Source organism: Nocardiopsis deserti (genome assembly GCF_008638355.1).
In the GTDB taxonomy this organism is placed as follows: Bacteria; Actinomycetota; Actinomycetes; order Streptosporangiales; family Streptosporangiaceae; genus Nocardiopsis; species Nocardiopsis alborubida.
In genome coordinates this window covers 1-57,052 of sequence record NZ_VWVS01000024.1, presented here as the reverse complement: position 1 = coordinate 57,052, position 57,052 = coordinate 1, and the positions used below count along the sequence as shown (strand labels likewise).

Genomic DNA, 57,052 nt, shown 5'->3' with positions numbered 1-57,052 from the left:
ACATGTGAGGCTGTGGCTAAGCAGTGCATCGGTGTTGAGAGGAGTGATCGCCCAGGAAGTCCATATACGTTCTCATGATCTAATAGAGAGCTTGGATCCGACTGCGCTGACGTACGTTTCCAACCCGAGCCTATCTCGGTCTATGAAAATTATAGAAGAGAACCACAGCTGTATAATTTCTGGTTCCCCAGGTATCGGTAAGACGACTTTGGCTCAAATTATTGCACTGCATTATCGCAATAAGGGATACGAGTTGTTCGAAATATCAAGAGATGTCGATGAAGTAAACAAAGTTTGGGAAGAAAATTCTTCTCAATTTTTCTACTATGACGATTTTCTTGGGCAAACCACCCTGCAGGAGAAGCTGGGGAAAAATGAAGATAACCGCATTCTATCGGTCATATCGAGGGTACAGAGAGCTAAGAACAAGAAACTCGTATTCACAACTAGGGAATATATTCTGCGCGATGCCGTAGAGAAGTATGAGAGGCTGAGTCGACACGACATTGATATATTCAAATGCGTAGTCAACCTTGGAGACTATAGCAAATTGATTCGTGCGGAGATGCTCTACAATCATGTGTATTTTTCTCCTATCACTGCAGATCAGAAAAGAGTTTTTGCGGAGAAGTCGGTATACGGGGAAATAATAAATCGAGAAGACTTTAACCCTCGCATGGTTGCCTTTACCCTCGGATCGTCTGAGATCAGTCCCGAGATGCAGCCTAAGCAAGTGGCTTCGTTCGTAGTTGAAAACTTGAAAAATCCGAGAAATTTGTGGAGCCATATAGTCGATAATCAACTTGACTCGGAGGACGTACTTCTTTTGGAATCATTATTCCTAGCTGGTGCCTTCGATGATATTGATAAAGTTAAAAGCAATCATGCAGCCTACCTGAATGAGATGGGATATAAATTTAGGGATCGAAACTTCAGGAGGTCGCTCAAGATCATGGAGGGCACTATGGTTTCCTTGTCTGGGCGAAGGGGTGTTGGCACCATTGGTTATACGAACCCATCGATCCGTGACTTTATTTCAGACAAGGTCAAAGAAGAGGATGATGTTTTTGGAGGTCTCTGTCGTTCCGCGAAGGATTTTTCCGCGTTTAGAAACATCATACAGGTGGCCCACGCTCTCCTCGAAAAAGGTGATATCCTTGGGACTTTTCGGAGAAATCTGCTGATCGATAACTCTCAGCGAATCCTTTCTGAAATTATAAATGACGGGGATCCAGACACGATAGTATTTTCTTTGTACTATTACCTGTCAGTCGCAGAGATGGTTGACTCTGAGGATATGGCAGAGTTTGCTCGTCCAATTGTTGAGTCCAGTGACTTTGTTGGTAATGCTACCGATGGAGAAGGGCTTGTGGATCTTGTGAAAAAGGTCTACTCGATCGAGTGGGATTCCATTAATTCTTGCGCATCTAGTCTGGCTGAAAAGGTTTCCGAATGGATTATGGATGATATCTCTGACTGGTCTCTAGCCAGACATGCGGATTTGTGGCTTGAAGAGCTTGGAGATTTGGCTTCTATGGCTGATGTTAGCCATGTCCAGGAAAGACTAATGGAAATGGCTGAGGAAGGTGTTGATGCGGCGCTGCAGGGTGAGTATGTTTCAGAGCTAGATGAGATGATTGATCTCATAGAAAACGATTCTAGCCGCAACTTTTCTGCAGAAGATTTGTCTATGGCTAAGTCAATGCTCTACGCGGGTCCCGATGAAGAAGATGACCGAGCATCTCCGCGGTTGGATTTTTCGGTGAGTAGCGAAGACTCTGGTAGGATAGAAGCAATCTTCGATTCTTTGAGAAACTACGAAGATGACTAATTCGCTGATTTTCCGCGTGGACGATGCTGTTCATGTAAAATATTCACTGCATAGGAAAAATATTTTTCCCGTCGTGGGTGCGAACGTACGGGCTGTTCGATTCTAGGGCGTCCAGCAGGCGGACTGCGTATACCTCACCCATGTGCGCATGGATCTCATCGGGCGTGAGCCATTCGACGGCGGTCGCTTCGGACGTGGCGCGTGCTTCGCCTCCTGACGGTTTGCAGCGGAAGACCAAGGCGACGATTCCGCGGGCCATGTTCTTGTAGACGCCCGTGAGCTGCTCCACCTCGACGTGGATACCGGTCTCCTCCAGGACCTCGCGGACAACACCCTCCTGCGGGGTCTCGTCCAACTCCAGCACGCCGCCTGGCGGCTCCCAGTTGCCGTTGTCCCTGCGCTTGATCACCAGCATCCGCCCGTCCTCGCGGATGACGGCTCCCGCTACGGACACGGAGTGCAGCGGCGTTGACGGCTTGTCTCCGGTGCTGTTACTCATGTGCAGGAGCATAGGAGGAACAGAAGGACTATGGCGAGCACTGTAGGGGCGCGGTCCGCGAAGCCCCGGTACCTCCAGATCGCGGACGACATCGAAGAGCAGATTAGAGCCGGGCGGCTGGCTCCCGCTGAGGAGATCCCGAGTGAGACCGCGCTGATGGAGCGCTACGGCGTCTCCTCGGGCACGGTCCGCAAGGCCGTGGCCCAGCTCCGCACGACCGGCCTGGTGGAGACCTACCAGGGCAAGGGCTCCTTCGTGAAGTCCCGGCCCCCGGTCACCTGCAAGTCCTCCGACCGCTTCCGGCGCTCACACCGCCGTGCGGGCAAGGCGGCCTACATCGCCGAGACCGAACAGGCCGGAGTCAAGCCCACCGTTCAGGTCCTCTCCATCGGACCCGTTCCCGCTCCCGCCGAGATCGCTGAGCGCCTGGGCGTGGACGAGGGCGACAAGGTGCTTGCCCGCCGTCGTCTCTACTTCAGCGACGGCACCCCCACCGAGGAAGCGACGTCCTATCTGCCGTGGGACGTGGCGCGGGACATCCCCGAACTCTTCGAGGAGAACCCCGGCGGTGGTGGCATCTACGCCCGCCTGGAGGAACACGGGCACGAGTTCGCCGAGTACACCGAGACCGTGCGGGCGCGCCTGGCCACCAAACAGGAGGCGAGCGCACTGAGCTTGAGCCCCGGCTCCGCGATCATCCACCTGACGCGCAACGCCGTGACGACGGTCGGCCGTGTGGTGGAGGTGTGCGACACGATCATGGCCGCTGACCAGTTCGTGCTCGACTACCGCATCCCCGCCACGGACTGAGGCATCCAGTCCCTGCCTCCTTGGGCAAGCTTCTGTGCTTACAGGGTTGACTCATGTACATGAGTGAGGCAACCTAATCTCACAACCCATATACATGAGTGCATGTGAAGGGCTCATGTATAGGGGATGTTCTGTAGTCCGTTGGTGTGAACGGTGCGCTGGCCACCTGGCGAAGCGGCGCGCCACATGTCCCCCTGGAGCGTGCTTGGTGGATGCCGCCGTCTCTGAACCGAAGCGGTGCAGGTCCTGTCGTGGACGCGGACGCAAAACCGTCCGCTTTCGGCGCTTGGTAGTGCTGCGCTCCTCGACCACACGGGAACCGGCGACACGCGTCGTGGCGTGCACCGCGTGCCGGGGGACCGGTACGGACTCCTGACACACCAGGGCGGAGAACGCTCCTGCCGGATGGCTACCGGTCACCGGAGCAACCGCCTGCAGACAACTGACCCCCGCGACGCGGGCTAGGCATCCGGGGGCGCGGCCAACCTGAGGAAAGCAGGCTGACGTGAGCGACCTTATCGCCCTGATTCGGGCTTGGGTGACTCTGATTCGACCGAAACGGCACGGCAGGCACCACCGCACCGGCCCCCGGGCCTACTACCTGCCCGCACCCGCGCGGGCGGAGCTGTGGCCCGCACCGGACCCCATCGTGATGGACACGGGCGACCCCCGCGCCTACTCCCTCCAACGCGGCCCCTACACCCACCTGGAGCACCGGCGTCGCGCACAGCGGGCCGAACGGGACCGGCGGGGGATCGACCTGCTGGTGCAGATCGCGCGTTCGACTCCCGCCCTCGACGACATGGCCGAGTTGCGTGACCTGGTGCGCACGGCCATAGCGGTCGGGGCGGTGCGGCGATGACCACCGAACCCTCCACTCCGATCGCCGACCGGGAGACCCTGACCGCCTGGGCGCGGGAACAGGGCGTGCGGGTGCGGATCTCCTCCGAGGACTGGGACTCCATCACCTACGAAGCCCTCTCCACCGGCCCGGACGGAACCCCGCTGGTGCAGCGGTACCGGTGCGTGCTGCCCGCGTCCCTCGCGCTGCGGCGCCTGCGGCTGACCTACGTCGTCGGGCTCTGCCACGACGCGGGCGGGGCGGCGTGCAACCATGTCCGCCGGGTCGTGCCCCCGGTGCTCTCGGCCTCCGAGTCGGCCGCACGCCATGACGTGGCGCTGGTTGCGGCGGCACTGGTGGAGTCCGAACGCCGGGCGGTGTGCGGGGCGACGGTGGACAACCTGACCGTGTACACCGTGCGGCGCGCCCAGGACTGGCAACCCTTCTGAGGGTCCTTCCTCCGGCGCTTCTGTGACCCCCGCGTGCCCTGATGTCTCTTCGAGACCACGGGGCCCAGGGCACGCGGGTCCCTGCTTCACGGCGACGTGCACGCCTCGGGGTGTGCTTCCCGCCGCGTCCTCTGACCAGTGGTGGGGGTTCATATGTGCCCCCACCTGCTGACAGAGACGACCGAGAACAGTAAGCTACTCGACCATACGAGTACTAGAGTCACCAGGTGGACATCATGTCGAGTCTGGAGTTCGCTCCGCCCAAGTACGTACAGATCGTGCGGGCGATCCAAGAGCGCATCGAGGACGGTACCTATCCGGTGGGGGAGATGCTTCCCTCCGAGTCGCGGATGGTGCGCGAGTTCGGGGCTGGGCGCTCCACGGTGGTGCGGGCCTTGCAGATCCTGAGCATGCAGGGGTGGATCGACCGCGAACACGGACGCGGGTCCTTCGTGCGCGGCGTCCCGCAACAGGGCTCCGAACGCTCCCACGCGGGGGCCAGCGCCTTCGACGCCTCCGAGGAGGCCAAGCGCAACCGCATCCTGACCGCCGGACGCGCCCCGGCCTCCGCCGCCGTGGCCGAGGCGATCGGTGTACCCGAGGGCTCCCCGGCGATCATGCGTCAACGCCTGGTCCTGGACGAGGGCGAACCCAGTGAGCTGGTCACCCTGTGGTTCCCCCTGGACGTGGCCGAGGGCACCGACCTGGGCGAGACGCAGCCGATCAGCATCGGCGCACGCGAACACGTGCAGATGGTCAAGCAGCTCCGGCCCTCCAAGGTCGTCGAGCGGCTCTGCGCACGCCTGGCCACCAGCGTTGAACGCGAACCCCTGGGGCTGGACGAGGGCACTCCGGTCCTGGGCATCACCGCGCGGATACTCGACGCCTCCGGGGACGTGATCGCCGTCGCTGAGGTGGTGCTCCCCGGTGACCTGCACGAACTGGAGGACTCCTACCCGGCCGTGTAGACACGGCTCCAAGACCGGCCACATATCCACTTGTCCGGACGAGTGTGGCCGGTTATTCTTAGGCTCCACTCGACCGGTCAAGTAGTTGAGTGAACATCACAAGGAAGGTCGATCAGATGGCTATTCAGGGTGCGTTGCCCGTCGCGTTCGGGACGGTGTTCCCCCACGGTGCGTTCGCGTTGGGGGTGGAGGCGATCACCGACTTCGAGACCAAGCGGCCCCAGCTCGACAAGGACAGCGGGCTTCCGCTGTGGGCGGTGGACGTGATCGACGCCGATCCCGAGGCACGGGGCAAGGCCAAGTCGGTCAAGGTCAAGGTCGCCGCCGAGGTCTGCCCCACCCTGCCCGATGAGGTCCCGGGGCTGCCGTTCCGGCCGATCGAGTTCGAGGCGATGGCGGTCATGCCCTACGTGGACGACTCCGGCCGTCGTCCCCGGGTGGCGTACTCGCTGCGCGCCCGTGGCGTGAAGGCTCCCGGCGGTGCTGGTGGTCGCCGTGCCCCGGCTGCGAAGGATGCCGCCTGACCCTGCCCCAGACGTGAAAGCGGGGCGGCCTGGTGCGCCAACACCTAGCCGCCCCTACAACCCTCCCGGAAGCTTCCCAACTTTCAGAAGAGGTGTCTTCAGTATGTCCGATTACTCCCGTGACCTGTCCGGGCACAGCGGCCCGGAACTGGTCCGTCTGCTGCTGGACGCGACCAACCCCCCGCCTGCTACCGACACCGAGCGTGCGGAGTTCTTCGACTTCAAGGCCCGGGTGTTCGCCACCCTGGCCGATCGGGAGGAGAACCCCGCCGCCGCGACCTTAGCCGCCCGCGCCCGCTCCGACCGTGACCGGCTCCTGGCCCAGATCGAGAACGAGAACGGCGGTGGCCAGCGATGATGCGCCAACCCAAGATCGGTTCCGCCCAGTCCTCCCCGACCCTTCCCACCCCCGCCCAGGGGGTGCGCTGGACGACACCGATCGTGGAAACCCCCGGAATCGTCGTCCTGGCCTCCTGGATCTGGCGACTGGTCCGCTTCCTGATCACCCTGCCGTTCCGGTTCCCCGTCATGGTCGCCTGCCTGGCCTCGTCGGCGGGGGCCTGGTGGTGGCTGGACTGGCCCGGCCTCGCCTGCCTGTGGGGCGTGGCTGCGGTGGTGTCGCTGGTGTGGTGGCGGACCTGGCCGGACTCCTACCGCACCTGCGTCATCCTGCGTCTGCTGGCGTGGTGGCGGCATTTGTTCGTGTACAAGCGGCACTGGCAGCCGGTGTTGGTGATCTCGGGGCTGGCCGAGTCCTATCAGGAACGCCGCTACCTGCCCCGCATCCGCCGTGTGCGGTGCAACTCCTGGGCCGACTATGTCCGCGTCTCCCTGGTCGCTGGAACCTCCCCGGCCGACTTCGAACACCGCGTTACCGAGCTGGCGCACGGCTTCGCCGCCCCCTCATGCCGCGTCGTGGTCAACGGGCCTCGGGACATCACGTTGGAGTTCCCCCGCCACGACACGTTGGCCGAACCCCTCGACGCCTTCCCGATGACCCACCACGTAGACCTCGACGCCCTTCCCGTGGGACGACGTGAGGACGGTTCCCCGTGGCTGCTGCGCCTGCACGGAACCCACGTGCTCGTGGTCGGGGTGACCGGGGCCGGCAAGGGATCGGTGATCTGGTCCACCATCCGCGCCATGCTCCCCGCCCTGGCGGACGGAACGGCGCAGGTGTGGGCGATCGACCCCAAGCGCATGGAGTTGGCCTACGGGCGTGATCTGTTCACTCGCTACGCGGACACGGGCGAATCCGCGGTGGCCCTGCTCGAAAAGGCGGTGGCCTCGATGCAGGAGCGGGCCGAACGCTACGCGGGCAAACAACGCTCCCACATCCCGACCACCGATGACCCCTTCGTCGTCGTGCTGCTCGACGAGGTCGCCTTCCTGACCGCCTACCACCCTGACCGGGACGTGCGTCGTCGCGCGGAGAACGCCATAGCCACGTTGACCTCGCAGGGGCGTTCGGTCGGCTTCGCGGTCCTGGCGGCGTTGCAGGACCCGCGCAAGGAGGTCATGAACCTGCGCAACCTTTTCCCCGACAAGGTCGCCCTGCGCCTGGATGAGGCATCGCAGGTGGACATGGTCCTTGGCGAGGGAGCGCGTGAACGGGGCGCTGAGGCACACCTGATCGACCCCGCTTTGCCGGGGGTGGCCTATGTCCGTTTGGAAGGCTCACCGGCCCCGGTGCGGGTGCGGGCCGCCTACGTCTCCGACGGGGACATCACCGCCATGGCGGACGCCTACCGGTCTGGATCTTCCCCGGACGGAGGGTGCTCTTGATGCGCGCGGTGGTGGGCCCACAGCTTCCGGTACAACATGACCGCGAACGCCAAGATGAGGGCCGACGCGATAGTCATTCCGTATGGTTTGCCGCCAAAGACTGGTGGCGTCACCACGAAGACCACATTCATCAAAAATGCGATGGTCAGCGCTGTCAGGGGCCACAGTGGTGGTCGCTCGGGCTGCATGCGGTGGGGGCTCTCGCTCTGTGGTTGTGGGGGTGGCTCTGATGCCGACGCCTACCGGTAAGACAACCCGGGCTGAACGCCTCGCGCAACCGCTCGCGCGTGAGGTGGCCGAACAGGTCGCCACCGACCACGGCGTGTGCATTCGCCCGGTGTCCCTTCGACGCACGAACCTCGCCACTGGTGCCACCGAGGTGATCGACGTGCCGTGCGGGTCCACGCTGGAATCCCGGTGCCCCGCCTGCGCGAAGCGCAAGAGGTCACTGAGGCGGACCCAGTGCGAAGAGGGCTGGCACCTGACCGCCGAACCCGTCGTGGAACCCGATCCGCCGTCCGAGGAACAGCGCTCGTGGGTGGAACAGCGGGCGATGGTCACCGCCGAACGGGACCGCCTCGCCGCCACGGGGGCCGCTGACCCGGAACAGCTCTCGGCTCTGGATGCGGCGATCGCGGACCTGGACGAGGAGATCACCGCCTCCGGCCTACGCGGATCGGTCACCCGCTCCGCAGACTCCTCAGGCTCCTCGGGGTCGCGTCGGGTGCGTTCCACCAAGCGGCGTCAGGACGTGCCCGACCTTCCCAAGCGACCCATGACGAGGAAGACGATCGGGCGGGCCTTCACCGATCCGGCCTCGGGCAAGGTGTTCCGCCCCTCGCTGTTCATCACGCTCACCCTGGATTCCTACGGGCGGGTGCGCTCGGACGGCACCCCCGTCGATCCCTCCGCCTACGACTACCGGCGGGCCGCCCGGGACACCCTGCACTTCTCCAAGCTCGTGGACCGGTTCGTGCAGAACCTCCGCCGCGTCGCCGGGTTCGATGTCCAGTACTTCGCCGCCGTCGAACCCCAACGCCGCCTCGCCCCGCACCTGCACATGGCCACACGCGGAACCATCCCCCGGGCCGAGCTGCGGCAGATCGCCGCCGCCACCTACCACCAGGTGTGGTGGCCCAACGCCGACACAGTCCGCTTCGACGGCGACCACCTCCCCGTCTGGGACACCGGCGCCGGGACCTACTTCGACCCGACCACGGGCGAGATCCTGCCCACCTGGGATGAGGCCCTGGACGAGTTGGACGCCGACCCGGACGCCGAACCCTTCCACGTGGTCCGCTTCGGGAAACAGGTGGACGCCAAAGGGGTCGTGGCGGGCTCGGAGGACGCCGCCCGGTGTGTGCGCTACCTGGCGAAGTACCTGACCAAGGACATCGCCGACTGCCACCAGGTGGAGACCACCCGGCAGGAACAGCACGTGGACCGGCTCCTCGACGCCCTGCGCTTTGAGCCGTGCTCGCCCCGCTGCTCCAACTGGCTGCGCTACGGCATCCAACCCGACCAGCCCAAAGCAGGGCTGCGCCCCGGGTTCTGCCGGTCCAAGGCCCATCGCCGCGAACACCTGGGCTACGCGGGCCGCCGCGTCCTGGTCTCGCGCAAGTGGTCCGGAAAGACCCTCGCCGACCACAAGGCGGACCGGCTCGCCTGGGTCCTTAACGCCCTCGGCATCGACCCCGCCAACGAGGACCAGGGCGACGAGGACAACCCGCGTCCCCCGGTGCTGACTTCGGTCTCCTCGGGCTCCTACGAGTGGGAGTTGGCCAGACCCACCGACCCCGACGTGGCCCCACGGGAGCAACGCCTCCTCCGCGCGGTGGGCGAAGCGCTCAAACGCCGCGCCCAGCTCGACGCGGCACGGCGGAACGATCTTTCGGCAATCCACGGAAGCAGGACGGCATGAGTGCGACGACGGCGATCCCGGCCGTTCCGGAACAGTGTCGGGACCACGGCCTGTGGTCGGTGAAGGACACGGCCTCCTTCCTGCGCGTGCCGCCCAAGACGCTCTACGAGTGGCGCTACAGGGGTGACGGTCCGCCCTCCCACCGCGTCGGCCGGTACGTGCGCTACGTGCCCGCCGAGGTCCACGCCTGGGTCCTGGCCCAGTAACCCACGGAAAGGAGACACCCCCATGGCTCGCGCGTGGGTCTACGACCGCACCAAGGACAGGGCGTACACGGAGGCGGTGAGCAAGGCCAAGGCGTCCAAGCGCACTCCGCCCGGCCGGTGGTGGGTCCGCTACTACGACCCCTCCGGGAAGATCAAGAGCGGCGGCGTCTTCCAGAAGAAGCCGGACGCGGAGAAGAAGCGGACCGAGATCGAGAACAGCCTTCACGAGGGCTCCTACCGCAACCCCCACGACGCCAAGGTCACCGTGGCGGAGATGGCCGAGAAGTGGCTCATCACCCGCACGGACGTCAAACGGTCCACGTGGTGGCAGTACCGGGCCGTCCTGGACAACCACGTGCTGCCGCGCTGGGGAGACCTGCGCCTCTCGGCAGTCCACGCCGAGGACGTGGCCGTGTGGGTGGCACATCTCCAGAAGCCCCGGGACGAGGGCGGTAGCAACCTGGGGGCCTCCCAGACCCGGCACGCGCACGTCGTGCTGTCCATGGTCCTGGGCTGGTGCGTCCCCCGGCGCATCCCCTTCAACCCGGCCAAGGGCGTACCGCTGCCCAAGCCCAGCGAGGCCGAACACGTCTACCTCGACCACGCCCAGGTGGAGGCGCTGGCCGACGCCTCCCTGACGCTGCGCACCAAGTACGGGCAGGAACTCGCCTCGGCCAGGGTGAGCCGGGCGCTCGTCCTGCTCCTGGCCTACACCGGCATGCGGTGGAGCGAGGCCGCCGCGCTGCGCGTGGGGCGGGTGGACCTGGACCGGCGGCGGGTGCGGGTCGTCGTGACCTTCGCCGAGGTGGACGGCAGGCTCGTCGAACAGCCTCCGAAGAACGGCAGGTTCCGGACCGTGCCCGTTCCCCGGTCCCTCGTCCCCGAACTGCGGTCCTTCGTGGAGGGGCGGCCGGATGACGCGCTGGTCTTCACCACCAGGCGGGGCGCCCCGCTGCGCATCCGGAACTGGCGCAACCGCGAGTTCGCCCTGGCGGTGAGGGCGGCCGGGCTCGACGGCATGGGGCTGACCCCCCACAAGCTCCGGCACACCGCCGCGTCCCTGGCGATCGCGGCCGGTGCGGACGTCAAGGTCGTGCAGGCCATGCTCGGCCACAAGACGGCGACGATGACCCTGGACCGCTACGGGCACCTGTTCCCGGACCGCCTGGACGAGGTGGCCGACGCGATGGACGCCGCCCGTCGGCGGGTCCTCGCCGCCTGACCGGTGAACGGCGAAGGCCGGTGGCTCCCCGGGCCGTGTGCGATGAATGTGCTACGGGCCCGGACCACCGGCCTTCGCCGTGTTCCGTGGAAGCCTCCCACCTGGGGAGACTCCCTGATTCTGCGGAGGGTGTGGGATTTGAACCCACGAAGTCCCGTCAAGGACTTGGTGCTTTTCAAGAGCACTGCACTCGGCCGCTATGCGAACCCTCCCCGCGGGGAGCGACTCCCCGCCACGTCATGGTAGCCCACACCCCTCCGCCCGCGCGGCCCGCCCGGGAACACGTTCCCGTTCACCGGCGCCCGTGGGGTGGCGCCCATAGGTTACTCGGAAGTAACATGAGCGCCATGGCACACATGAACCCCGAGGCGGCGGAGACGGTCAAGGCCGGTTTCCTGGCCGCGGTCCCCTTCGTCCGGACCCTCGGCCTGACCTTCACCGAGCTGGACCACGGGCGCGCCGTCATGCGTCTTCCCGACAACGCCGACCACCACAACCACGTCGGCGGCCCCCACGCGGGCGCCATGTTCACCCTGGCCGAGTCCGCCTCCGGCGCCATCATCATCGGCACCTTCGGTGACCAGCTGGACCGCGCCGTGCCCCTGCCGACCACCTCCACCATCGACTTCCTGAAGATCGCGACGGGCGACCTGACCGCCGAGGCCGTCCTGGGCCGCCCGCGCGAGGAGATCATCGCCGAGCTGGACGAGGGCAGGCGCCCCGAATTCCCCATCAACGTCGAGTTGCGCACCGAGGACGGCACCGTCACCGGTCGCATGAGCATCATCTGGACCCTGCGTCCCAACCGCAAATAGCACCACTGGAGCCACAGCCGTCACGTTCCCGGCCGGGCCCGTTCGCACTCAGCGCCCGGCCGGAACCCGCGCCGGTGTCAGCCCCGCTCCACCCCCAACCCCGGGCCTCCGCGGACCGTGCCCGGTCAGCGTCCCGCCGCGTCTTCTCCCTGGTCGGGCCCCGTCCACGGTTCCGCCCGGAGGGAGGCGGATTGTCGTCGCCACGGGGTACGTTGTCGGCAACGACAGCCCTACGAGGAGGCCTCACCGTGAAACTTCGAGTGGACCGCGACGCGTTCGCCGAGGCGGTCGCCTGGACGGCCCGGGCACTCCCCACACGGCCCGCCGTCCCGGTGCTCTCGGGTATCCGCATGGAGCTCTCCCCGGACGGCGCCTCCCTGCACCTGTCGGGGTTCGACTACGAGGTCTCCACCCGCGCCTCGGTGGACGTCCTCTCCGAGGAGTCCGGTGCCGCCCTCGTCCCCGGCCGCCTCCTGGCCGAGATCGTGCGCAACCTGCCGTCCGGCTCGGTGCACATCGACAGCGACGGCCCCAAGCTGCGCATCGTCGGCGGAGCCGCGCGCTTCACCCTCATCACCATGCCGCTGGAGGACTACCCCACCCTGCCCGGCATGCCCGGACGCATCGGCTCCGTCGCCGCGGACGCCTTCGCGGCGGCCGTGCGCCAGGTGGCCCCGGCGGCCAGCCGCGACGACACCCTGCCCATGCTCACCGGCGCCTACCTCGACTTCAGCGGCGACACCCTGAGCCTGGTCGCCACCGACCGCTACCGCATCGCCGTGCGCGAACTGTGGTGGAGCCCCGAGGACCAGGGCCTGGACGCGGCCGCCCTGGTGCCCGCGCGCACGCTGAGCGACACCGTGCGCGGTCTGCTCACCAGGTCCAACGTGGACATCGCCCTGTCCACGGCCAGCGGCGGCGAGGGCGTCAGCCTCTCCCCGGGCGAGGGCATGATCGGCTTCGAGAACGGCGAGCGCCGCACCACCACCCGGCTGATCGACAGCGAGTTCGTCAAGTACGCCGCCTGGTTCCCCAAGGAGTTCTCCGCGCGCGCCGAGGTGGCCGTGACGCCGCTGGCGGAGGCGGTCAAGCGCGTGGCGCTGGTCGCCGACCGCAACACCCCGCTGCGGCTGGCCTTCTCCGAGGGCGAGGTCGTGCTGGAGGCGGGGTCGGGCGAGGACGCCCAGGCCGTGGAGGCGATCGAGGTCGGCTACGAGGGCGAGCCCCTGCGGCTGGCCTTCCGTCCCGACTACCTCATGGACGGACTGGCGGGTGTGGAGACCGACACCGCCTACCTCAACTTCACCGAGCCGACCAAACCCGCCGTGTTCACCGACGTGCCGGTCAAGGAGGGGGAGAACCCCTCCTTCCGCTACCTGGTTCAGCCTTTGCGGGTGTCCTGATAAGAGGTTATGGACCCTTTCTCAACCGGGCCGCCACTTATCCACAGAGTTATCCACAGGACGCCGTTCTTCCTGTGGATAACCCCGGGTAATCGCCCCCAGGAACACCCGAACCGCCCCGGTTGAACTCTCGCATTTCCCCTCTGACATGCGAGAACAACAATCGGGGCGGTTCTGTGCACAGCCTGTGGACAACTTCGCGGCGAGAGGCCTACTCGCTCTCGTTCAGCACGGACGAACCGCCGCTTCCCACCGGCGTGTCCAGCCCCAGTTCGGCCTGGCGCCCCCGCCGGTAGCCCGCCCGGTACCCCGCCGCGCTGTGCGTGCGCTCGGGCCGGTGCTTGCGCAGCTGCGGGAACTGCTTCTGGAACTCCTCGCTCACCCGGTGCACGTCGTTCAGCAGCACCAGCTCCGCGCCGCGGGCGGCGTCCACGCTCTCCCCCGGCCCGCCTGAGCCGCCCGGCGAGGCCATCTCCTGCAACCGCGCGCGGAACTCACGGATGCGCTCGGCCACCGCCTGCCCGTAGGCGCGCACGAACGACCGGTAGTAGCGCTTGCGCTCGGTCTCCAGCTCCGAGCGTGTGTAGTTGCGCAGCTCCCGGATGTCGGCCACGTGCGACGAGCTCATGAACTTCGCCGACGCCTCCATCTGCATGGAGATCGACGGCAGCAGCATCCGCAGCGCGTCCAGCGCGCTCACCGTGCCCACGAGGATCATGACGCGCTCGGTGTTCTCGGAGTTGTTGCCCCGTACCGCGGACTGGCAGCCGTAGGCCGCGGAGATGTCGGCCAGCGCGCGCACCCGTGCCTTGCCGTGGCCTCCCACCCCCGAGACGGCGTAGTCCATGCGGCTGATCGCGTCCGGCGCCTCGCCCCTCTCGGCGCGGGCCTCGGCCTCCGCGATCGCGTGGCGGGTCATCAGCTCGGCGGCCTTGGCGGTGAACGCCTGGCTCTCGGCATCAGTAACCGCGGGGTCCTCCGCCATGCGGAGGAGCCCGCGGACCCGCTCGACCATCTTCTGACGAGCAGATTCAGTCATCGGCGCCCGGTTGTCTCCCCTAGGTGAGTATCTGTTTTCCACCATCGGCGGAAGATACCGAGCCTAGGCGTTCTTGTTGCCGACCACCATCGCGATGAGGCCAACGGTGACCCAGATCGCCGCCGCGACGAACAGTCCGCCGAACAGTCCACCGATGATCGAGCCGGTGAAGATGCTGACGAGGGCGTACCCCGCACCGCCGATTCCGGCGGGCACGGCCGCGTACCGGAAGGGGTAGGTGGCGGCGTAGCGCTTGCCACGGCGGTCGGCCTTGGAGCTCATCACACCGCCCACGCCGCCGATCAGTGAGAAGAAGACCACCGCCGCGGTCAGGCCGGAGGCGATGGCACCCAGGCCCGAGCCCAGGTTGAGGAGGAAGAAGAGGGCACCACCGGCGGCACCCCCCAGCACCGAGGTGGTCCAGGGCCAGATCATCGTCGCCGAGGCGACGGGAGTGAATGCGTTACCGCGCTCCAGCGTCATGTCCACTGCTCCAGTCGAATAACGTGACGACCGCTCTTCGCCGGGCCGTCCCCTCCAGCATGCGGGGCCGGAGCCCGGAGCGCATCAGGGATCCGCCCCTGACATTCCCCCGAGACCGCCCTCCGGCACCCTCCCGGCCCGGGTCCGGTCCGGGGGACGGGTGCGCGAAAGGCCCCTGCGCAGGGTTCAACGCTCAACCGGCCGGAGAAGTGCCCGGACCGCGGCCGTTCTCCGAGAAGGCCGAGACCAGGTTCGCGCACAGGTGCGGCCACGCGGCGCGGAACGGCGGCAGCAGCGGGAGCGCGTCGGCGGAGTCCACCGGCACCCAGCGCACCTCCTTGCTCTCGGAGTTGCCCGGCCGGAACGGCGTCAGCCTCGGCAGGCTCGCCATGAACGTGTCGTAGCGCCACACGGTCAGGTCCTGCTCGTGGACGCCCAGCAGGGTGTACCCGTCCAGGTCCCCCTCGACCTCCTCCTCGAACTCGCGCACGGCGGCCTCCAGGGGCGTCTCGTCCCGGTTGCGGGCGCCCCCGGGGATGCCCCAGGTGCCCCCCATGTGGGTCCAGCCCGCCCGGTGCTGGAGCAGCACGTGGCCCGCTCCGGCGGCGTCGGTGGCGTACAGCAGCAGTCCGGCCGCGCCGTAGATCCCCCACCTACGGGTTCCGTCCGGCAGGCTCACCCAGCCGTTTCCGTCGCCCTCCAGCATCACGTCCTCCAACTTCGCGCCCTCCGGGACCGCCGGTGCCGTCCGATCGGCATGCTCCCTAGCAACCTATGGCCCGACAGCGGGCTCGCGCAGCCCTCCTCCGGTGTACGTGCCCGGTGCCACAGGGAATTCCCGGCCGAGGGCGTACGCGCTCGGGAGGCTGCGGACGTCCAGACGCGTCCGGTCCTCCGTGGGTGCACCGGTCCGGGGGAGTGCACGGCGCACCGGCGGGAGAAAGAACGCAAGGGGCACGAAAATCTTCGCAAGGGAACACCCGTCGTGTCCGGGGTGCGGCCTTCCCGGGAGGCGGGCACAACCGTGCCCTACTGCGGCTGGGAATTTCCCGGATTTCGGCGTCTGGAGGGAACGCGTGGTTTATCCCGGTCGTTTCTCGGAAGGCTGGAGAGGAGGCGGAATCCGGCTCCGTGGAGGGTGTTCTCCCTGGTCCAGGACAACTCCCGGTCGGGGAGCGCGCGGTGCGTGGCGGCCGTCGCACGCCATGTGAACGAGATCTGACCGTCCGCAACCGGCCAACCGCTGGCCATGGCGGCCCCCGGCGGTCAATGATGGCCCGGCCCCCGAACCGCCGTCGCCACAGCGATTTCAGCACTGAAAGAAGACTGAAAGCGGAGTGGAAGAGGATCTCTCTAGTGTGGAACACGTTCGACGCGATCGGACCCGCGAGAGGACGGCTCGCGGGTCCGACACAGTGCGACGTTCGTTGGACACACGCCACCCGTGGTGTGCTTTGAGGCGGAACCCGCCACGGGTGGCCAGTCCGCCGGAAGGCGGGGTCCCTTGATGCTTCGTAGACGTAGGGCTACTTTGCGGCTCTACGCGAGTGCCGTGAGAAGAGGAGTCCGAGTGCCGAAGATGCTGACCGTGGACGAGGAGTTCGAGGCGATCGTCGCCGGTGACCTCCGCGAGGTGCGCGCCGACAAGATGCAGCCTTTCCAGGAGCCGGACCCCTCGAAGCCGGTTCCGGCCGCGCCGCCTGTCGAGAGCGCGCCCGCCGAGGAGAAGCCCGCCGAGGAGAAGTAACTCCTTTTTCGGGTAGCCCAACGGTCACTCCGAGTACCTGCGTGGAGGGGGGTACTCGGAGCCGTTGGCATGTCCGTATTCCCTATTTCCGGCCAATGGCCCTTGCTAGGGTTGCTGATTGTGGAATTCGGTGTGCTTGGCCCCATCGCCGCCTGGTCCGACGGCCGACCCGTTCCGGTCGGCGGTCCGCGCCAGCGCTGTGTGCTGGGCGCACTGTTGGTGCACCTGGGCCGTGAGGTCACCATCGACCAGCTCATCGGTTATCTCTGGAGCGACGATCCGCCCCGCACCGCACGGTCGGTGATCCAGGTCCAGATCTCCCACCTGCGCCGCAGTTTCCCCGGCACCATCGCCACGACCCCCGGCGGATACATCCTCGACGTCGACGCGGACTCCGTCGATCTGCACCGCTTCCGGAAGCTCCGGGACAGAGCCGCCGCAGCCGAGCCCAAGACCGCGGTCGACATGCTGGAACAGGCGTTGGAGTGCTGGCGTGGAGTCCCCTTCTCCGGTGTCGGCTCCGAGTACCTGGACTACACCGTCGTCGCCCCCCTCCGGGAGGAGCGCTGGTCCTGCGTCGTCGCCTGGGCCACCTCCGCGTTGGAACTGGGCAGGCACTCCGACGTGGTCTCCCGGCTGACGTCCCTGGTCAGCGAGGAACCCTTCAGGGAGCGACTGCACCACCTGCTCATCACGGCCCTGTGGCGCGACAACGAACGGGCCAGGGCGCTCTCCGTCTACGAGGAGTTCCGGGCCAGGCTCGCCGACGAACTGGGTGTCGACCCCGGACCGGACCTGGTCGCCCTGCACACCCGGATCCTCCAGGAGGACTTCCCGGAAGGGGGCCAGGACCCGTCGGTCGGAGAACCAGGAACGCGTTTCGTGGTCCGCAACGACCTCCCCCGGGACCTGCCCGACTTCACCGGACGCCAGGAGCCCCTGCGCCAGCTGGACGAGGTGGCCCGTACCGGAGACGACCGCGCCCAGGTCTGCGTCATCACGGGCAGCGGCGGCGAGGGGAAGACGACCACCGCGGTCCGCTTCGGTTACGAGGCGGCCAAGCGTTACCCCGACGGACAGTTGTTCATCGACCTGTACGGCTACACGACGGACAGGGAACCGCTCGACGCCACTTCCGCGCTCGGCGTCCTCCTCCGCGCGGTCGGCATCGAGCCCGAGGCCGTGCCCGAGTCCCTCGAAGAGCGCTCGGCGCTATGGCGGGCCACTCTCATGGGACGCAGGGTCCTGGTCATCCTCGACAACGCGATCAGCTATGCCCAGGTCAGCCCGCTTCTCTCGTCCTCCCCGGGGTCGATGACCCTCATCACGACCCGCAACGAACTCTCCGGGCTCAGCGGCGCCCGCTTCCTCTCGTTGGGCGTGTTCGACGAGCGCTCCTCCCTGGAACTGTTCGGGCGCGTCCTGGGAGACGAACGCGTGCGGCGCGAACCCGAGCAGGCCCGGGAGATCATCCGGATCTGCGGCGGCCTCCCCCTCGCCCTGCGCGTGGTTGCGGGACGGATGCTCAGCCGCCCCAGATGGTCGTTCACGCACGTCGCCCGACGCCTCGGCGAGCAGAACCGGAAGTTCCGCGAACTCCAGGTCGAGGGGCAGAGCGTCGAGGCCGCCATCGACCTGTCCTTCCAGAGCCTCAACCGGAACCAGAGCCGCTCGTTTCTCCTGCTGGGCCTGATGATCGGTAACACGGTTGACCTCGGCGGCGCTGCCGCCCTCCTCGACATGACCGTGGAGGACGCGGACGACATCCTCCAGGAACTGGTCGGGGTGTGCCTTCTGGAGGAGCCCCAGGGAGACGTGTACCGCCTGCACGACCTGATCGGCGCCTTCTCCCGGGACCGCGCGGCCGCGGTGCTCCAAAGCGGGGAGATCGACGCCGCCAGGCTCCGTCTGGCGGAGCAGTACATGGCCACCGCCCAGCACGCCGCTGACCTTCTCGGCCCACGCGGGCACAACGACGAGATGGAGGTGAGTCCCGGCTACCGTACCGAGCTGTCCGGGAGAGAGGACGCCGAGAACTGGTTCACCCTGCACCAGGAGAACCTGGCGGAGACGATCGAGTACTTCGCCTCGCACGGCAACGGTGAGTACGCCTGGCGGATGGCCGACGCTGTGTGGCGTTTCTACGCCCTGCACGGCCAGATGGGCCTGCTGATCAGCTCTCACCAGCGGGCGCTTCAGATCAGCGACAAGCAGGGGAACCGGCGCGGACGCGCGGTGACCCTCATCGGTCTGGGCGTCGCCCACTGCCTGGCGGGGCGCTTCGACGAGTCGCTGGACCTTCTCACCGAGGCCCGAGACCTGCTGACATCGATCGGTGACAGCAGGGGGATCATCCGGGCGCTGGCCAACCTGGGGATGGTCTACGAGCGCGTCGGCCGTCTTGCTGACGCCGCGGAATCCATTCAGGGCGTGCTGGACTACGCGATCCAGCTGGGCGACACCCGGCTGGAGGCGTTGCAGTGGGGCAACCTCGCCGTCCTGAAACAGACCCTCGGCGCGTACACGGAGGCGCTCCACTGCGCCCAGCAGTCCATGGAGAAGGCTGTGGACGAGGGCCAGAAGGTGACCCGGTCCCACGCCAAGCGGGTCATGGGGGAGGCCCGTACCGGGCTCGGCGAGCTGGACGCGGCCTTCGCCGACCTGAACGAGGCCCTGGAGTTGTCACACGAACTGCACCTGGTGGGTAACCAGGTCTACATCCACAACTCCCTGGGGCTGGCCCACCGTGCCGCACGGCAGTGGGAGCAGGCGATCGAGTCCCACGTCGCGGCCCTGGACCTGGCCGAGCAGCACGGGCGCCGCAGCGGGGACGCCGAGATCCGCGTCGACCTGGGGATGACCTACGCGGCCGCCGGGCGCCACGACGAGGCCCTGCCCGAGCTGGAGAGGGCCCACGCCATCGCGGTCGAGCGCAGCGAGCGCTACATGGTCGCCCGCGCCGCGTTCGCCCTCGGACGCCTGCCCGAACCGGTCATGGCGGCGGACCGTGCGCGGGGGTTCCTCAGCGAGGCCGAGGAGATCTTCACCGAGCTGGGGCTGGCCGAGACGGAACAGGCCAGGAAGGCCCTGAAGGACACCCCGCCCGCGTCCCTCGGCTGACGGTTCCCGCCGGTCCTAGCCGACGGTTCCCCTCGCCCCGCGGCGCGGCCCCGACCCCGAACGGCGCCGCGGCGGCCCCAGCCAGCGCGGTCCCAGGGTTCCGCTCCGCATGGCCCACAGGCACAGTGTGGCGGGCAGGAAGCGCACCGGCCGGGGGACGTACGGGTACACCGCGCGGGTCGTCCGCACGATCCGGTCGAACCGGCGCTGACGCGCCTGCGACCACGGGATCGCGAACCGCTCGCGCAGGTCCGGCGGGAGCAGCCCGCCGGTGAGCAGGAGCTGGACCCGCATCAGCGGGCGCAGGGGCACGCTCGCAGGGTGGAACAACTGCTTGGTGATGGCGAGGGCCTCCTCGCCCACGTCCAGCCGGGCCAGGGCTCCGTCCCAGTAGGCGGCGAACTCCTCGGGGGACGCGGGCCACTTCTCCTCGGGCAGGCCCAGGGCGGTGGCGTACGCCGACGCCTCGCGCAGGTGCAGGGCGCGCTCCTCCGCACCGAGTTCGCCGAACACCATCGCGTGCAGGCGCGAGGCGGACTGGAACAGGGTGGCGGCCACCCACAGCAGGAGGTCGTCGTCCAGGGCCCGGTACCCGGGACCGTTCACCTTGCGGTGCAGCGCGTGCACGATGGCGTGCAGGCGTTTCTTCTCCTCCTCGGTGCCGTAGACCGTGCCGTACACGAAGTAGAGGGTGCCGAGCAGGCGGTTGAACGGCCGGGAGGAGAAGTCGCTGTGGTCGTGCACCCCGCGGGCGACGCTGGGGTGGGCGATCTGGAGCAGGACGGCGTACCCCGCGCCGCCGAGGACGCAGGCCTCCGCGCTGATCCGTCGCAGAGGAGAACGGTCGGACGATCGGCCCATGCCTGGGATCGTACGACACCCCGCCCGCACGGGCGGGAGGGGCACGCCTCGTGGGCGCACGCCCGGTCGCGGGGCGGAGCTGGCGCGCGTACGGCCTGAAGACGGACGGGGGGAGAACCCGCCCACAGGATGGGCCTGCCCGCACGGGCGGCCCCGTCCGTGCGGCCGGGACGTGGCTCACGGCCCCAGGGAGCGGAACACCTCCGGCCGGGTCAGCGCGTCGGTGTTGTCCGCGAACTGGTCGATCGCCCCCACCGGCGGCCGTGCGGCCAGCTCGGGGTCGGCGATCCCCGTCAGCAGGGCGCGGGCGAACCGGGCCGCGTCCAGCACCGGCCAGGGGCGTTCGTGGAACGGCCGGGGCCGGGTGTCCAAGGCGGCGGCGAGGCCGGTCCGGTTCTGCCGGTCGGCCAGCAGGGAGGACGCCTCGGCGAGGGCCGCGGCGTCCGCGTCCAGCGCCCGTTCCAGGAGCGGGCTCAGTTCCGCCGCTCCGGGAAGGCGGGTGAAGGCGCTTCCCAGCCACTTGGAGTAGGGCGGGTAGCGGCGCTCCAGCAGCAGGGCCAGGCGCATCAGGTCGCGGACCACCCGGGCCGCGACCACCCGCGCGCCCAGGCGGTCGCCCACCTCCATGCAGCGGCCGACGAACGCCTCCTCCTGGGACACGCGCTGCCACTGGCAGGCCAGCACGTACCGCCACACGTCGTCCGGGTACCAGGCCAGGCGCTCCCTGGCCCGCGTGACCGTGCCGACACCGTCGTGGAAGACGGCCCCGCCCACCACCTCGGCCAGCCGCTGGGTGGGCGTGGCGAGCCAGTCTGCGGTCTCCACCCCCTCGCCCGGGTCGAAGCCGAGCTGGCCTCGCAGCCAGTCGCCGGACCGGCTGACCTCCACCCGGTGGCGGCCCTCGGGGGCGTCTGCGTCGGGCCGCCAGGTCTGGGGAGGGCCGTCGTCCGGGCGGAACCGGACCGGCCAGCCGCGCACCCGCTCGGGCAGGCCCCCGGCGAGTAGCGCCAGCACGCGTTCGCGTTCACCGGGTCCGTCCACGAAGACCTGGAGCCGCGGCCCCCAGCCGTGGTCGGTGGAGCGCTCGGTGTCCAGTCCGAGGACCTCGGAGCCGGCGCCGAGCAGCGCGGCGGCGTGCGCGACGGGCCGGGGCCCTCGGGCGAGCAGGGGCGCGACCGCGTCCGTGTACAGGGCCCGGGACAGTTCCAGGCCGGGGAGGAAGACCGGGGGCATGCCCGAGAGCCTAGGTCCGCCCTCCGGACGCGGCCACGGGTTTTCCGGAGTGGGGACCCGGTCGTCCCCGGACCGCGTCGAGCCACCGCCCGGCCGTGTTGGACCGTGCTGTGCTGGACCGTGCTGTGTTGGACCGTGCTGGACCGTGCCGGAACGGGGGTAAGGGAAATCTATCTATCCGGTTAGATCCGGTCCGACAGGCGGTTCGGGCGCGCAGTGGTCCACAACGTTTTACGACAGACCAGGACTCGCAACTGTAAGGTGTCTTTCCAGTTCGCGGCGCAAATGACGGAGGAAGCGCCGTCAGTACCAGTGCGGGAAAGCGCTCGGCCGGTCAACCCGCTGGTGCGGTGGTACGCCGTCCCCCTGCGCAACAGGGGTATTGACGTGTAGTGACAGGGTCTTTACGGTCTACCGACAACAGGTGGAAGGAAATTCCGGGGACGCCCGGAATGGCCGGGACAACGACGTCCGGTGTTCGCGGGGGAAATATCCGAGCCCCTGCGGACGCACTCCACTTCCTGGGCCGGAAACGGTCCGGGTCACCCCGCTACGAATCCCCCGCACCGTGCCGCGAGGCCGGACGGGATCGTGACCCGAAGAGAAGGGCCCCGTTCAATGAAGACCCTCAGCAGGATTCGCTCCGCCTCCGCCGTCGCCGCGGCCACCGCTCTGATCTTCACCCTGATGCCCGCCAGCGCGGCCAGCGCGCACGGCTACGTCTCGGCCCCCATGAGCCGCCAGGCGCAGTGCGCGGCGGGCATGGTCGAGTGCGGCGGCATCCAGTGGGAGCCGCAGAGCGTGGAGGGCCCCAAGGGCCTGATGAGCTGTTCCGGCGGCAACTCCCGGTTCTCCGAGCTCGACGACGACAACCACGGCTGGCACGTCACCCAGGTCGGCACCTCGCTGAACTTCACCTGGACCCTGACCGTCACGCACGCCACCGCCAACTGGGAGTACTTCATCGGCGGTCAGCGCATCGCCAACTTCGACGACGGCGGGGCCCGGCCCAACTCGACCGTCCACCACAACGTGGACCTGTCCGGCTACAACGGCCGTCACACGATCCTGGCCCGCTGGAACGTCGCCGACACCGGCAACGCCTTCTACGCCTGCGTGGACGTGAACATCCGCTAGGCAGCCCGACGCTTCCCCCGGCCCGGTCCCCCGCACCCGGGCCGGGGCCGCGGCGTTCCCGGCCCACAAGGCCCCCTGTCCGACCCCGGGCATGACGAAGGCCGGTCCCGTAGGACCGGCCTTCGTGCTGGTCGGGGTGGCGGGATTTGAACCCACGACCTCTTCGTCCCGAACGAAGCGCGCTGCCAAGCTGCGCTACACCCCGAAGCAACGTCCACAAGTCTAGCGGACGCCGGGGAGTGCTCGCGCACGCTTTCCGGCCGGGGCCCAGGGGAGGGTCAGGAGGAGGCCACGAGGTCCAGCAGGGAGGCCTCCGGGCGGCAGCAGAACCGCACCGGGGCGTACGGGGAGGTGCCCAGGCCGCCGGACACGTGCAGCCACGCGTCCCCGTACCCGTGCAGCCCCCAGGCGCGTTTGCGGTCGATCCCGCAGTTGGTGACCAGCGTCCCGTAGAAGGGCAGGCACAGCTGGCCGCCGTGCGTGTGCCCGGCCAGGAGCAGCTGGTAGCCGTCGGCCGCGAACCGGTCGAGGTTGGACGGCTCCGGTGAGTGCAGCACGCCCAGGCGCAGGTCCGCCGACGGGTCGGCCGGTCCGGCGACCTCCTCGTACCTGTCCAGCTTGATGTGCGAGTCGTGCACCCCGGCCAGGGCGATGTCGAGTCCGCCCGCCTTCAGTCCGCCCCTGCGGTTGTTCAGGTCCAGCCACCCGGACGCGGACATGGCCTCGCCCAGCTCGCGCCAGGGCAGGTCCGGCACCCGGCGCTTGTTGTAGTCGTTCTTGCTGGTCCGCCACAGGTAGCGGGCCGGGTTCTTCGGCTGCGGCGAGAACAGGTCGTTGGACCCGTACACGAACGCGCCCGGCCGGTCCAGCAGCGGCCCCAGGGCCTCGGTGAACGGCCCCACCGCGTCCGGGTGCGCCAGCGAGTCGCCCGTGTTGACCACGAGGTCCGGCTCGTGGGCCTCCAGCCCCCGGATCCACTCGATGAGCATCTTCCGGTCGGGTGTCAGGTGCGCGTCGGACAGGTGCAGGACCCGCAGCCGCGGGCTGCCGGGGGGCAGCAGAGGCAGCTCGTAGCGGCGCAGCCGGAACCAGTTGCGCTCGATGACCGAGGCGTAGACCAGTCCCGCCGCTCCGACGGCGCCCGTGATCGCGGCCGCGCGGCCCACCCGGCGCAGGATTCGTCTGTTGTCGGCGCCCATCGCCCTCCTTCGTCGTCACAGAGATCGTCGCAGATCCACGGAGCACACGGGCGCGGATCCCGGCTGCCGGCCAACGGGCCGGTGTGAGCTCCGCCCACACGGCGTCCGCGGGCGCAAACCGTTGGTGGCCCCGCGGCGCCCCGCCGTAGGATCGGCTCATGTCCGAACTCAAAGACCGCCTCCAGAACGACCTGACCACCGCCATCAAGGCGCGTGACAAGGTGCGCACCGGCACCCTGCGCATGGTCCTGGCCGCCATCTCCACCGAGGAGGCCGCCGGCAGCACCTCGCGCTCCCTCGGCGACGGCGAGATCACCCGTCTGCTCACCCGGGAGGCCAAGAAGCGCCGCGAGGCCGCCGAGGCGTTCGACAAGGGCGACCGGCCCGAGCAGGCCGCGGCCGAGCGGGCCGAGAGCGAGGTCATCTCCGACTACCTGCCCAAGCAGCTCACCGACGAGGAGCTCGCGTCGCTGGTGGCCGAGGCCGTCACCGAGACCGGTGCCGAGGGCCCCCGCGCCATGGGCCAGGTCATGAAGGTCGTCAGCCCCAAGGTCGCCGACCGGGCCGAGGGCGCCCGCGTGGCCGCCGAGGTCAAGCGCCAGCTCGCCGGATGACCCGGCCCGGGCTGGCCTGACCCGGCCCGGACAGACCCGGCCTGTTCTGACCGGTCCCGTCCCGGATCCGGCGGGGAACACGAAGGGGCGGCGGTGCGCGCACCGCCGCCCCTTCACGCGCTCAGCCTCAGTCGTCCTCCCTGCCGGGGGAGTTCGACGCGGGCGCGACCGGGAACCAGTCCTCGTCGTCCTCCGGTCCGCTGGCGGTTCCGCCGCCGCTGCTGAGGAACACGTTGACCGTGGCCCCCTCCGGCAGCCGCGTCCCCGGATCCGGGTTGACCGCGGCCACCGTGCCCTCGGGCTCGGGGGAGCGGACCCGGGTCGAGGACACGTTCACCGTGTAGCCCGCGGCCTCCAGGGTGCTCACCGCGTCCGCCTCGGACCGGCCGAGCACGTCCGGCACGCCGCCGTCGTCACTGGCCGGACTGGCGTCCTCGTCCGTGCGCGGGGCCGACGTCGAGCCGAACTGCGACGGGGCCGCCGGCAGCTGCTCGACGTCCAGGCCCTCGTGGGCGCCGACCATGGTCTCCTCCCAGATCGGGCCCGGGATCGTCGCCCCGTACACCACCGGGAAGTAGCGGTCGCCGATGGTGACGTTGCGCAGCGGGTACTGCTGCGGGCCGCGCGGGTCGCCCACGAAGACCGCACCGGCCATCTGCGGGGTGAACCCGGCGAACCAGGCAGCGGCCGAGCCGTCGGTGGTACCGGTCTTGCCCGCCGCCGGGCGGCCGATGTTCAGGGAGGCCGCGGTGCCGCCGTTGAAGGGCTGCTCCAGCAGGTAGCTGACCCCGTCGGCCACCTCCTCGTCGAGCACCCGCTCGCACTCGGGCTCGATCTCGATCGTCTCGTGCGCGTGCTGGTCGATGATCTTGGTGATGGCCTGCGGCTCGCACAGCATCCCGCCCGAGGCGAAGACCGAGTAGGCGTTGGCCACCCGCAGCGGGGAGACCTCCTCGCTGCCCAGCGTGAAGCTGCTGTTGGCCAGCGACCGCTCGTTCTCGGTGAACAGCGTGCCGTCCGCGCGCCGCAGCCCCAGGTTCTCGGCCATCTCCATCACGTCGCAGATGCCCACCCGCGCCTGGAGCTGCGCGAAGTAGGTGTTGGACGAGGCCCTCGTCCCGGTCATCATGTTGTGCGTGGTGTTGGAGTTGGTGTCGCCGGAGTTGCTGGGAGACCAGGGACTCAGGGAGCCGCCGTTGCAGCTGCGCTGCCCGGAGACGGTCACGCTGGTCGGTGAGTTGAACGAGGTGCCGAACGGCAGCCCCTCGGCCAGCGCCGCCGCCAGGGTGAACGCCTTGAACGTGGACCCCGCCTGGAAGCCGTTGCTGCCGCCCCGGTTCGCGTCGGTGGCGAAGTTGATGGAGGTCTCGCCGAGCCTGCTCTCGTCGGGCCCGTAGTTCCGGCTCTGCACCATGCCCAGGATGTGGCCGGTGCCCGGCTGGATGACCACCTCGGCGGCCACCTTGCGGGACTCGTTCTCGCGCGGGACCCACTCGTCCACGGCCTCCTGCGCCGACACCTGGGTCTGCGGGTCGAGCGTGGTGTGGATCTGGAGCCCGGCGGTGCGCAGCCAGCGCGCCCGCTCGGTCTCGTTCTGGCCGAAGCGCTCGTCCTTCTCGATCTCCTGGACCACGTAGTCGCAGAAGAACGGCTGGTCGCTGGGCACGCACCCGTTGGGCGGGGTGGAGATCTCCACCTCCATCGGGACCTGCTTGGCCTCCTCGGCCTCCGCCTCGGTGATCGCGCCGGTGGCCACCATGCGGTCGAGCACGACGTTGCGCCGGTCGGTGGTCTGCTCGGGGAAGAAGCGGGGATTGTAGAGGTAGGGGTAACGCACCAGGCCCGCGATGGTGGCGGCCTGGTGCAGCTCCAGGTCGCTGGCGGGCACCTGGAAGAAGTGCTGCGCGGCGGACTCGACCCCGTAGGCGCCGTCGCTGAAGTAGGCGATGTTGAGGTAGCCCTCGAGGATCTCGTCCTTGGACATCCGCTGTTCCAGGGCGACGGCGTAGCGCAGCTCCCGGATCTTGCGGGCGATCGTCGTCTCGGAGGCCTCCTCCAGCTCCTCCTGGGTGGTGGCCGCCTCGATCTGGACGTTCTTGACGTACTGCTGGGTGATGGAGGACGCGCCCTGGGTGTTGCCGTTGAGCGTGCGGACCGCGGCCCGCAGCGTGCCCGACACGTCCATGCCGCCGTGCTCGTAGAAGTGGGCGTCCTCGATGGCGAGGATCGCGTCGACCATGACCGGCGAGACGTCCTCGAGTTCGACGAGCTCGCGGTTCTGGTCGAAGATCTCCGCGATGACGCCGCCCTCGCTGTCATAGATCGTCGATCTCTGAGGAGGCGGCGGAGTCTCCAGATTGCTGGGCATTTCCAGGAAGCCGCTGGCAACGTTGCGCGACGTGATGCCCAGTCCCCCGACGGCGGGAAGGGCGAGTGCGGCGACGAGGAGTCCCGCGACGACGCCGACGACGACCAGTTGGCTGATTCTTTGAAGCAATGTCCCCTGACCCACCCCATCAGACTAGGTGACCACGTACGTACGAAGTGGTCCGATGTGGAACGGATAGTGCGCGAACGCGCGGAAATGACCCGCGTACCGCGGGCTGTGCCCCCATGCCATCTTTTCATGCCCTATCGCAGGCGGGGCACTGTCCGGTTCGGCGGCGCGGCAAGCCCGCCCCGTCCGATGCGGAGAGCCACCGGGCCCCCACGCAATGGCCCGAGCGGGCCATATTGGTAAGACGTGGAGGGGGTCCATCAGGTTCTGTTGTCGTGGCGAACGAATCCGTAACTTCTAGGCAACAGGGGTGGGCGTCGACCACCGCACCCCACGCGGCAGCGGGAGCCCACGGTGTTCTCCCCTCCGGCCAGGGCACGCGTGTGACCTGCGCCCCGGATCCGCTGGCGCGGGGACCGGGTGCGCACAGGGGAGTTAGAGGCATGTGGACCGACCAGTGGACGACCAGGGCGCTGTGCCGACGGGTGGACCCCGACGCGCTGTTCGTCCAGGGCGCGGCGCAGCACCGCGCCAAACTCATCTGCCAGGAGTGCCCGGTACGCACCGACTGCCTGACCGACGCCCTCGACAACCGGGTCGAGTTCGGCGTCTGGGGCGGCATGACCGAACGCGAGCGCCGCGCCCTGCTGCGCAAGCACCCCGGCGTCACCAGCTGGGGTCCGCTCCTGGAGGAGGCGCTCAGGGAGGGTGACGTCGACCTCGCCAGCTACGCCGCCGAGCACGCCGAGCGCCCTTCGCACACCGAGCGCACCTCGGCGGCCTGACCGCCGCCCGCGGCCCCTACCGGTCGCGGCTCGCCAGCTCCTCGCCGACGTCGCGCAGTCCCGCCAGGTCGTGCACGTCCTCCGGCAGGGCGGCCACCTCGGCCACGCGCACACCGCCGTGCGCCGTCAGCAGCGCGTCCCGCAGCCGGATCTCGCGCCCGCGCGTGCGGACCCTCTCCGCGTGCAGCCGCAGGGCCGCCGATGCGGGCGTCCGCGTGCCCGAGCGCTCCAGCGCCTCCGCCGCGGCGACCGCCTCGCGCACGTCCAGGGTTCCGCCCGCCCCCTCGGGAAGCGGATGCGTCCGGTTGACCACCAGCCCGGCCAGCGGCATGGCGTCGGTGGCCAGCCGCTCCACGAAGTAGGCCGCCTCGCGCATCGCGTCCGTGTCCGGCACGGCCACCACCACGAAGGCCGTACCCGGTGCCTGGAGCAGTCGGTAGGTGCGCTCCGCGCGCTTCTGGAAACCGCCGAACACCGTGTCGAACGCGGCGACGAAGGACCGCAGGTCGTCGAGGAGCTGGGCGCCCACGACCTTGCTGACCGCCGAGGTCACCAGGTTGAATCCGGCGCCGAGCAGCCGGAACGCCCCCGTGCTGGCCGGGGCGCTCAGGAAGCGGATCAGACGCCCGTCCAGGAAGCGGCCGAGCCGCTTGGGCGCGTCCAGGAAGTCCAGCGCGGACCGGCTGGGCGGGGTGTCCACCACGATCAGGTCCCAGTCCCCCGACTGGCGCAGCTGGCCCAGTTTCTCCATGGCCATGTACTCCTGCGTGCCCGAGAAGCTCGTGGAGAGGGTCTGGTAGAAGGGGTTGGCCAGGATCTGCCGGGCCCGCTCGGGGTCCGCGTGCTCCCTGACGACCTCGTCGAAGGTCCGCTTCATGTCGAGCATCATCGCGTGCAGGCTGCCGCCGGCGCCCTCGGACAGCGGGACCGGGCGCGGCGTGTCGTCCAGCGACTCCAGCCCGAGGGACTGGGCCAGCCGCCGCGCCGGGTCCACGGTGATCACCACGGCCCGCCGCCCGCGCTCGGCGGCGCGCAGTCCCAGCGCCGCGGCCGTCGTGGTCTTGCCGACCCCGCCCGCGCCGCAGCACACGATGATCCGCGTACCGGGGTCGTCCACGAGGGCGTCCACGTCCAGGCGCCCGGCGTCCACCACCGCGTTCACAGCCGCACCCCCTGCTCGACCAGCCGCCGCGCCAGGGAGTCCAGCGCGGCGCGGTCCACACCGCCCTCCAGCAGCGGCAGCTCCAGCAGAGGGCGGCCCAGCTCCTCCAGCTCCGAGTGCATCCGGCGCTCCAGCCGCACCCGCAGCGCGTGGGCCCGCAGCTCGCCGGCCAGCGCCGCCGCGAGTTCCCGCGCGTCCTCCAGACGCGCCTCCTTCAGCCCGGCGGCCAGCGCGTCCAGGTCCGTCTCCCCCTCCGCGGCGGCGGCCAGGTCGGCCTCGTCCAGCAGCGGCCGCCGCACCATGTTCACCAGCACCGCGCCCACGTTGAGTCCCAGCCCGCCGACCTCGGCGATCCCGTCCCGTGTCTCCTGGACGGGCATCTCCTCCAGCAGGGACACGAAGTGCACCCGGGTCTGCCCCGAGCGGATGACCTCCATGACCCGGTCGGCGTGGTTGCGGATCGGCCCCACCCGGGCCAGACCCGCCACCTCGGAGTTCACGTTGAGGAACTGGGCGATCCGGCCGGTGGGCGGCGCGTCCATCACCACCGAGTCGTAGTGGAAGGGGGCCGTCGGCGTGCTCTCGGCGGACCTGCGGCGACCGCCCCGGCGGCGCCGCACCGCCTCGGTGGCCTTGCCGGTGAGCAGGACGTCGCGCAGTCCGGGGGCGATGGTGGTGGCGAAGTCCACGGCGCCCAGCCGGTTCAGCGCCTGGCCCGCCCGGCGCATCCCGTAGAACATCTCCAGGTACTCCAGCAGCGCAGCCTCGGCGTCGGCGGCCAGCACGCTCACGCTGCCGCCGCCGGGCGCGGCCATCATCTCCCGCTCCTCGTAGGGCAGCGGAGGGCTGCCGAGGAGGGTGGAGACGCCCTGGCGGCCCTCCACCTCGACCAGCAGCACCCTCGCGCCGCCGGAGGCCAGCGCCAGCGCCAGCGCGGCGGCCGCCGTGGTCTTGCCGGTCCCGCCCTTGCCGGTGACGATGTGCAGTCGTGCTCCCGCGCAGGCCTCCCCCGGAGGCTTCGGTCCGTGCTCGCTCTCGCTCACTCCAGGCAGTCTATGCGGGCGCTCCAAGCGGGGCCGGGAGCGGTGCCGCGGTGGGCACGGGAGGGCACGCGGATGAGTAAGGTGGCGGCGTTGACGTGCGGCGCCCCGCCGTGGGGCGGGTCGCCGGTGAGCGAGCAAGGGTGAGGGACGCATGAGCAAGTGGGAGTACCAGACGGTGGCGCTGCTGTCGCACGCCACCAAGCAGATCCTGGACAACTGGGGCGCCGACGGCTGGGAGCTCGTCTCCGTCGTGCCCGCCCCGCTGCCGGAGGGCACCGACCCCCGCAACCAGCAGTACGTCGCGTACATGAAGCGGCAGCTGTGATGACCACCCCCGAGGAGCGGATCGCCGAGCTGGGTCTGACCCTGCCCGAGGTGGCCGCGCCGGTCGCGTCGTACACGCCCGCGGTACGCAGCGGGAACCACGTCTACGTGTCCGGTCAGCTGCCGTTCGTGGACGGAGAGCTCCCCGCCACGGGCAAGGTCGGCGCCGAGGTCACCCCGGAGACGGCCAAGGAGCTGGCCGCTCGGTGCGCGCTGAACGCGGTCGCCGCGGTGCGCGCCGAGATCGGCGAGCTGTCCGGCGTGGTCCGTGTGGTGAAGGTGGGCGGCTTCGTGGCCAGCACCCCCGACTTCACGGGACAGCCCGGCGTGGTGAACGGGGCCAGCGACCTGCTGGCCGAGGTCTTCGGCGACGCCGGTGTGCACGCGCGCGCCGCCGTGGGCGTGGCGGCCCTGCCGTTGGACGCGCCGGTCGAGGTTGAGATGATCGTCGAGGTCCGCTGAGCGGTTCGCCCTCTTGCGGGGCGGTGGCCCTCGTTCCGCGGCGCTCTGTCCCCGAGGAGGAGGGTACGCCGATGCGCGACGACCCGGCAGGCGACGGCACCGCGCGAGACGGCACCTCGCGCGAGGGCGCGGCGGCGAGCGGCTCCGCGCCCGACGGTGCCGTCGCGCCCCGCCCGGCCGCCACGGTCATGCTCCTGCGTCCGCGCGGCGGTGTCCGGGGCGGGAGCGCGGGCGACCCCATGGAGGTCCTGCTCATGCGCAGGGTCCGCTCCATGGGGTTCGCCCCGGGCGCCTTCGTCTTCCCCGGCGGCGGGGTGGACGCGCGCGACGCCGACGGCGACCTGCCCTGGACCGGCCCCGGCCCCGGGGAGTGGGCGCGCACGCTGGGCACCGACGTGCGCATGGCCCGGGCGCTGGTGTGCGCCGCGGTCCGCGAGACCTTCGAGGAGACCGGCGTCCTGCTGGCCAGCGAACCCGAGCACGCGGGCGAGGGGGCCATCACCCTCGACACCTCCTCCGAGGACTGGGAGCGGGACCGGCTGGGGCTGATCGACCGCTCCCGCTCCTTCACCGAGGTCCTGTCCCGGCGCGGCCTCGTGCTCCGCTCGGAGTGGCTGCGCGCGTGGTCGCGCTGGATCACCCCGAGGGCCGAGCCGCGCCGCTACGACACCTGGTTCTTCGCGGCCGAGCTCCCGCCGGGGCAGGCCTCGCGCGACGTGGGCGGCGAGGCCGACCTCACCCGGTGGACCGACCCCGCCGAGGTGCGCGGCGAGTGGGAGGCGGGCCGGATGCCGATGCTGCCGCCCACGGTCGTGGCCTGCGCCGAACTCGCGGACTGCCGGACCCTCCGGGGAGTACGGGAGGCCCGACGGGATATCGTCCCCATTGAGCCGGTTGTCCGGAAGATCGGCGGCCAGATGCGCGTCGTCGCGCCGAACGGGGTGGACTACCCCCTGCCGAAGCCCGACGCGACTCCCTGAGGGGCCGCCGAGGCGCGGGCCGGAGGCCCCGGCCGCTCCCCGGCCCGGTCCGGCGAGCGAAGCGAGGTGCGATGAGGATCGACGGTTCCGGGACACTGCGCGCCAGCTGCGTGCTGTGCCCCAATCCCGGCCCGATGACGCTGGAGGGCACCAACACCTGGATCCTGCGGGAGCCGGGCGCGCGCGGGGTCGTGGTCGTCGACCCCGGCCCCCACGACGAGCGCCACCTGGAGCGCGTGGCGCGGACCGTGCAGGAGCAGGGCGCCCAGGTCCTGATGGCCGTGGTGACCCACCGCCACCCCGACCACGGGGAGGGCGCCCGGTACTTCTCGGAGCTGACCGGCGCCCCCGTGCACGCGGTCGACCCCGGGACCAGGGTCGGCGGACGCGGTCTGTCCGACGGCGAGGTCCTGGAGGCCGACGGCCTACGGGTGCGGGTGATCGCCACCCCCGGCCACACGGAGGACTCCGTCTGCCTGATGGTGGAGGCCGACAACACCATCCTGACCGGCGACACGGTCCTGGGCCACGGCACCACGGTGATCGACGGCGACGACGGGCTGGGCTCCTACATGGAGTCGCTGTACCGGCTGCGCGCCCTCGTGCGCGAGCACGACGTGCGCACCCTGCTGCCCGGCCACGGCCCGATCATCACGTCCCCGTCGACGGTGCTGGACTCCTACGTCGACCACCGCGAGTCGCGCCTGGGGCAGGTCCTGGACGCGGTGCGCGCGGGGGCGACCGGGGTCGAGCAGATCGTCGACCGGGTCTACCCCGACGTCACCGAGCAGATCCGGTTCGCGGCGGCCTCGTCGGTGCGCGCCCAGCTGCGCTACCTCTCGGCGCGCGGGGAGCTGCCCGAGGACGTCGAGGCCTAGACAGTGTTTTTTGGGACCTCCGCTTCGCTTCGGCCCGTGTTCGGGCGCCCGAAGCACGGGAACCTTCGGTGTCTCCGGCGGGTTCGCTCGTTCCTCACGAACCCGCCTCCACCACCTCCAGAACCCCGTGGGCGCCCGAACCAACCCCCCACAAGCTGAGGCCGGTTCAAAAAACAGACCCTAGGCGGCGAGCGCTTCCCCGGCCCCCGGGGCGCCGGGAACCGGGCGCGGACGGCTTCGGACACGGCTGTGGCCGCCCACCCCGCCAAGGGGAGCGGCCACACAGCGTTCAGGCCCGGGAGTCCCTGCCTGAGGAACACGGTCTAGCGGGCGCGGCGGCGCATCCGCTCGACGTCGAGCAGGACGACGGCCTTGGCCTCGATCCGCAGCCAGCCGCGCAGGGCGAACTCGGCGAGGGCCTTGTTGACCGTCTCGCGGGAGGCGCCGACCAGCTGGGCGAGCTCCTCCTGGGTGAGGTCGTGGTGGACGTGCAGTCCGTCCTCGCCCTCCTTGCCGAACTTGTCGGCCAGTTCCAGCAGCGCTTTGGCGACGCGGCCGGGCACGTCGGTGAAGACGAGGTCGGCCATCACGTCGTTGGTCCGGCGCAGGCGGGCGGCCAGCGCCTTGAGCAGCTGGAGCGACACCTGCGGGCGGCTGGACAGGAACGGGCGCAGGTCGTCGTGGCCCAGTCCCGCGAGCACCGAGTCGGTGACCGCCACGGCGCTCGCGGTGCGCGGGCGCGGGTCGAACAGCGACAGCTCGCCGAACATCTCGCTGGGGCCGAGCACCCCGAGCAGGTTCTCGCGGCCGTCCACGGCCGTGCGGGTCAGCTTCACCTTCCCGCTGAGGATGACGTACAGGCGGTCGCCCTCGTCACCCTCGCTGAACAGGGTCTGGCCGCGGCCGAGACGCACCTCGTTCACCGAGGAGCGGAGTGCGGCCGTGTCCTCCTCGTCCAGCGCCTCGAACAGAGGGGCCTTCCGCAGCACCTCGTTGATCTCGTCCACCACACGTCCTCCTAAAACCTGACCGCCAACAGTGTGACGTATATCGCACCCGGGTGTGAAACCAGGTCGTGATCCCGGCTTGTCCGCCGAGAGACAACTGCCCACAACAGCCGACGTCAGCCCCTGCGATCCTAGCCGTCCCCAGTTCTGTACCAGGGCTGTCCGCGCCGCGCCACCGGACATTGGTTACATAGCCCCGTTCGTCAGCGGTGGCGCGGTCCCGCTTCCGGCGGCCGCGCGAGCACGGCCGCGGGGCCCCGGTACGCCCCGTCACCGGGACGCCTACCCTGTGATGATGCCCCGTGACACACCAGACGCGACCGAGCCGACGACCACGCCCACCGGTGAGAGCCGGCTCGCGCTGGTCCGCCGCGCCCGCAGGATGTACCGGGAGCTCATCGAGCTGTATCCGGACGCCCACTGCGAACTGAACTTCACGACCCCCCTGGAACTGCTGGTCGCGACGATCCTGTCCGCCCAGTGCACGGACAAGCGGGTCAACCAGGTCACCCCCGCCCTCTTCGCCCGTTACCCCGACGCGGAAGGCTACGCCTCGGCGCGGCGGGAGGAACTGGAGGAGATGATCCGCTCGACCGGCTTCTTCCGGGCCAAGGCCAACAGCCTCATCGGACTCGGGCAGGAGCTGTGCGAACGGCACGGTGGAGAGGTTCCGAGGAAACTCTCCGACCTGGTCAAACTACCCGGTGTAGGACGAAAGACCGCAAACGTACTGCTCGGTAACGCCTTCGATGTGCCCGGCATCACCGTTGACACCCATTTCGGACGGCTCGTCCGCCGCTTCGGGTGGACCGACGGGGAGGATCCGGTGAAGGTCGAGCACGAGATCGGCGCGCTCTTCCCGCGCCGGGACTGGACGATGCTCTCCCACCGCGTCATCTGGCACGGCCGCCGGGTCTGCCACTCCCGCAAACCCGCGTGCGGGGCCTGCGGACTGGCCCGCCTGTGCCCCTCCTTCGGCGAGGGGCCCACGGACACCGCCACCGCCACCAAGCTGCTGCGGATGCGCTCCTTCTCCTGAGCCCCCCGGGAAAGCCGCGTGTCCGGGCGGGCAGGAGCGGACGGGACGGACAACGGGAGCAGGTGTCGGGGGTTTGTACCCTGATCACGTGAGTGTGCGCACATCGGCCCCGTCGCGGGCGTCCCGGTCCGCGGCGCCCCGCGTGACGGCGGTACCCCCGCCCGCCGGCGCCGGGGAAGGTCCGACGACGTGACGACTTCCGAGGGGCAGCGCGCTCCCTCGCGCGGCGCTCCCCCGGGCGCGGGTCCCACGGCCCCGCGAGAAGCCCGGAGCACGGCCCCTCCGACCCACCGACGGCGCGACGACTCCCGGAACAGGTTCCCCGCATGAACTCGATCCCGCTCTGGCTGGCCGCGCTCGCGGACGCCGCCGAGACGATGACCGTGCCGCCGCCCATGCGGCCGCCCGCAGAGGGAGGACGCGAGTCCGCCGTCCTCGTCCTCTTCGGCGAGGGTCCGAGGGGACCCGACCTCCTCCTCATCCAGCGCAGCGAGGGCCTGCGCCGTCACGCCGGACAGCCCGCCTTCCCCGGCGGCCGGATCGAGCCCTCCGACGCCTCCCCGGAGGCCGCGGCGCTGCGCGAGGCCGCGGAGGAGACCGGTCTCCTCCCCGAGGGGGTCGACGTCGTCGGCCGCCTCCCCGAGCTGTACCTGAGCTTCAGCGACTTCCGGGTGGCGCCCGTCCTGGGCTGGTGGCGCGAGCCCAGCGAGGTGCGGCCGACCGACCTGGGCGAGGTCGCCGCGGTCTCCCGCGTGCCCGTCGCCGACCTCGCCGACCCGGCCAACCGGGTCAAGGTGCGCTACGGGGGCGGGCCCCGCTGGGGCCCCGGCTTCCGGGTGGACGGCATGCTCGTGTGGGGCTTCACCGGCGCGGTGGTCGACAGCCTGCTCGCCCTGGGCGGGTGGGAACTTCCCTGGCGCGACGAGGGTCTCACCGATGTGTTCGAAGCAACCCCGCAGGGCCTGCGGCCGGTCGGTTAGCGCTCACTCTTGGAGGGCAATGTGCTCGACGTGATCCTGGTCGTCCTGCTGCTGCTGTTCGCGGTGACGGGGTACCGACAGGGTTTCATCGTCGGTGTCTTCAGCTTCGTGGGCTTCGTCGGAGGGGGCGTCCTCGCCGCCCTGACGGCCCCGGAACTCATCCAGGAGTGGGTGGACGATCCCGGCAGGCAGGCGCTGCTGGCGATCGCCGTGGTGTTCCTGTCCGCGGCGCTCGGCCAGTTCCTGCTCTCCTACCTGGGCACCTTCGTCCGCAACAAGGTGACGTGGGACTCGGCCCGGGTCCTGGACGCCATCGGCGGCGCCGTGATCAGCGGACTGTCGGTGCTGCTGGTGGCCTGGTTCATCGGCAGTACGGTCGCCAACTCGGCACTGCCGTTCGTCGCGGGCCAGGTCAGGGACTCACGCATCCTCCACTCGGTGGACACGCTGATGCCCGAGGCCGCCCACAACGGGTTCTCCACGTTCCGCCGGATCGTGGACCAGAGCGCCTTCCCGCAGGTGTTCAGCGGTCTGGGCACCGGCGAGCTGGCCGAGGTGGCACCGCCGGACCCGGACGTGCTCACCACCCCGGAGCTGATCGAGTCGAGCCGCAGCGTGGTGAAGGTGCTGGGCACCGCGCCCTCCTGCCAGCGCCGCGTGGAGGGGACCGGCTTCGCGTACGCGGAGGACCGGATCATGACCAACGCGCACGTGGTCGCCGGGGTCACCGACGACCTGCGGGTGGTCACCCGGGAGGGCTACCAGCTCGACGCCACGCTGGTGCTCTTCGACCCCCAGCAGGACCTGGCCGTGCTGCACGTGCCGGGCCTGGACCTGGAGCCGCTGGAGTTCGACCACGAGGCCCCGCAGGGCGGTGACGCGGTCGTGGCGGGCTTCCCGCGCAACAGCGGCTTCACGGCCGTCCCCGCGCGAGTACGGGCCCGCCAGACGGCTCAGGGGCCGGACTTCTACCACTCGCAGCAGGTGAGCCGGGAGATCTACCAGGTGCGTGCCGTGGTGCGCCCGGGCAACTCCGGCGGCCCGCTGCTGTCGCCGGACGGCACCGTGTACGGGGTGGTCTTCGCCGCCGCCACGAACGAGCCCGAGACGGGTTACGTGCTCACCGCCGACGAGATCGCGGAGAACGCCCGGAGCGGCCTGGAGAACAGCGGGCAGGTCTCCTCCCAGGCCTGCGACTGACCGGGGGCCTCCCGTCGTCCACAGGCCGGATCCGGGGCTTTCCGGGGCCTGCGTGAGGCGGTTGACTGGATGTACAGGGGGCCCACGGGCACGGTCGGCACCGTGCTGCCCGCCTTCGCCTCGGATGCCGGGAGCACCCCGAATCCCGGGACCCCACCAGACCCCGCGACCACACCGGGTCTTGAGACCACCCCGCACCCCAGGACTCCAGGACCCCGCCAGGTCCCGCGACCACCCCGTGTCCCGCGACCACCCTGGTCCCCGGGACCGCACCAGGCCTCGCGGCGCGGCGGATCCCGCGACCGCGCACGGCCTCGCGGGCTGCGCCGGGCCGCCCGAGCAGTCGGGCCCCACGACGCGGTGCGCGGACCCAGATACGCACCGAGGGCGCCTTCCCGCAGGAAGGCGCCCTCGTGAGCGTCGGGTACCGACCCGGGCCCGGTCCTAGTTGGAACTCGGGTCGGGCGAGTGCTCCGTGGCCAGCGGCCAGCTCATCCGCACCACGGTCCCCCGGTCGCTGGGGTCGATCTTCACCTCGTCGGCCAGGCCCGTGATGACCGCCAGGCCCAGCCCCGGGGAGAACCCGGAGATCCCGCCGGGAGGGGTGTCCTCACCGTCCAGGAAGAGCCCGTCGAGCAGGGACGGGTTGGTGGGCTCCTCCGTGTCCTTGGCGGGGGCACGGTCGGAGACGACGACCTCGAAACGTTGCGTCGCGCTCCCGTTGGCGCGCAGGATGCTGCTCGTGGCGTCGGTGCGGGACTCCGACGCCGGATCAGGCCCGCTGCCGTCGATCAGCTGGAGCAGGATCGGCTGTGTCGGACAGTGCAGCTTGTGCGCCGCCACCGCCCGGGAACACGCCTCACCGACCGCCAGCCTGATCTCGTCGATCGCTGAGGCGGCGATACCCGCCCGCCGCGCCACGGTGGCGGCCATGAGCCGCGCCGTGCGCACGTGAGCGGGGAGCGCGCTGATCGTGAGCGTGATGGTTGCCATCGCTCGCTCGGGGCTACTTCGCGGAACGCTTGTCGATGGCTTCCTGCACCGAGTCGTGGATACCGAAGACCTTGGTCAGACCGGTGATCCGGAAGATCTTCAGGATGCGCTCCTGGGTGCAGACCAGGTCGAGGGTCCCGTCGTGGGCCCGGACGCGCTTGAGCCCGCCCACGAGCACACCGAGGCCCGTCGAGTCCAGGAACTCCACCTTCTCCATGTTGACCACGAGGTGGAAGTTGCCCTTGTTGACCAGGTCGATCAGCAGCTCGCGGAGCCGGGGCGCGGTATAGACATCGATCTCACCCTCAACGACGACGATCTCGGTGTCGCCCTCGGTGTAATGATCAAGCTTCAAGTCCACTAGTCCTCCAGCGCCGAACCGCGAAAAACGCGAATGATCTCTGCCGGGCGTTACCCCACCAGCACGCATTCAACCACGCGTGTCGAGTGCGTCTTCCTGTGATGCACAGAAAAACCGTGACACCGCGCCACTGTTCCCCCGGATGTCACACTGAAACCAATGTCCCAGTGCTCCACCCTTGGGTAGGAGGCGCCTGCGGGCCTCGAACGCGTACCAGTGAGGAGGGGTCTCGGATGAGGCGACCGGAGCCCGTGCTTCCCGGTGTGTGGCGTGACGATACCCGGTACCCGCAGGTGACCCACATCGAGCACGTGGCCCGCAACGACGGGGTGAGCGGGGAGTGGCCGGTGTGGACCGCGCCCCACCTGGTCGAACGGCTCGCCGACAGGGGGATCACGGGACCGTGGTCCCACCAGGCCGAAGCCGCCGACCTCGCACGTTCGGGCCGTGATGTGATCATAGCCACGGGTACCGCCTCGGGAAAGTCACTCGCCTTCCTCCTACCCGCTGTGGACGCGGTTGACGCGGGCGGGACCGTGCTCTACCTCTCCCCGACCAAGGCGCTCGCCCAGGACCAGCTGCGGTGGATAACGGACCTCTCCCTACCGGGGATGCGGACAGCCGTCTATGACGGTGACACCTCGTCCGAGGAGCGCTCCTGGGTGCGCGAGCACGGCAACTACGTGCTGACCAACCCGGACATGCTGCACCACGGCATCCTGCCCCGCCACGGGGCGTGGTCGCGCTTCCTGCGCCGGCTCCGCTACGTGGTGATCGACGAGGCGCACCGATACCGGGGGGTTTTCGGCTCGCATGTCGCGCAGATCCTGCGACGGCTGCGCCGCGTGTGCGCCCGCTACCGGACGCGTCCGGTGTTCGTGCTCGCCTCGGCCACCTCCGGCAGCCCCGCCGAGAGCGCCACCCGGTTGACCGGTGTGCCCGTCACGGCGGTCAGCCGGGACGGTTCCCCACGCCCGGGGATGTCCGTGGCGCTGGTGGAGCCGGAGCTGACCGACCTGACCGGCGAGCACGGCGCGCCGATCCGCAGGACGGCGCCCTCGCAGGCCGCCGAGATGCTCGCCGACCTGGTACGCGACGGCGTGCGCACCCTGGTGTTCGTCCGTTCCCGGCAGGGCGCTGAGGTGGTCGCGCTGACCACCCAGCGCCTGTTGTCCGAACGCGGCGATCACGCCCTGGCCGGGAGGGTGGCCGCCTACAGGGGCGGATACCTGGCCTCGGAGCGCCGGGAGCTGGAGGAGGCGCTGCGCTCAGGGGAGATCCTGGGCCTGGCCAGCACCAACGCCCTGGAACTGGGGGTGGACATCAGCGGCCTGGACGCGGTGCTCATCGCCGGGTGGCCGGGAACGCTCGCGTCGCTGTGGCAGCAGGCGGGCCGCGCCGGACGACGCGGGGAGGACGCTCTGGCGGTGTTCATCGCCCGGGACGATCCCCTGGACACCTATCTGGCGCACCACCCGGAGGCCATTTTCGGCCGGTCCGTAGAAGCGACCGTCCTTGATCCGGAAAACCCGCACATCCTGGGGCCGCACCTGTGCGCGGCCGCCCAGGAACTGCCGGTCACCAAGGACGACTTCGACCTCTTCGGAGCGACGACAGAGGAGAGGCTCGACGAACTCGTCGAGCGCCGTCTGCTGCGCAGGCGTCCACGGGGCTGGTTCTGGACGAGCAATGAACGGGCCAGCGACCTGGCCGATATCCGCGGATCAGGCGGACCGCCCGTGCAGATCGTCGACACCGGGAGCGGCCAGCTGCTCGGGGAGGTCGACGAGCCCGCCGCCCACGGCACCGTCCACCCCGGCGCGGTGTACCTGCACCAGGGGTACACGTACCTGGTCGACGACCTCGACCTCGACGAGGGGGTCGCCCTGGTCCACCCCGCGGAGCCGCCCTACAGCACCTGGGCGCGCGACACCACCGACATCACCGTCCGGTCGGTGCTGCGCCAGGAGGAGTGGCCGAGCGGGGCCACGGTGTACTTCGGCGAGGTGCAGGTGGTGCGCCAGGTGGTGGGGTTCCTGCGCAGGGACGTGCGCACCGGTTCGGTGCTGGGGGAGTGGCCGCTGGACCTGCCCGAGCGCACCCTCGACACCCGTGCGGTGTGGTGGACGCTGCCCGCCGAGGGCGAGGAGCGGCTGCGCCGGGAGGACGTGGGACTGCTGGGCGCCGCACACGCCGCCGAGCACGCCGCGATCGGCCTGCTGCCGCTGCTGGCGACCTGCGACCGCTGGGACATCGGCGGGGTGTCCACCTCGATGCACGGTGACACGGGCAGGCTGACGGTGTTCGTCTACGACGGGTACGAGGGCGGCGCGGGCTTCGCCGAACGGGGGTACGCGGCGGCGCGCGAGTGGCTGTCCGCGACCCGCGCGGCCATCGCCGGCTGCGAGTGCGACCAGGGCTGCCCGTCGTGCATCCAGTCGCCCAAGTGCGGTACCGGCAACGAGCCGTTGAGCAAGGCCGGTGCGCTGCGTCTGCTCGACGAGGTGCTCGCGGGCGGCGGGGGCTGAGGCCGTCCACAGGCTGTGGACGAAGCGCCGGGGCGCGGAGTTATCCACAGGCTGGGGAAGGGTCTTTCGCCCCGGCCCCCGCCCGCCGAACCTGGAGGGAAGAGGGCCGGAGCAGTCGGCCCCCACCAGGAAGGCCGCCATGTCCGCTCCCGTGCTCCCATCCGCTCCCGTGATCCCGTTCGCTTCCGCCTCTGCGCCCACCGCGGCGCCGCCCCCGACCGACGCCGGGATGACGACCTCCGAATACGCCTTCTGCACCATCGCGGCGGTCGCCTTCGCCGGGGTCCTCTACGCCGTGCTCACCAGCGGTGCGGTCGAGGACGTCCTCACCGATCTCGTGGTCAATGCGCTCGGCTCGGGTTTTTGACCGGGGATCGGCCACCGCGGAGGCGGCGATGGTGCTGCCCTCCCTGCTGCTCGTCCTGGCCGTGGCCCTCGGCGCCGTCCAGGCCGCGTCGGCACAGCTCTCCTGCGCCGACGCGGCGCGCGTGGGTGCGCGGGCGCTGGCCCGAGGCGAGCCCCACGACCAAGCCCGCTCCCTGGCGCTGACCGCCGCGCCAGACGGAGCGGACGTGCGCCTGTCCGAGGACGGAGGCATGGCCCGCGTCACCGTACGGACCCGGCTCCTGTTCGGCCCGGGGATCTCCCTGCCGGTGGACGGCAGTGCCTCCGTTCCCCTCGAACCCGGGAGCTGATCCCGATGCGCTCCGACGCCGGTTCCGCCACCGTCTGGTGGGTCGCCCTGGGCGCGCTGCTCTGGTTCACCACCCTCGCCGTCCTCGCGACCTCCGCGGCACGGCTCGACCGCGACCGGGCCACCACCGCGGCCGACCTGGCCGCGCTCGCGGCCGCGGCCGGGGCCGTCCACGGAACAGAGCGGGCCTGCGCGCGGGCCCGCGACACCGCGGAGGCCAACCAAGCCTCCCTCGACTCCTGCGTCCTCACCGGCTCCACCGTCGAGGTGGTGGTCGCGGTCCCCTCGTCCCTCATCGAACGGCCCGTCCGTGCGCGCTCCCGGGCCGGACCGGCCGACGTCTCCTCCGAGGAAGTGGAATGAGCCCTGCCCCCGTCTCCGTGCTGATGTGCGCCCTCCTGCTGGGAACCCCCGCCCAGCCCGGGGGCGCACCACCCTGCCCCGCCTCGCCCGCGCCGTACACCGCAGGTCCCGTTGAGCCCGACCACTCCATCGGCCCCGAGAACTTCGCGCACGTCCCCGGTTCCGCTGGTCTCACCCGAGCGGTCGGTCCCCAGGGCGGTAGGAGCGCCGCTGGGCCGGAGGATCCCGCCCACTCCGTCGGTCCCACCGATCACGCGCACTCCGGTGACCCCGTTCGCTCCGACGTCCCCGTGCGCTCCGGGGCACCCAGGAACTCCGGCGAAGCGGCTCCTCCCGGTGGTCCCGAGCCGTGCGCCGACCCGTCGCCGGTGCCCGCCTCCGCCTCCCCTGAACCGACCGGATCCGTGCGGGACGGCCCACGCGGCGCGACGGACGCACCCTCGCCGGTCAGCGAACCGGTGGTGTACCGCACAGCCGCCGCTCCGGCCCCGACCGGTACGGCGTTGCGGATCGTCGGCAACGTCTCGACCGGAATCCTGGCGGTGCTGTGCGTCGTGGTGCCGGTACTGCGTCTGTCCGTCGGCTGGCCCCGCTTCCCCGTCCCCTACGAGGGCCAGCGGCGGCGCGGCTCCGGGGGCGAGGAACCCTGACCGTCACCGCGTCACCGTGCACGCGACCGGGCCCGGGGTCTCAACCGCCCAGGGCCCGGGACAGCAGTTCGGCGGCCATCGGCACGATGCCGATCAACACGAACGCGGGCAGGAAGCACAGTCCCAGGGGCGCCACCACCAGCACACCCAGCCGTTCGATCCGGGCCGTTCCCCGTGCCCGCAGGGCCCGGCGCAGATCGGCCGCGTGCCGGTCCAGGAGGTCGGCCACGGGCGCCCCGGTGTCGGCGGCCCGGGCCAGGTCGCGTCCCACCGGGACGAGGGACTCGGGCAGCGCCGGACGCCGCCACGCCTCGGCGGGAGCGGCACCCAGTCGCAGTTGTTCGGCCACCGCCGCCAGTTCCTCCCCCAGCCTTCCCCGCGTCGCCCGGGACACCGCCGTGAGGCAGGCGGGCACCGTCGCCCCGGCGCGGATCCCCGAGGCGAGCAGACCGATCACCACGGGCAGGTCGGCGGTCACCGGCAGCCGGTCCGAACGGGAGGCGGAGCTCCTGCGGGCACGCACCCACAGGGCGGCGCACACCCCGGCCGCGACGACGGCCCCGACCGCGCCGAACAGGGCCGCCGCGAGGGCCAGCGCGAACGCCCCCGCCAGCGTCGGCCCCAGCAGCCGGACCGGCAGCCCCGGCCGGGCCGGAGCACGGGAGGGGGGACGCAGTTCGCGCGCCGGTCCCCCGCCCAGCAGTGTCCACACACACGCGGCTCCCAGAACCGCGGCGGCCGTCAGGAACATCCGTCCTCCCCTTCCTCTTCTCGCGCTCCACCACCGTGACCGGAGCGATGCCAACCGTGTCCGGCTGTCCCTCCCCAGGCCCTGGCTCGGGGACCGCTGCCCAAGCCCTTGAGTCAGATCCCCGGACCAGATCCCCGGTCGAGGTGCCCGAACCGGAGCCCGCTGCTCGGAGCCTGACCGCCCCTGGTGCCTACTGCTCGGACCCGCTGCCCGGTGTCCGAGGTCCGCTGCCTCGTGACCGGTGTCCGGCACCGAGGTCCGCTGTTCGCCTGTTCGCCTGTCCGAGGTCCGCTGCCCGGCGCCTGTCAGGGAAAGGCTGTCGCCGAGCGCACCATGCGCAGCGTCCACCAGGTTCCGAGGGCGTCCAGGGCCACCCCGCCCACCAGGCAGGCCAACCCCAGCGGCGTGGTGAACAGGAACGCCAGCGGCGACCCGCCCAGGCCGGAGGACAGCAGTAGCCCGACGGCGGGCAGGGCGGCCAGCACGATCGCGGTGGTGCGCGGACCGGTGGTGCGCGCGGCGGCCTCCGTGCGCTGCTCCTCCTGTTCGGTGAGGTTCGCCGCCAGGGCGTCCACCACCTCGGCCAGGCCCGCCCCGGTGTCCGCGGCCACCTCCCAGCACACCGCCAGGTAGGCCAGCGCCCACAGGTCCGGTTCGCGCTCGGCCTCGCGGCGCAACGACGCCGCGTCGGTCAGAGCGCCCACCAGCGGACCCGCCTCGGCGGCGGAGATCCGCAGGGCCTCCTCCGGCGGCTGTCCGGCGCGCAGCTCGGCGGCCAGCACCCGGCACAGCACCACCACCGCGCCGCGGCGCCGGGCACCCTCACCGGGACGGGCCGCCAGCGCCCTCCAGTCCAGGGAGCGCGACACCGGACGCCGGGGACGGGAGAGGAGGGCCGCCAACCGGCCGCGCCGCGCGCCGGGGACCAGGCACAGCAGCACCAGACCTCCCGAACAGACCACCAGCGCGGTCACCACCGACGCCACCCCCCGCCCAGACGGGCCGCCACCTCGTCCGCCCCCGCGTGCTCACGGCGGGCACCGTCGGGACCGAAGGACACCGCTGGCACCGCGTCCACCAGCCCGTCCGAACCGCGTCTCAGCACCCGCAGCTCGGCCAGGCGCCGCCCGCCGGGTTCCCGGACCAGGTGCACGACCATGACCCGGGTCGCGGCCAGCTGACTGTGCACGGCGGCCCGGTCCAGCCCGGCCGCGCACCCCAGCGCCTCCACCCGCGCGGGCACGTCGCCCGCGCCGTTGGCGTGGAGGGTGCCCGCGCCGCCCTCGTGCCCGGTGTTCAGGGCGCCGAGCAGGGACACGATCTCGGGCCCGCGCGCCTCGCCGACCACCAGCCGGTCCGGACGCATCCGCAGCGCCTGCCGCACCAGGGTCTCCAACGACACCTCGCCGCTGCCCTCGATGTTGGGCGGACGGGTCTGGAGGCGGACCACGTGCGGGTGCTCGGGCCGCAGCTCGGGGGAGTCCTCGGCCAGGACGATCCGCTCCCCCGGATCCACCAGGGAGAGCAGGCACGACAGCAGGGTGGTCTTGCCCGTGCCGGTGCCCCCGCTGACCAGGAACGGCACACGCGAGGCCACCAGGGACCGCAGCAGCGCGGCCCCGCAGGGGGAGACCGCCCCCCGCTCGGCCAGCCGCTCCAGGGTGAACACCCGCCGGGGCGGCAGCCGCAGTGACACGCACGCCCCGGCGGGAGCCACCGGCGGCAGCACCGCGTGCAGCCGCGCCCCGCCGGGAAGCCGGGCGTCCACGTACGGCACGGCCGCGTCCAGCCGCCGTCCCGCCTGCGCAGCCAGCCGCTGGGCCAGTCGGCGCACCGCGTCCGCCGACTCGAAGCGCACCTCCGCCCGGCGCAGTCCCCCGCCGTCGTCCACCCACACCTCGTCGGGACCGTTGACGAGGATGTCGGTGACCCCCGACGTCATGAGCTCCTCCAGCGGCCCCGCCCCGGACAGGTCGGCGGCCAGACGGCGGGTCATGGACAGCACCTCGGTGTCGCCCAGCAGACCTCCCTCGGCGCGCAGCGCCGCCGCGACGCTCGACGGGCTCACCGGCACCCCGGACGCCACCAGGCGGTTGCGCACGGCCTCCACCAGAGGGCTCACCGGACCTTCTCCAGCGCGGGCAGGCCCGCCACGACCCGGTCCGCGAACCGGGCCAGGGGCGAACGGGGATGGCGGGCGGGCACGTCCCCGGCGGCCAGCGACCGGGCCAGCCCCGGCTCGGACGGCAGGTCCGCGCCCAGGTCCACCTTCAGGGCCCTGGACACCACGTCCGCGCTCAGTTCGCCCCGGGCGCCGCGCACCACCAGCCGCACGCTCCGAGCCTCCTCCCGCAGCCGGGCGACCGTCCTGGTCGCCGCCACCACCGAGGGCACGTCCGCCGGGACGACCACGAGCACCAGGTCGGAGCGGTTCAGGAACACGGTGGTGGCCGGGTCGAAGGAGCGCGGCAGGTCGGCCACCACCAGGTCGGTGCCGTCCCTTGCCGAGGACAGGACCGCGCGCACGGCACCCACCGGCAGGGGGCCGGTCGGCTCCCGGCCGCGTGTCCAGGTCAGCACCGACACCCGGGGGGTCCCCGGCAGCCCGGCGCGCAGGTCGCGCCAGCGCACCCGTCCGCGCCTGCGCAGCAGGTCGCCCCAGCCGGTCCACCGCTCGGGACCGGGGGAGGGGCCGCGGTCGCATCCGAGGTAGACGTCGGAGCCGCACCCGAACGGGTCGGCGTCCAGCAGGGCGGTGGAGCGCCCGGCGCGCTCACCGGCCAGGGCGAGCGCCACCGCGAGCAGGCTGGCCCCGGCGCCGCCCCGGCCGCCGACCACCGACACCGTGGGCGCCGGTGCCCGGTCGGGGGACGACGCCCTCGCGAACAGGTCGACCAGCAGCGCCTCGTCCCGGGGCAGCAGGAGGACGCGTGTCTCCCCGGACCCGTGCGGGGTCTCCGCCCCGGAAGCGCCCGGTGCCGGGTCCTCCACGGGAACGCCCGGCGGGGGGCCCTCCAGGGCAACGCCCGGTCGGCGCCGCTCCGGGGGGACGCGCGGCCGGGGCACTGCGGCGTCCGCTGGCGCGGACCCCTCCCGCGGCAGGGTCCCGTCAGCGAAGGCCTCCCTCGCGTCCCGGGTCACGACCACGTGGCGGCCCGGCGCAGGGTCGGCGGCCCGCAGGAGCGCGCGCAGATCGGCACCGACCACGACGAGCGGGGCGTGCGGCCACAGGCTCAGCGCCCGGTCGGGGGTGTGGGCGACGGCGACCTCGGTGGAGGCGGCGGTGGCCAGCCTGAGGAGGTCGTCGAGGAGGAGGGGATCGGCGGTCGCGAGCAGGGGCCGGTGCTGGACGTCCATGGGACCTCCCGGATCGAGGGGCTTTCCTCGACCTTCGCCGACCGGGCACGACAGCGAAAGCCCCGATCCGAAGCTGTGGACAACTTCGGCGGGGCTCGGAGCGGCGCGGGGAGTCCGGTGCGGGGGCGTCGCGGAGGCCTGCGGTCCGGTTCACCTGAGATCCGGTTCCTTCGCGATCCGGTTCACCTGGCGGGCGGGATGCGTATACGGGGGCGGATACGCACCCCCGCCCGACAGGCGAGAGGAGCGGACGCGGGGACTCGCCTTCACAGGGGGAGAAGGCCGCCACGCGAGATTCCGGTCCCGGGGGGTAGGACCGGGTCCGCCCTCTGGTGAGGGTCGGCGGAGAGACGTGCTCCCGCGACCACCGGAAGGCACACGGACGTCATTCGAAGAAGAGGTATACCGCCGGAACGCGAAATGGGGCGCGCACGGCGGAGGCGCGAAGCGGGCGGCCTGCCCTCCCGGGAACGACGGGACAGACGTTACCACGCAACGTTCCGTATCGGTTCTGGAATCAAGGGTAAAAATTCGGGTCAACCGTCTTTTCGGCGCCGGAACATCGGCGTAGAAAGAAAGCAGTCGGTGGCTGAGAACCACCCCGACGCGAGAACCGGGAACCCACGCGCCACTTGGCCCCGTGAGGCCCGTCTAGATCGGACAGGATGATGTCCTGCCTGGTCAGACTAGGGAAATGGACGCCTGCTAACCCGGCGGAACGTGTCGAAGGCGGCGCCCCGGGAGACACGACGGGGCGCCGTTCGCCTTGTGCGCACGCAAGGGCCGTGCGGCCTCCGTTCCCCTGCGGAACCGGCAAGCGTGACCGAACCGATACCCTTCCTGGAGCTACCGGTCGGTAAATAAACGATTAGTGTTCAACTTTTCGGTCGCGCACAGTTGTCGCCCGTCAAAAGTTGTTGTCCTTTCGCGACTGTTCCACGCGCCTCGCCCGCTCCGGGTGCCCCGAGGCGCCCGGACCGGGAAACGGCGCCCCGCGCTCAGCCGCGCTTGAGGGCCTCACAGGTGGCCAGCGAATCCTGTGCCCCCGCGCGGACCGCGCGGCAGCAGTACGCCACCCACCCGGCGACGCCCTCGGGAGTACCGCCCATGTACCCGAGCAACGCCGGTCCGTACTCGTCCCGCAGCGTCCGGTGCCCCAGCTCGGACGGCACCAGCGACTTGGGGTCCAGACCCCGCTCCACCAGCGTCAGCCGCTCCGCCGCGCGCGCCACCAGGCCGTCGCCCCAGCCGAACGGCCGGACCGCCATCAGCTCCCCGTGCACCAGGGCCGACATCACCAGCGCCGGAACCGACGTGCGCACGCCCAGCAGCGAGTACAGGCCCTCCAACCGGGCCATCGCCGTCTCCGGCGCCGGGGCCGGGCCCAGTCCCAGCGGGTCCTCGACCCGTTCCCCGGCCCTGCGGGGGCGGCCCAGCGCGTCCGCGGACACCGCGTCCGCCGCGGCGAGCGTGTGCAGCCGGGCCAGGACCTGGCGCGGCGCCCTCGGCCAGGTGTCCACCAGGCTCCCCAGCTCTCCGGACACCCGCAGCGCGCCCTTGACGCGCGTGTCGTACACGTGCCCCCCGCGGATCTCCTCCATCGAGACCTCGGCGCCCTCCAGTGCCGCCGACGCGACCGCGCCGCGCAGCGCGGACTCCATGGACACGTCGCTGCTGCGGCGGCGCAGCACGCGGTGCCCCAGCAGACGGTCGACCAGGGTCCGTGTCTCGGCGACCGCGTCGGCCACACCGGGCAGCTCGGCGATCCGGGCCAGCGGGTCGGGCGCGGGGGAAGAAGTCGGTTCGCTCACGGAAAACAACACTACGCGCCGGTAACACGGGAGGCCCACACCGGCGGGCCAGGTCGGCGACCCGAGCCAGTGCCGCCGCGCGGACCGGCCACCGCGACCGCTCGTCGCGGCAGGACGACCGTTCGCCGCCCGTTCGTCGCGCGCCCGGCCTTCCCCGCCGCTGGACGCCGCCCCGGCTGTTCACGGGGTGTCGCACCACATGATTAATTGGGTGTGAACCAGCCTACGTAAGGAGAATCACAGTGGCCGACAGCACTCCCGCGAGCCAGGAGACACTGTCCAACCTTCTCCACGAGACGCGCAGCTTCCCTCCCCCGGAGGCGCTCGCCGCCGACGCCAACGTCAAGGCCGACGCCTACGCCAGGGCCGACGAGGACCGTCTCGGCTTCTGGGAGGAGCAGGCCCGCAGGCTCCAGTGGGAACAGCCCTGGGACACCGCCCTGGAGTGGAACCCGCCCTTCGCCAAGTGGTTCGTCGGCGGCAGGATCAACGCCTCCGTCAACTGCGTGGACCGGCACGTGGCCAACGGCCTCGGCGACCGCGTCGCCTACCACTGGGAGGGCGAGCCCGGCGACACCCGCACCATCACCTACGCCGAGCTCAAGGACCTGGTCTCCCAGGCGGCCAACGCCATGACCGAACTCGGTGTGCGCAAGGGCGACCGCGTCGCCATCTACATGCCGATGATCCCCGAGACCGTCGTGGCCATGCTCGCCTGCGCCCGGCTGGGCGCCGTCCACATGGTCGTGTTCGGCGGTTTCTCGGTGGACGCCCTGGGCCAGCGCCTCGACGACAGCCAGGCCAAGCTCGTGGTCACCGCCGACGGCGGCTACCGCCGCGGCAAGGCCAGCGCCCTCAAGCCCGCCGTGGACGCCGCGGTCGCCGACCGCCCCGCGGTCGAGAACGTCCTCGTGGTCCGCCGCACCGGCCAGGACGTCGAGTGGACCGACCGCGACGTGTGGTGGCACGACGCCGTGGAGTCCCAGAGCACCGAGCACACCCCCGAGGCGCACGACGCCGAGGACCCGCTGTACATCATGTACACCAGCGGCACCACGGCCAAGCCCAAGGGCATCCTGCACACCACGGGCGGCTACCTCACCCAGGTCGCCTACACCCACTGGGCGGTCTTCGACCTCAAGCCCGAGACCGACGTCTACTGGTGCGCCGCCGACATCGGCTGGGTGACCGGCCACTCCTACATCGTCTACGGCCCGCTCGCCAACGCGGCCACCACGGTCCTGTACGAGGGCACCCCGGACACCCCGCACCGGGGCCGCTTCTGGGAGATCATCGAGAAGTACAAGGTCACCATCGCCTACATGGCCCCCACGGCGATCCGCACCTTCATGAAGTGGGGAGACGACATCCCCGCCAAGTTCGACCTGTCCAGCCTGCGCGTCATCGGCTCGGTGGGCGAGCCCATCAACCCCGAGGCCTACGTCTGGTACCGCAGGAACATCGGCGGTGACCGCACCCCGGTCGTGGACACCTGGTGGCAGACCGAGACCGGCGCCGTCATGGTCAGCCCCCTTCCGGGAGTGACCTCCGGCAAGCCGGGCGCCGCCATGCGGGCGATCCCCGGCATCGTCGCCGACGTCGTGGACGAGCAGGGCGAGTCCGTCCCCGACGGCGAGGGCGGCTTCATCGTCATCCGCGAGCCGTGGCCGGCCATGCTCCGCGGGATCTGGGGCGACCCCGAGCGCTACAAGGACACCTACTGGTCGCGCTTCGAGGGCCTGTACTTCCCCGGTGACGGCGCCAAGAAGGACGCGGACGGCGACCTGTGGCTGCTGGGCCGCGTGGACGACGTCATGCTCGTCTCCGGCCACAACATCTCCACCACCGAGGTCGAGTCCGCGCTGGTCTCCCACCCGCGCGTGGCGGAGGCCGCGGTCGTCGGCGCCACCGACAAGGTCACCGGACAGGCCATCGTCGGCTTCGTGATCCTGCGCGGCGGTGAGGAGGAGGTCCCCGAGGACCTGGTCCAGGAGCTGCGCAACCACGTCGGCACCTCGCTCGGCCCGATCGCCAAGCCCGCCCGCCTCCTGGCGGTGCCCGAGCTGCCCAAGACCCGCTCGGGCAAGATCATGCGGCGCCTGCTGCGCGACATCGCCGAGAACCGGGCCGTCGGCGACACCTCCACGCTCACCGACTCCTCGATCATGGAGGTCATCGCCAAGCAGCTGCCCTCCGCCAAGCAGGAGGACTGAGCCGAGGGGCCCGCGCCAGGCGTGCGGGTCCCCGTCCACCGGTGAACGGCGCCCCGGTCCGGGGCGCCGTTCGCTGTTCCCCGCGTTCCCCCGCGCCCGGAGACCCGTGGCCGCCGCGCCTGTCGCTCACCCGTGTGACGAAACGCGGCGGCGCCGTTGTGCGTGCCGTGAGAGACGTCCGAGACGGGGTATGTGCGAGGATGCGGAGGATCATCCGTGCGTTCTGACCGAGAGAAGGGAACCTCCACGATGGCGGAGAAGCCGGGTACCGGTGCACCTGGCGCCACCAGGGACACCGACCGTTCGATCAGCGAACTGGTCTCAGACGCCACGGGCAACATCTCCCGTCTGGTCAGCCTGGAGATCAAGCTGGCCAAGCTGGAGGCCAAGGCCGACGCGGCCAAGATCGGCAAGGGCGTGGCCGGCTTCGCCGTGGTCGGGGTCCTCGCCCACATCTTCGTCATCCTCCTCTCGGTGACCGTGGCCTTCGTCCTGTACGAGGTCGCCGGACTCCCCGGCTGGGCCAGCTTCGGCATCGTCACCCTCGCCTACCTGCTGCTCGCCGCGGCCTTCGGCCTGTACGCGATCGCCACCCTCCGCAAGCGGGAGGGCCTCCAGCGCACCGCGCTGACCACCTCGCGCTTCGCCGGCATCCTGCGCGGCGACATCCGCCCGCCCTCGAACACCGTCGGGACCGCCGACTCCGCCGAGGCGTCCGCTCCCGCGGCCCGGTAGACCCGCGCGTTGTTGGACGACTCGGCCGCCTACGTCGACGGCCCCTGGACCCACAGGACCGTCAGCGCGGCGGGAGCCCGGTTCCACGTCGCCGAGGCCGGTGACGGACCGCTGGTGCTCCTCCTCCACGGTTTCCCCCAGTTCTGGTGGGCCTGGCGCGCCCAGCTGACCGCGCTCGCCGACGCCGGCTACCGCGCGGTCGCCGCGGACCTGCGCGGCTACGGCGCCAGCGACAAGACCCCGCGCGGCTACGACCTCGTCACCCTCGCCCAGGACGCCGCCGGACTGGTCCGCGCCCTCGGCTCACGGGACGCGGCCGTGGTCGGACACGGCCTGGGCGGCCTCGTCGCCTGGACGATGACCGCCTACCACCCCGGCACCGTGCGCGCGCTGGCCGCGGTGTCGTCGCCGCACCCGCTGCGCGCGGCCCGCGTCCTGGCCTCCGGCGGCCCCGGCGTCCGCCACATGCTCCGGGCGCAGTTGCCGATCCTCCCCGAGCACCGGCTCCTGAGCGACGGGTGCGTGCGCGTGGGCGACCTGCTCCGGGAGTGGTCGGGCCCCGGCTGGCCGGACACCGAGGCCGAGGAGCACTACCGCCGCGCCTTCGCCGTCCCCAAGGTCTCCCACTGCTCCCTGGAGAGCCACCGCTGGATCTTCCGGTCGCGGTGGCGCACGGACGGTCTCCGCTACAACGCGCGGATGCGCCGCGCTCCCGTCCGCGTCCCGGTCCTCCAACTCCACGGGACCCTCGACCCGGTGTGCCCGCCCGGACCGGCACGCGCCTCACAGGGCATGGTGGCGGGGGCCTACCGTTGGAGGCAGGTCCACGGCGCGGGACACTTCCCGCACGAGGAACGACCGGAGGAGGTCTCCCGAGCGCTCGTCGAGTGGCTCGCGGAGGTCTCGGCGGGGAGGCGGACGGAGTCCTCGCAGGTGAGCGGAAACGGCGGTGAGGCACTGATGGCGACGGAGACCGCGGACGGACACCGGGAGTCCGGGGGCCGTGCAGGCGGGCGGGACCGCAACGAGACCGGGCAGGCGCAGAACCAGCGCCCCCGGGACCGGTACGGGCGCCCGATGCCGCACGGGAGCGAGGGCGAGGTCGAGCGGGTCCCCGACGACGCCGAGTTCTCCGCGGAGGAAGGTCTGGAGGAGGCCCAGCGGCTGCTCGACGGGGGGTACGCTTTCACCGCCCACGAGGTCCTCGAAGCCGTGTGGAAGTCCGCGCCCGACCCGGAGCGGGAGCTGTGGCGCGGCCTCGCCCAGACGGCCGTGGGGGTCACCCACGCGCAGCGCGGCAACATGGTCGGCGCGGCACGCCTGCTGAGGCGGGGCGCGGACCGTGTGGAGCCGTTCGGACCGGACGCCCCCCACGGGGTGGACGTGGCGGGGGTGGCGGCGTTCGCCCGTGCCCTGGCCGACGACCTCGACGCCGGACGCGCCCGCCCGGGTGACGGGATCGACCCGTCGGGGATGCGCCTGCTCGGCGGATAGCCGCCGGGGCACGCGTTCTCCGGTCGTTGGGGCGCACCTCGCGAGGCCCCGCCGCGGACCGGTGACGGACCCCGCGGAGAGTCCCGTGGTATCAGCGCATCTTGTGACCAGTGAGGTCTGTGTGGTCTACGGGGCTCATTCCCTTTTTGTGGGCTTATGTGCGCTTTAGCGTTAACATCGCATTGCGGCATTATGAGATGTTATATAAGCTGCATATCACCGAAAAAGGCATTTATCCTTTTCCTGAGATCACCGGAAGATCACATCTTCGGATTTTCTTGAGGAATGGCGGGTTCGGCTCTCACCTTTCTTTGCCGCCGTGCGTAGACTCCCCGGATCACCGCCCGTGAACATGCGGCACGGGCGGTACGCACCACAACCAAAGGTGGCACCGCTTCGACCCCGCCAAGCGTGCCGTCGGGCCAGCTCAGGCTCCTTCCGGACGGCGGTACGTCCACGTCCGCGAGGACCGGCGCCCACAGGGCGATCCGTTCCGCGCGTTCTCCGGTGGACGGGGCCGAAAAGGTCGTGCCCGTCTCAAGGAGGACGGATTGTCTGGGCTCAACCTCGCCGCTGAAGGCGGCATGGCCCTATCACTGGCAGGCACCGACTTCACCCTCGTCATCATCGTCATGGTGGTGGCTCTTCTGGCACTCGCCGTCGCGGGCGTGCTGGTACGTGAGGTCCTCGCCGCAGGGCAGGGCACAGAGCGAATGCGGGGCATCGCGCTCGCGGTGCAGGAAGGGGCGGCGGCCTACCTCAAACGACAGTTCCGCACCCTCGCGGTCTTCGTCGTCCTCATCCCGCTCCTGCTGCTCCTGCTCCCCGCCGACTCGTGGGCCATCGCCATCGGCCGGTCGGTCTTCTTCGCCCTCGGCGCCCTGCTGTCGGCGGCGACCGGCTTCATCGGCATGTGGCTCGCCGTGCGCGGCAACGTGCGGGTCGCCGCCGCCGCCCGGGGCGGTGACGACGCCTCCAACCGCACCGCCATGCGCATCGCCTTCCGCACCGGCGGCGTGGCGGGCATGATCACCGTCGGCCTCGGCCTGTTCGGCGCGGCCGTCGTCGTCCTCCTCTACCGGGGCGACGCCCCCATCGTCCTGGAGGGCTTCGGCTTCGGCGCGGCCCTCCTCGCCATGTTCATGCGTGTGGGCGGCGGCATCTTCACCAAGGCCGCCGACGTCGGCGCCGACCTCGTCGGCAAGGTCGAGCAGGGCATCCCCGAGGACGACCCCCGCAACGCCGCCACCATCGCCGACAACGTCGGCGACAACGTGGGTGACTGCGCCGGTATGGCCGCGGACCTGTTCGAGTCCTACGCGGTCGTGCTGGTCGCCTCGCTGATCCTCGGCCGCGTCGCCTTCGGCACCGAGGGGCTGGTGTTCCCGCTCCTGGTTCCCATGATCGGCGTGCTCACCGCCATCGTCGGCATCTTCCTGGTCGCCCCCCGCGCCAGGGACAAGACGGCGATGTCGGCCATCAACCGCGGGTTCTTCATCTCCGCGGCGATCTCCGCCGTGCTCGTCATCGGCACCGCCTTCTGGTACCTGCCCTCCAGCTTCGACCAGCTCTCCGGTGTCAGCCCGCAGGTCCTGGCCGAGATCGAGGAGGCCGGGACCAACCCGGACCCGAGGATCATCGCGGTCGTGGCGGTCCTCATCGGCCTCGTGCTCGCCGCGGCCATCCAGCTGCTCACCGGCTACTTCACCGAGACCGACCGGCGCCCCGTCCGCGATATCGGCGACAGTTCCGAGACCGGCGCGGCGACCGTCATCCTCTCCGGCATCTCCGTCGGCCTGGAGTCGGCCGTCTACTCCGCCCTCCTCATCGCCGGAGCGGTCTACGCCGCGTTCCTGCTCGGAGGCGGCTCCATCACCCTCAGCCTGTTCGCCGTCGCCCTCGCCGGAACCGGCCTGCTCACCACCGTCGGCATCATCGTGGCGATGGACACCTTCGGCCCCGTCGCCGACAACGCCCAGGGCATCGCGGAGATGTCCGGGGACGTGGAGGGCCGGGGCGCGGAGATCCTCACCGGGCTCGACGCCGTCGGCAACACCACCAAGGCCATCACCAAGGGCATCGCGATCGCGACCGCGGTCCTGGCCGCGACCGCGCTCTTCGGCGCCTTCCGCACCTCCGTGCAGGCCCAGCTCGGTGACGCCGACGAGGCGTTCTCGCTCTCACTGGACCAGCCCGACGTGCTCGTCGGCGTCATCATCGGCGCCAGCGTGGTGTTCTTCTTCTCCGGGCTCGCCATCATGGCGGTCGGCCGGGCCGCGGGCCGGGTGGTCATGGAGGTGCGCGAGCAGTTCCGCACCCGACCGGGGATCATGGACGGCACGGAGAAGCCCGAGTACGCGCGGGTGGTCGACATCTGCACCAAGGACTCCCTGCGGGAGCTGGTCACCCCGGGCCTGCTGGCCGTCCTCGCGCCGATCGCGGTCGGCTTCGCCCTCGGCTACGCCCCGCTGGGCGCGTTCCTGGGCGGTGCCATCGCCGCCGGTGTGCTCATGGCCGTCTTCCTCTCCAACTCGGGCGGCGCCTGGGACAACGCCAAGAAGCTCGTCGAGGACGGCCACCACGGCGGCAAGGGCTCGGAGGCCCACGCCGCCACGGTCATCGGCGACACGGTCGGCGACCCCTTCAAGGACACCGCCGGTCCCGCCATCAACCCCCTGCTCAAGGTGATGAACCTCGTCGCCCTGATCGTCGCGCCCAGCGTGGTGATCTACGCCGACAACGTCGTCCTGCGGGCGGGGATCGCGGTGGCGGCCGTCGCCGTGCTCGTCGGCGCGGTCCTGTGGTCCAAGCGCCGCGGGGGAGGCACCGAGACCGACCTCGCCGAGACCGGCGGCCGGTCCGCGCCCAAGGGCGCCCCCGAGACCGGCGGCGCCTCACCCCAGGGGGAGGTCTCCCCGGCCGGAGACGGCGGTGCCCGTGAGGACACGGCCGACGACGGTGCGGACGACCACAAGGAGGAGGCCCGCGCCGGAGACGGGAAGTAGGGGAAGCACCGGTCCCCGCGGCCGCCCGGGTATCCCCCGGGCGGCCGCGTCCGTGTTCGGTCGGGGCCTAACCTGGGAGCACAGCCGAGCGAGCGAAGGGGTGGTTCCCGGTGTCCGGGATGAAGGGACTGTTCGTCATCGTGGGTGTCATGGTGGCGTTCATCGTGGCCCTCTCCATCGTCGCGACGGCGGTGTCCCCGTGAGCGGCGCGCGGAGGCTGCTGCTGATGCGGCACGCCCAGGCCGAGAACGGGTTCGAGGACTTCGAGCGCGCTCTCACCGACCGGGGCCGGAGCCAGGCCGAGACGGTCGGCCGCCTGCTCGCCGAGCGGGGGTACGTGCCCGACCACGTCATCTGCTCCGCGGCCAGACGCACACGGCAGACGCTGGACGGTGTGCTCGGGGCGATGGAACCGGGGGCCCGCCCGGAGGTGGACTACTCCGAGGCGGCGTACTCGGCGGGGGTGGACACACTCCTGGAGCTGGTGAACCAGGTGGATCCCGACGCGAGGACGGTCCTGGTCGTCGCGCACAACCCGACGGTGGCCCAGCTGGCCGGTGCCTTCCTGGGGAGCCCGGCGGCCTACCCGCCGGCCACCGTCGCGGCTGTCGAGCTGGAGGTGGAGTGGCTGTACGCCGCTCCGGGAACCGGTTCCGGCACACTACTGAACTAGTGTGACCCAGGACACGCCTCCTTTGAGTTGCCAGGCCCCGGGGCCGCGGGTAATGTACTCCGAGTCGCCTCCGAACGGCCCAGGGCCGCGAGGGGCTACGACACCCCTTCCGAGCGAAACGAACGCGGATATCCGCGGGCGTGCCGGATACCCCTTCTTCCTCTCAACCGAGTCGGTTCGAGCACTGCTCCGAGTCGGCTAGGCTTCGGGAGGCGCTTCCAAGGAAACACGGAAGCGAAACGGGAAACGGGCTTTACCCCGACCAGGAACACCACAAACCGCCGATTTGGCGGGGCGCGGAACACCTGATAAAGTAAAGACACAACAAAGCGGAAACGCAGACGCCTTCGGCGGAAAAGC

At 70.6% G+C, this 57,052-nt stretch carries 53 protein-coding genes, 2 tRNA genes and 1 pseudogene (1 of these 56 cut by a window edge); 36 read left to right on the top strand and 20 right to left on the bottom strand.

Features of this window, described 5'->3' with window-relative positions; all coding sequences use genetic code 11:
* Positions 1-1,831, top strand: partial view of an nSTAND3 domain-containing NTPase gene (locus FYW99_RS27750; protein WP_150254958.1) — the 3' portion only. It extends 410 nt beyond the left edge of the window; only the last 1,831 of its 2,241 coding nucleotides appear in the window; its start codon lies off the left edge, out of view; it ends in the stop codon at positions 1,829-1,831.
* A 43-nt stretch (positions 1,832-1,874) separates the two neighbouring features.
* Here the strand turns inward: FYW99_RS27750 and FYW99_RS27745 are convergent, their stop codons facing one another.
* The gene (locus FYW99_RS27745; RefSeq protein WP_223839677.1) at positions 1,875-2,330 is read right to left on the bottom strand and encodes an NUDIX hydrolase; all 456 of its coding nucleotides are present in this window, start codon (positions 2,328-2,330) and stop codon (positions 1,875-1,877) included.
* Between the two features lie 30 nt (positions 2,331-2,360).
* On the opposite strand from FYW99_RS27745, the gene FYW99_RS27740 reads away from it, so the two are divergent.
* From FYW99_RS27740 to FYW99_RS27695, 10 genes are all read left to right on the top strand, one after another.
* Positions 2,361-3,140, top strand: a complete 780-nt coding sequence (locus FYW99_RS27740) for a GntR family transcriptional regulator (protein WP_150254956.1) — start codon at positions 2,361-2,363, stop codon at positions 3,138-3,140.
* A gap of 538 nt (positions 3,141-3,678) precedes the next feature.
* Entirely contained in the window at positions 3,679-4,002 is a 324-nt protein-coding gene (locus FYW99_RS32610; RefSeq protein ID WP_223839675.1) for a hypothetical protein, read from the top strand.
* Entirely contained in the window at positions 3,999-4,430 is a 432-nt protein-coding gene (locus FYW99_RS27730; protein ID WP_150254955.1) for a hypothetical protein, read from the top strand. Before FYW99_RS32610 ends, FYW99_RS27730 begins: the two co-directional genes overlap by 4 nt.
* A gap of 227 nt (positions 4,431-4,657) precedes the next feature.
* On the top strand, positions 4,658-5,398 hold the full coding sequence (locus FYW99_RS27725; protein WP_017568165.1) for a GntR family transcriptional regulator: 741 nt from the start codon (positions 4,658-4,660) through the stop codon (positions 5,396-5,398).
* A gap of 116 nt (positions 5,399-5,514) precedes the next feature.
* Entirely contained in the window at positions 5,515-5,922 is a 408-nt protein-coding gene (locus FYW99_RS27720; RefSeq protein WP_150254954.1) for a plasmid replication, integration and excision activator, read from the top strand.
* A gap of 103 nt (positions 5,923-6,025) precedes the next feature.
* Positions 6,026-6,280, top strand: a complete 255-nt coding sequence (locus FYW99_RS27715; protein WP_150254953.1) for a hypothetical protein — start codon at positions 6,026-6,028, stop codon at positions 6,278-6,280.
* Positions 6,277-7,707, top strand: a complete 1,431-nt coding sequence (locus tag FYW99_RS27710) for an FtsK/SpoIIIE domain-containing protein (RefSeq protein WP_150254952.1) — start codon at positions 6,277-6,279, stop codon at positions 7,705-7,707. Before FYW99_RS27715 ends, FYW99_RS27710 begins: the two co-directional genes overlap by 4 nt.
* 229 nt (positions 7,708-7,936) lie before the next feature.
* Entirely contained in the window at positions 7,937-9,628 is a 1,692-nt protein-coding gene (locus tag FYW99_RS27705) for a replication initiator (protein WP_150254951.1), read from the top strand.
* On the top strand, positions 9,625-9,834 hold the full coding sequence (locus tag FYW99_RS27700; RefSeq protein ID WP_150254950.1) for a helix-turn-helix transcriptional regulator: 210 nt from the start codon (positions 9,625-9,627) through the stop codon (positions 9,832-9,834). The genes FYW99_RS27705 and FYW99_RS27700 overlap by 4 nt, the downstream gene beginning before the upstream one ends.
* 22 nt (positions 9,835-9,856) lie before the next feature.
* A complete protein-coding gene (locus FYW99_RS27695; protein WP_150254949.1) occupies positions 9,857-11,056 on the top strand; it encodes a tyrosine-type recombinase/integrase in 1,200 nt (399 codons plus the stop codon).
* Positions 11,057-11,179: 123 nt separating this feature from the next.
* Here the strand turns inward: FYW99_RS27695 and FYW99_RS27690 are convergent.
* A tRNA-Ser gene (locus tag FYW99_RS27690) sits at positions 11,180-11,268 on the bottom strand.
* Between the two features lie 144 nt (positions 11,269-11,412).
* Here FYW99_RS27690 and FYW99_RS27685 point away from each other — a divergent pair.
* Together FYW99_RS27685 and dnaN are read left to right on the top strand one after the other, a co-directional pair.
* On the top strand, positions 11,413-11,871 hold the full coding sequence (locus FYW99_RS27685; protein WP_150255003.1) for a hotdog fold domain-containing protein: 459 nt from the start codon (positions 11,413-11,415) through the stop codon (positions 11,869-11,871).
* A 260-nt stretch (positions 11,872-12,131) separates the two neighbouring features.
* Positions 12,132-13,274 (top strand): DNA polymerase III subunit beta, encoded by a 1,143-nt coding sequence (gene dnaN, locus FYW99_RS27680; protein ID WP_150255002.1) that lies wholly within the window; start codon positions 12,132-12,134, stop codon positions 13,272-13,274.
* Positions 13,275-13,485: 211 nt separating this feature from the next.
* Here the strand turns inward: dnaN and FYW99_RS27675 are convergent, their stop codons facing one another.
* The 3 genes from FYW99_RS27675 to FYW99_RS27665 all read right to left on the bottom strand — a co-directional run bounded on the left by FYW99_RS27675 (position 13,486) and on the right by FYW99_RS27665 (position 15,502).
* Positions 13,486-14,289 (bottom strand): DUF2786 domain-containing protein, encoded by an 804-nt coding sequence (locus FYW99_RS27675; RefSeq protein WP_061082860.1) that lies wholly within the window; start codon positions 14,287-14,289, stop codon positions 13,486-13,488.
* A gap of 87 nt (positions 14,290-14,376) precedes the next feature.
* The gene (locus FYW99_RS27670; RefSeq protein WP_150254948.1) at positions 14,377-14,796 is read right to left on the bottom strand and encodes a hypothetical protein; all 420 of its coding nucleotides are present in this window, start codon (positions 14,794-14,796) and stop codon (positions 14,377-14,379) included.
* A gap of 193 nt (positions 14,797-14,989) precedes the next feature.
* On the bottom strand, positions 14,990-15,502 hold the full coding sequence (locus tag FYW99_RS27665; protein ID WP_150255001.1) for an NUDIX hydrolase: 513 nt from the start codon (positions 15,500-15,502) through the stop codon (positions 14,990-14,992).
* An 864-nt stretch (positions 15,503-16,366) separates the two neighbouring features.
* Here FYW99_RS27665 and FYW99_RS32000 point away from each other — a divergent pair.
* Together FYW99_RS32000 and FYW99_RS27660 are read left to right on the top strand one after the other, a co-directional pair.
* Complete coding sequence (locus tag FYW99_RS32000; RefSeq protein ID WP_190394836.1) at positions 16,367-16,543, top strand: hypothetical protein; 177 nt, start codon at positions 16,367-16,369, stop codon at positions 16,541-16,543.
* Positions 16,544-16,675: 132 nt separating this feature from the next.
* Entirely contained in the window at positions 16,676-19,663 is a 2,988-nt protein-coding gene (locus FYW99_RS27660) for an AfsR/SARP family transcriptional regulator (RefSeq protein ID WP_317847021.1), read from the top strand.
* Between the two features lie 15 nt (positions 19,664-19,678).
* On the opposite strand, the gene FYW99_RS27655 is transcribed toward FYW99_RS27660, so the two are convergent.
* Entirely contained in the window at positions 19,679-20,524 is an 846-nt protein-coding gene (locus FYW99_RS27655; protein WP_150254947.1) for an oxygenase MpaB family protein, read from the bottom strand.
* Positions 20,525-20,701: 177 nt separating this feature from the next.
* Positions 20,702-21,757: a DUF4037 domain-containing protein gene (locus FYW99_RS27650; RefSeq protein ID WP_150254946.1), complete on the bottom strand. Its 1,056-nt coding sequence runs from the start codon at positions 21,755-21,757 to the stop codon at positions 20,702-20,704.
* 618 nt (positions 21,758-22,375) lie between these two features.
* On the opposite strand from FYW99_RS27650, the gene FYW99_RS27645 reads away from it, so the two are divergent.
* A complete protein-coding gene (locus FYW99_RS27645; protein WP_150254945.1) occupies positions 22,376-22,894 on the top strand; it encodes a lytic polysaccharide monooxygenase auxiliary activity family 9 protein in 519 nt (172 codons plus the stop codon).
* Between the two features lie 128 nt (positions 22,895-23,022).
* On the opposite strand, the gene FYW99_RS27640 is transcribed toward FYW99_RS27645, so the two are convergent.
* Positions 23,023-23,099: transfer RNA gene (locus FYW99_RS27640), tRNA-Pro, on the bottom strand.
* A gap of 73 nt (positions 23,100-23,172) precedes the next feature.
* Complete coding sequence (locus FYW99_RS27635; protein WP_150254944.1) at positions 23,173-24,093, bottom strand: metallophosphoesterase; 921 nt, start codon at positions 24,091-24,093, stop codon at positions 23,173-23,175.
* 158 nt (positions 24,094-24,251) lie between these two features.
* Here FYW99_RS27635 and FYW99_RS27630 point away from each other — a divergent pair, with 158 nt between their 5' ends.
* Positions 24,252-24,707: a GatB/YqeY domain-containing protein gene (locus FYW99_RS27630; RefSeq protein WP_150254943.1), complete on the top strand. Its 456-nt coding sequence runs from the start codon at positions 24,252-24,254 to the stop codon at positions 24,705-24,707.
* A 127-nt stretch (positions 24,708-24,834) separates the two neighbouring features.
* Here FYW99_RS27630 and FYW99_RS27625 read toward each other — a convergent pair whose 3' ends face one another.
* Positions 24,835-27,204: a penicillin-binding protein gene (locus FYW99_RS27625; protein ID WP_150254999.1), complete on the bottom strand. Its 2,370-nt coding sequence runs from the start codon at positions 27,202-27,204 to the stop codon at positions 24,835-24,837.
* 443 nt (positions 27,205-27,647) lie between these two features.
* On the opposite strand from FYW99_RS27625, the gene FYW99_RS27620 reads away from it, so the two are divergent.
* Positions 27,648-27,989 (top strand): WhiB family transcriptional regulator, encoded by a 342-nt coding sequence (locus FYW99_RS27620; RefSeq protein ID WP_150254942.1) that lies wholly within the window; start codon positions 27,648-27,650, stop codon positions 27,987-27,989.
* A gap of 16 nt (positions 27,990-28,005) precedes the next feature.
* Here FYW99_RS27620 and FYW99_RS27615 read toward each other — a convergent pair whose 3' ends face one another.
* Positions 28,006-29,151 carry an ArsA family ATPase gene (locus FYW99_RS27615; protein ID WP_150254941.1) on the bottom strand — a complete coding sequence of 382 codons (1,146 nt, stop codon included), beginning with the start codon at positions 29,149-29,151 and terminating at the stop codon, positions 28,006-28,008.
* Positions 29,148-30,194 (bottom strand): ArsA-related P-loop ATPase, encoded by a 1,047-nt coding sequence (locus FYW99_RS27610; protein ID WP_150254940.1) that lies wholly within the window; start codon positions 30,192-30,194, stop codon positions 29,148-29,150. The genes FYW99_RS27615 and FYW99_RS27610 overlap by 4 nt, the downstream gene beginning before the upstream one ends.
* Positions 30,195-30,345: 151 nt before the next feature.
* On the opposite strand from FYW99_RS27610, the gene FYW99_RS27605 reads away from it, so the two are divergent.
* From FYW99_RS27605 to FYW99_RS27590, 4 genes are all read left to right on the top strand, one after another.
* A complete protein-coding gene (locus FYW99_RS27605; protein ID WP_082768610.1) occupies positions 30,346-30,519 on the top strand; it encodes a DUF4177 domain-containing protein in 174 nt (57 codons plus the stop codon).
* Positions 30,519-30,980 (top strand): RidA family protein, encoded by a 462-nt coding sequence (locus FYW99_RS27600; protein ID WP_150254939.1) that lies wholly within the window; start codon positions 30,519-30,521, stop codon positions 30,978-30,980. The genes FYW99_RS27605 and FYW99_RS27600 overlap by 1 nt, the downstream gene beginning before the upstream one ends.
* 71 nt (positions 30,981-31,051) lie before the next feature.
* Positions 31,052-31,960 carry an NUDIX hydrolase gene (locus tag FYW99_RS27595; protein ID WP_150254938.1) on the top strand — a complete coding sequence of 303 codons (909 nt, stop codon included), beginning with the start codon at positions 31,052-31,054 and terminating at the stop codon, positions 31,958-31,960.
* Between the two features lie 71 nt (positions 31,961-32,031).
* Positions 32,032-32,838, top strand: coding sequence for an MBL fold metallo-hydrolase (locus FYW99_RS27590; protein WP_150254937.1), 807 nt, complete (start codon positions 32,032-32,034; stop codon positions 32,836-32,838).
* Between the two features lie 323 nt (positions 32,839-33,161).
* Here the strand turns inward: FYW99_RS27590 and FYW99_RS27585 are convergent, their stop codons facing one another.
* Positions 33,162-33,848 (bottom strand): Crp/Fnr family transcriptional regulator, encoded by a 687-nt coding sequence (locus FYW99_RS27585; RefSeq protein WP_013156302.1) that lies wholly within the window; start codon positions 33,846-33,848, stop codon positions 33,162-33,164.
* Positions 33,849-34,137: 289 nt separating this feature from the next.
* Here FYW99_RS27585 and nth point away from each other — a divergent pair, with 289 nt between their 5' ends.
* From nth to FYW99_RS27570, 3 genes are all read left to right on the top strand, one after another.
* A complete protein-coding gene (gene nth / locus FYW99_RS27580; protein WP_190394835.1) occupies positions 34,138-34,884 on the top strand; it encodes an endonuclease III in 747 nt (248 codons plus the stop codon).
* A gap of 326 nt (positions 34,885-35,210) precedes the next feature.
* Positions 35,211-35,864: an NUDIX hydrolase gene (locus tag FYW99_RS27575; protein ID WP_150254936.1), complete on the top strand. Its 654-nt coding sequence runs from the start codon at positions 35,211-35,213 to the stop codon at positions 35,862-35,864.
* A 21-nt stretch (positions 35,865-35,885) separates the two neighbouring features.
* Positions 35,886-37,064, top strand: coding sequence for a MarP family serine protease (locus FYW99_RS27570; RefSeq protein WP_150254935.1), 1,179 nt, complete (start codon positions 35,886-35,888; stop codon positions 37,062-37,064).
* A 444-nt stretch (positions 37,065-37,508) separates the two neighbouring features.
* Here FYW99_RS27570 and FYW99_RS27565 read toward each other — a convergent pair whose 3' ends face one another.
* Both FYW99_RS27565 and FYW99_RS27560 read right to left on the bottom strand, forming a co-directional pair.
* Positions 37,509-38,057 (bottom strand): ATP-binding protein, encoded by a 549-nt coding sequence (locus FYW99_RS27565; protein WP_017568447.1) that lies wholly within the window; start codon positions 38,055-38,057, stop codon positions 37,509-37,511.
* Positions 38,058-38,070: 13 nt separating this feature from the next.
* On the bottom strand, positions 38,071-38,418 hold the full coding sequence (locus tag FYW99_RS27560; protein WP_013156307.1) for an STAS domain-containing protein: 348 nt from the start codon (positions 38,416-38,418) through the stop codon (positions 38,071-38,073).
* Between the two features lie 233 nt (positions 38,419-38,651).
* Here FYW99_RS27560 and FYW99_RS27555 point away from each other — a divergent pair, with 233 nt between their 5' ends.
* The 5 genes from FYW99_RS27555 to FYW99_RS27535 all read left to right on the top strand — a co-directional run bounded on the left by FYW99_RS27555 (position 38,652) and on the right by FYW99_RS27535 (position 42,653).
* Complete coding sequence (locus tag FYW99_RS27555; RefSeq protein WP_190394834.1) at positions 38,652-40,946, top strand: DEAD/DEAH box helicase; 2,295 nt, start codon at positions 38,652-38,654, stop codon at positions 40,944-40,946.
* A 229-nt stretch (positions 40,947-41,175) separates the two neighbouring features.
* Positions 41,176-41,313: a DUF4244 domain-containing protein gene (locus FYW99_RS33120; RefSeq protein WP_071623111.1), complete on the top strand. Its 138-nt coding sequence runs from the start codon at positions 41,176-41,178 to the stop codon at positions 41,311-41,313.
* A complete protein-coding gene (locus FYW99_RS27545; protein WP_150254933.1) occupies positions 41,291-41,641 on the top strand; it encodes a TadE family type IV pilus minor pilin in 351 nt (116 codons plus the stop codon). The genes FYW99_RS33120 and FYW99_RS27545 overlap by 23 nt, the downstream gene beginning before the upstream one ends.
* Positions 41,642-41,646: 5 nt before the next feature.
* On the top strand, positions 41,647-42,003 hold the full coding sequence (locus tag FYW99_RS27540) for an Rv3654c family TadE-like protein (protein ID WP_150254932.1): 357 nt from the start codon (positions 41,647-41,649) through the stop codon (positions 42,001-42,003).
* 461 nt (positions 42,004-42,464) lie between these two features.
* The gene (locus tag FYW99_RS27535) at positions 42,465-42,653 is read left to right on the top strand and encodes a hypothetical protein (RefSeq protein ID WP_223839673.1); all 189 of its coding nucleotides are present in this window, start codon (positions 42,465-42,467) and stop codon (positions 42,651-42,653) included.
* Positions 42,654-42,693: 40 nt separating this feature from the next.
* On the opposite strand, the gene FYW99_RS27530 is transcribed toward FYW99_RS27535, so the two are convergent.
* The 5 genes from FYW99_RS27530 to FYW99_RS27510 all read right to left on the bottom strand — a co-directional run bounded on the left by FYW99_RS27530 (position 42,694) and on the right by FYW99_RS27510 (position 48,572).
* Positions 42,694-43,404, bottom strand: coding sequence for a type II secretion system F family protein (locus tag FYW99_RS27530; protein ID WP_150254931.1), 711 nt, complete (start codon positions 43,402-43,404; stop codon positions 42,694-42,696).
* Between the two features lie 305 nt (positions 43,405-43,709).
* Entirely contained in the window at positions 43,710-44,390 is a 681-nt protein-coding gene (locus tag FYW99_RS27525; protein ID WP_150254930.1) for a type II secretion system F family protein, read from the bottom strand.
* Positions 44,375-45,526: a TadA family conjugal transfer-associated ATPase gene (locus FYW99_RS27520; protein WP_150254929.1), complete on the bottom strand. Its 1,152-nt coding sequence runs from the start codon at positions 45,524-45,526 to the stop codon at positions 44,375-44,377. The genes FYW99_RS27525 and FYW99_RS27520 overlap by 16 nt, the downstream gene beginning before the upstream one ends.
* Positions 45,523-46,761: a septum site-determining protein Ssd gene (gene ssd / locus FYW99_RS27515; RefSeq protein WP_150254928.1), complete on the bottom strand. Its 1,239-nt coding sequence runs from the start codon at positions 46,759-46,761 to the stop codon at positions 45,523-45,525. The genes FYW99_RS27520 and ssd overlap by 4 nt, the downstream gene beginning before the upstream one ends.
* A 998-nt stretch (positions 46,762-47,759) precedes the next feature.
* Positions 47,760-48,572: a Fic family protein gene (locus FYW99_RS27510; protein ID WP_150254927.1), complete on the bottom strand. Its 813-nt coding sequence runs from the start codon at positions 48,570-48,572 to the stop codon at positions 47,760-47,762.
* Positions 48,573-48,814: 242 nt separating this feature from the next.
* Here FYW99_RS27510 and acs point away from each other — a divergent pair, with 242 nt between their 5' ends.
* From acs to FYW99_RS27485, 6 genes and pseudogenes are all read left to right on the top strand, one after another.
* Entirely contained in the window at positions 48,815-50,785 is a 1,971-nt protein-coding gene (gene acs, locus FYW99_RS27505) for an acetate--CoA ligase (protein WP_150254926.1), read from the top strand.
* Between the two features lie 249 nt (positions 50,786-51,034).
* Positions 51,035-51,520, top strand: a complete 486-nt coding sequence (locus FYW99_RS27500) for a phage holin family protein (protein ID WP_150254995.1) — start codon at positions 51,035-51,037, stop codon at positions 51,518-51,520.
* Between the two features lie 114 nt (positions 51,521-51,634).
* A pseudogene (locus FYW99_RS32605) lies at positions 51,635-52,384 on the top strand (alpha/beta fold hydrolase); the annotation flags it as partial.
* A 96-nt stretch (positions 52,385-52,480) separates the two neighbouring features.
* A complete protein-coding gene (locus FYW99_RS32600; RefSeq protein WP_223839686.1) occupies positions 52,481-53,014 on the top strand; it encodes a DUF309 domain-containing protein in 534 nt (177 codons plus the stop codon).
* Positions 53,015-53,598: 584 nt separating this feature from the next.
* Entirely contained in the window at positions 53,599-56,019 is a 2,421-nt protein-coding gene (locus FYW99_RS27490) for a sodium-translocating pyrophosphatase (protein ID WP_150254993.1), read from the top strand.
* Between the two features lie 199 nt (positions 56,020-56,218).
* Complete coding sequence (locus FYW99_RS27485) at positions 56,219-56,692, top strand: SixA phosphatase family protein (protein ID WP_150254925.1); 474 nt, start codon at positions 56,219-56,221, stop codon at positions 56,690-56,692.
* The last annotated feature ends 360 nt before the right edge of the window (positions 56,693-57,052 follow it).

Coding starts and splice junctions, on each gene's coding strand:
- FYW99_RS27730 (WP_150254955.1), top strand. CDS start 3,999: ATGACCACCGAACCCTCCACTCCGATCGCCGACCGGGAGACCCTGACC.
- FYW99_RS27700 (WP_150254950.1), top strand. CDS start 9,625: ATGAGTGCGACGACGGCGATCCCGGCCGTTCCGGAACAGTGTCGGGAC.
- FYW99_RS27595 (WP_150254938.1), top strand. CDS start 31,052: ATGCGCGACGACCCGGCAGGCGACGGCACCGCGCGAGACGGCACCTCG.
- FYW99_RS27555 (WP_190394834.1), top strand. CDS start 38,652: ATGAGGCGACCGGAGCCCGTGCTTCCCGGTGTGTGGCGTGACGATACC.
- nth (WP_190394835.1), top strand. CDS start 34,138: ATGATGCCCCGTGACACACCAGACGCGACCGAGCCGACGACCACGCCC.
- FYW99_RS27605 (WP_082768610.1), top strand. CDS start 30,346: ATGAGCAAGTGGGAGTACCAGACGGTGGCGCTGCTGTCGCACGCCACC.
- FYW99_RS27685 (WP_150255003.1), top strand. CDS start 11,413: ATGAACCCCGAGGCGGCGGAGACGGTCAAGGCCGGTTTCCTGGCCGCG.
- FYW99_RS27530 (WP_150254931.1), bottom strand. CDS start 43,404: ATGTTCCTGACGGCCGCCGCGGTTCTGGGAGCCGCGTGTGTGTGGACA.
- ssd (WP_150254928.1), bottom strand. CDS start 46,761: ATGGACGTCCAGCACCGGCCCCTGCTCGCGACCGCCGATCCCCTCCTC.
- FYW99_RS27645 (WP_150254945.1), top strand. CDS start 22,376: ATGAAGACCCTCAGCAGGATTCGCTCCGCCTCCGCCGTCGCCGCGGCC.
- FYW99_RS27675 (WP_061082860.1), bottom strand. CDS start 14,289: ATGGTCGAGCGGGTCCGCGGGCTCCTCCGCATGGCGGAGGACCCCGCG.
- FYW99_RS27720 (WP_150254954.1), top strand. CDS start 5,515: ATGGCTATTCAGGGTGCGTTGCCCGTCGCGTTCGGGACGGTGTTCCCC.
- FYW99_RS27540 (WP_150254932.1), top strand. CDS start 41,647: ATGCGCTCCGACGCCGGTTCCGCCACCGTCTGGTGGGTCGCCCTGGGC.
- FYW99_RS33120 (WP_071623111.1), top strand. CDS start 41,176: ATGACGACCTCCGAATACGCCTTCTGCACCATCGCGGCGGTCGCCTTC.
- FYW99_RS27705 (WP_150254951.1), top strand. CDS start 7,937: ATGCCGACGCCTACCGGTAAGACAACCCGGGCTGAACGCCTCGCGCAA.
- FYW99_RS27670 (WP_150254948.1), bottom strand. CDS start 14,796: ATGACGCTGGAGCGCGGTAACGCATTCACTCCCGTCGCCTCGGCGACG.
- FYW99_RS27710 (WP_150254952.1), top strand. CDS start 6,277: ATGATGCGCCAACCCAAGATCGGTTCCGCCCAGTCCTCCCCGACCCTT.
- FYW99_RS27745 (WP_223839677.1), bottom strand. CDS start 2,330: ATGAGTAACAGCACCGGAGACAAGCCGTCAACGCCGCTGCACTCCGTG.
- FYW99_RS27490 (WP_150254993.1), top strand. CDS start 53,599: ATGGCCCTATCACTGGCAGGCACCGACTTCACCCTCGTCATCATCGTC.
- FYW99_RS27635 (WP_150254944.1), bottom strand. CDS start 24,093: ATGGGCGCCGACAACAGACGAATCCTGCGCCGGGTGGGCCGCGCGGCC.
- FYW99_RS27650 (WP_150254946.1), bottom strand. CDS start 21,757: ATGCCCCCGGTCTTCCTCCCCGGCCTGGAACTGTCCCGGGCCCTGTAC.
- FYW99_RS27630 (WP_150254943.1), top strand. CDS start 24,252: ATGTCCGAACTCAAAGACCGCCTCCAGAACGACCTGACCACCGCCATC.
- FYW99_RS27655 (WP_150254947.1), bottom strand. CDS start 20,524: ATGGGCCGATCGTCCGACCGTTCTCCTCTGCGACGGATCAGCGCGGAG.
- FYW99_RS27665 (WP_150255001.1), bottom strand. CDS start 15,502: ATGCTGGAGGGCGACGGAAACGGCTGGGTGAGCCTGCCGGACGGAACC.
- FYW99_RS27545 (WP_150254933.1), top strand. CDS start 41,291: ATGCGCTCGGCTCGGGTTTTTGACCGGGGATCGGCCACCGCGGAGGCG.
- FYW99_RS27565 (WP_017568447.1), bottom strand. CDS start 38,057: ATGGCAACCATCACGCTCACGATCAGCGCGCTCCCCGCTCACGTGCGC.
- FYW99_RS27715 (WP_150254953.1), top strand. CDS start 6,026: ATGTCCGATTACTCCCGTGACCTGTCCGGGCACAGCGGCCCGGAACTG.
- FYW99_RS27695 (WP_150254949.1), top strand. CDS start 9,857: ATGGCTCGCGCGTGGGTCTACGACCGCACCAAGGACAGGGCGTACACG.
- FYW99_RS32600 (WP_223839686.1), top strand. CDS start 52,481: ATGGCGACGGAGACCGCGGACGGACACCGGGAGTCCGGGGGCCGTGCA.
- FYW99_RS27500 (WP_150254995.1), top strand. CDS start 51,035: ATGGCGGAGAAGCCGGGTACCGGTGCACCTGGCGCCACCAGGGACACC.
- FYW99_RS27590 (WP_150254937.1), top strand. CDS start 32,032: ATGAGGATCGACGGTTCCGGGACACTGCGCGCCAGCTGCGTGCTGTGC.
- FYW99_RS27620 (WP_150254942.1), top strand. CDS start 27,648: ATGTGGACCGACCAGTGGACGACCAGGGCGCTGTGCCGACGGGTGGAC.
- FYW99_RS27600 (WP_150254939.1), top strand. CDS start 30,519: ATGACCACCCCCGAGGAGCGGATCGCCGAGCTGGGTCTGACCCTGCCC.
- FYW99_RS27575 (WP_150254936.1), top strand. CDS start 35,211: ATGAACTCGATCCCGCTCTGGCTGGCCGCGCTCGCGGACGCCGCCGAG.
- FYW99_RS27740 (WP_150254956.1), top strand. CDS start 2,361: ATGGCGAGCACTGTAGGGGCGCGGTCCGCGAAGCCCCGGTACCTCCAG.